Below are 56,017 nucleotides of genomic sequence, written 5' to 3'. Positions count from 1 at the left end.
GAGTTGCGCATGTAGCCCGACACATCGTCGCTGAACTCGATGTGATCGATCGCTTCATCGAGGCCGAGTTCGGACACCGCGGAGGTGAAAGCGGTTCGGTCGGAAGGGCTCGCGAAGGGCCCGAGGAAGATCGCGCGACGGGTGGGGTCCTGCTCCCGGAGCCGTGCGAGTATCTCGAGGACGAGGAGCGGTCGCTTTCGCTTGCCGATGACTCCGACGAAGATCAGAGTCTGCTTGTCGAAGCGATCTGCCGCCGTCTCCTGGAAGAAGCTCGCGGAGACAGGATTCATGATCAGATGAACGTGCTCGGCGGGCACTCCGCCCTGGCGGAGCTCTTCGGCGATCTCCTCTCCGAGGGCGAAGCCCCCCGCAGCTCTGCGACCGATGAAGCGGACGAGCTGCGAAATCCCCGGGATCCTCGTGGAGCGGCCGCGGAGGGAGAAGTCGGCGCCGGCTGCCAGCGGGACGAGCACGTAGGGGATGCGGAAGGCGGCGCACGCGAGTGCGGGGAGGATCTTGTAGAGATAGGTCCCGTGGAAGTGGACGACATCGAGCCGCCGGTGATCCACGATGATCCACCATGTCGCGGTGAGGGCCCAGGCGAGCTGCCGCAGCGGGCCGCTGTCGCCGACCCGCATCGAGCGCACCGGAACGAGCGAGGGGTCGGTCTGATGTCCCGGGCGTTCCCCTGCATAGACCCTCGGGTTCACGACACCGCGCAGCGGGCCGATCAGCCGCTTGAGGAAGACACCGGGACCCGTGTAACCGATCCCCACGCCCGAGGGCACGAAGAAACCGATCGTCGGAACCGTATCGGTTGTCATCTGTACTCCCTCGAGCGATCGCGGATCGCCATTCTCGCGTGACCCCGCCCATGGGCTCTGCCTCTCACTCTATCGGCCGGTCCCGCCGTCGATGGGGCCTGAGGAGCTGCGCCCGGCCGCGATAGGCTGGGAGCCGTAAAGATACACGCCGTTGCGTGCGCTGACCGATGGTCGGTTCATCGTTCAAGAGGGGGATCCTGTGCCTGCCGTCGAGTTGCCGAGCACGTCGACACTGCTCGACCATCTGTCCGAGTTCCGCGGGCGCCGGGGGTATCTCATCGATGCCGCGCACGGCAGCGGGAAGCAGATCGGCAACCACGGCGATGCGCTGATGTTCGATGTCTTCCGGCGGATCGCTCAGGAAGCAGGGATCTCCTGGGTCGCGGACCCCGCCGACGCCGAGATCCTCGTCGTTCGACCGAACGGCGCATTGCTTGAGATCTACACCTTCCCCGACCTGTTGGCGCAGGAACTGCGCCGGCTTCCCGACATCCCGCTCGTGATCTTCCCGTCATCGGCGTTTTTTCCGACTCAGGACCCGTCGCACATCTTCGAGGGGCGTTCGGCGCCGGTCGTCTGGGTGTTCCGCGAGCGCTACTCGTTCGAGCACATCCGTGACAGCTGGGCACCGCAGCTCGAGGCGCTGAACGTGCGACTCGTGCTCGACCACGACGTCGTCGCCGGCGGGAACCGGTACGTCAGTTCGTTGATCGGTTCGCCTGTGCGGGAGAAGCACGTTCTGATCGCCGCTCGAATCGATGCGGAGGCGCCGACGGGCAAGCCGATGGTCAAGTCGTCCAAGAGTGCCGCGGGCCCCTCACGTCTCAAGCGCGCCATCGCACGCATGCTCACGAAGACCGAACCCGGGCCCGTTCGTCGACTCGGGTTCCGCGTGTACAACCGCAAGAGATCGACGACGGCGAGCGCTGCGCTTCTCGAGAAGCTTCCGGCGGCGGAGAGATCGGCGGTCGAGGCTGCGCGCGGGAAGACGGTCGCCCTCGATGCCAGTGCGAAGCACCTCGTCTCCTACGGGGAATACAAACGATTGGTGCGAGATGCCTCCATCGTGGTCACGGACCGACTCCATGTGGCGCTTCCTGCGGCGATCATCGGCAAGCAGGTGATCCTGGTGGAAGCCGGATACCACAAGCTCACCGGGGTGTATCAGCAGTCCTTGACCGCGCTGCCGAACATCACACTCATCAACGCCGTCGATGACGAATAGCGTCTCACGAGCCGCCCGAGGAGTCCTGGGGCTCTCTTTGGGGACGTTCATCGTCCAGGCCGTCTCCGCCGGTTCGCAGCTCGTCCTGGCGGCATGGCTCAGTCCGTCGGAGTTCGGCCTATGGGCGTCTGCCGTGTCCGCGATGACTCTCGTGACCGCTCTGACGAACTTCGGTGAGGTTTCCGGCTACCTTTCGGGGCAGGGAGTCGGGTATCGGGCGACTCGGCGGCGCGCATTCCGTGCGAACGTCATGCTGGTCGTCGCCGGGCTCGCGATCGCGGGGCTGTATGCGCTCTGGGACAAGCCGGAGATCGCTCTGTACTGTCTCGTGCTCGCACTGGCCATACCCCTCAGTGGCGACGTGGACGTCAAGATCGCCGCCGTGACCCGGCACGACGGCTTCGCCTCGATCGTGACCTCGCAGGCCACGGCTGCTGTCGCGAAGTTCGGCATCGGGCTGCTGATCGCCGTCCTCACGCATTCGGCCATCGCCATCGCCGTCTCGACAGTGGCGTACTACATCGTGTTGAGCCTCGCGATCTCTCGACGGGCACGGACGTTGACGGCGAGCGAACCGATCAGCGCCGAAACCCCTCTGGCTCGTGCGCGCTTCTCCTGGGCGGTGAATTCCTACGCGATGAGCCTGCCCATCCAAGCCGTCTTCCTCGCGGGGCAGCTCTTCCTCACGCCTGCGGACCTCGGCGTGATGTATGTCGCGATGCAGGTGACGCTCGCGCTCAGCAGCCTCATCAGCGTGCCGCTGAACCGGGTCGCGCTCTCGGCATTCGCGAAGACGTCGAACGAAGAGCGGGAGAAGCTCGCTTTCGGGCTCGGCTTCCTGGTCGTGGCATCGGTCACGTGGCTCTCCGCGGCGATCGGTCTGGGTCTGGTCCTGCTCTCCGGCTTCATCCCCGCGCTCTGGCAGCATGCCGTGCCGTTCGCCCTCATCCTCCTCGCAGGACTTCCGCTGAGGATTCTCTCCCCGGTGCTCGAAGCCCGGCAGCAATCGGCTCGCGAATGGTGGCACGCGACGGGGTTCAGTCTGGTGGATGCCGTCGGCTCGGCGGTCGTCGTGCTCGCCACGTCTCACGCGGGCGATCTGCTGATCGTCTGCTTCGGGATCACCGTATGGAAGGCACTGGTGGGTGTCATCCGCACGCTGGTCGCCTTGCGTCGGCTCTCGCCGACGGCGCTCGGCGCCCTGATCGTGACCAGCCTCGCGGCCTGCGGCGCGCTGCTCTCGGGCTACTGGGTGGTCCCCGTGTACGGAGTCATCCTCGTAGCGGGATTCGTGCTGGCCGTGGCGTTCCTGTCGGTTCGACTCATCCGTCGGCGCCGCGCGCGAGCCTCGTCCTGACGCACGCGCTGCCGAGCGTCCGGATGCGTGTCGCTTCGGGTCAGCGTCGGACGTCGACCGCTTCCAGGGTGTCCGCGAGCTGACTTGCGAGGTCGTCTCTCAGGAACTTCTCGCGAGCGAGGGCGCGAGCGTTGCGGTGAGCGGACCGACGGACGGTCTCGTCTCCCGCGAAAGCGACGAGTCGCGCGGCGGAACCCGGGATATCCGTGCGGTCCAGAACGAGTCCGATCTCGTGCGTACGAATGAGGTCGGCCTGCCAGCCCTCGTGGTTGATCGCGATGGCCCGACCTGCGGCCAAGGAGTCGAAGAACTTGTTCGCGCTGTTCGCGTTCATCGCCGGGTTGTCGGTAACCACTGAGGTCGTGATGTCGGCGGCCGAGAGCACACTGGGAATCTCCGCTTTCGGCACGGGAGGCAGGATTCGCACGCATCCGTCCAAGAGGCCGAACTTCTGCGCACGGTCGCGGACGGCTTCGAACCGGGCCCCGGTCCCGATCAGGACGAACGTCACGCGAGGATCGATCTTCACCGCCTCACTCGCGACCTCGACGAGGAACTCCACCTCGTTCGCCGCACCGAACGTGCCGGTGTACACGACCAGCGGAGCATCGGAGGCGATGGCGTTGGATTCCCGCCAGGCTCGCCCGAGGGCGGGGTCGACGTCGAACAGCTCCACGTCTGCGGCATTGGGTATGACCGTGATCTCATCCGGATCCGCGCCGTGGGCGATGGCGTCTTCTGCCATGCCGGGCGAGAGCGTCACGACGTGCGCGGACTTGCGGTACGCCTTGCGTTCGAGGGCCCGGGCAAGCCGCTGGGCGATCGGATTGGACAGGTAGCCCAGGGCGATCGGGACCGTCGGCCAGGAGTCTCTGACCTCGAAGACGATCGGTGTCTTGCGTCCCGCGACCGCGTACCAAGCGGGGAGGAAGATGGTGAGAGGCGTGCTGGTGGCGTAGATGACGTCGGCTCGAAGCTCACGAGCCAGCCTCGCCGACGCCAGCGCGAAGGTGACGAACGCGCGTATGCGCTGCAGCGGCGTCATCGAGTTGTCGTAGGCGACGCTCTTGCTGTGGACGTGGAAACCCTCCATGGGCGTGACGGTCCAGGCTCGCTCATCCCCGCTCGGGTCGCGATCCGAGGTGATCATGTGAACGTCGTGGCCCCGGCCAGCCAGACGCCGCGCGAACTCGTAGGAGCGGGTGCTTCCGGATTGTGCGGGCGTGTTGAAGTACTGGTGGAGGTAGACGATTCTCATGCGTCTGCAGTTCAGAGCGCAGTGATGCGCTCACCGCGCAGGACATTGCGGGTGTCGAGAACGTGTGTCTTCGACTCGGTGATGATCCGGGCGTCGAAATCGTCGTGGTCGGTGACGACGATGGCGAGATCGAACGCGTCGATCCCGTCTCGGTTCAGGTCGACTCTCTTCGCGTCTTTCGGCCACTGGTGCTCCGACACGTGCGGGTCGGCAGCCGACACCTCGGCGCCGAGCTGGTTCAGGAGCTCGATGATGCGCGTCGATGGGGCTTCGCGGACGTCGCCGGTGTTCTTCTTGTACGAGAGTCCGATGATCACGATCTTCGAGCCGTTGACGGCCTTCTTTTGCGTGTTGAGCAGATCGATCGTGCGCTCGACGACGTAACTCGGCATGTGCTCGTTGATGTCGTTGGCCAGTTCGACGAATCGGAAGGACTTGCCCAGTTCACGGCGGACCTGCCACGACAGATAGCTGGGATCCACCGGCAGGCAGTGGCCGCCGACTCCCGGACCCGGCGTGAACTTCATGAAGCCGAACGGCTTCGTCGCAGCCGCATCGATCGACTCCCACACGTTGACGCCCAATTGGTTCGCGAAGACGGCGAGTTCGTTGACCAGTGCGATGTTGACATGGCGGAAGGTGTTCTCCAGGAGCTTCGTGAGTTCGGCCTCACGAGTGCCGGAAACCGGCACCGTCTGATCGACGATCCGATCGAAGAAGGCCTGGACGTGCTGGAGCGAGGTCGGATCGATCCCGGAGACGACCTTCGGAGTGGTGCGGAGGTTCCACTTCTTGTTGCCGGGGTCGATACGTTCCGGAGAGTAGCCCGCGTAGAAGTCGCTCCCAGCCCGAAGCCCGCTGCCCGATTCCAAGATCGGCACGAGAAGCTCTTCCGTCGTCCCGGGGTAAGTCGTCGATTCCAGGATCACGGTGGCGCCAGGCTGGAGGTGGGCAGCGAGGGAACGACCCGCCTCCTCGATGAAGGTCAGATCGGGAAGCGACTCCCTCAGCGGCGTCGGCACGCTGATGACGGCGATGTCGAATCCACTCGCGTCGTCGTAACTCGTCGTCGGCGTGTAGCGCCCGGACTCCAAAGCGTTCGTCAGCTCGGCCCCTGTGATGTCCTCGACGAACGATTCGCCCTGAGCGAGCGCACGCACGCGACGCTCGTCGATGTCCAGGCCGATAACGGTGAACCCCGCCTCGACCGCCCGCATAGCGACGGGCAGCCCGACGTATCCCTGACCGATTACTACGACTTTCTGCGGCGTGGACATGTGACCCTTCGAACAAATGGAGATCGTGACGCGGCGACGTCTGCGAGTAGCGGCGCATGGACATAGGCAAGGCGCAGCCGTGTGAAGTCTAGCGAACACGGAAACCCGCAGAGCGGGAACGCCCCGATGAGCGCCGGACCGTGCAGTCGACCGTCAGCCGCGCTGTGCTTCAATCGGATCATGAGCGACTCTCCCGACCAGCCGCCTGCCCTCCGGCGTGACCGTGCCCGGCGAACGACAGACGAGAGCATGCAGGCTCTCTTCGCTACGCCGACCGGTGACGACGCCGCGGTCAGCCGGTCCGGGGGTCCGGGGTCGGAGACGGGAACGGCGACGAGCGCGTCATCCCCGCGAAGCAGCCGCCAGCGAGCGCCCCAGCGCAGGAAGCGGCGGTGGATCTGGATCTGGAGCGCCGTGGTGGTCATCGTCGCCATAGGAGTCGGAGGCGCATTCATCGCGAAGCGCGTGTATGACCAGGCGATGACGGCTCGGACGCACCTGACCGCAGCGATGCCCTACGTGGACAAGGTGAAGTCGGCGATGTTGGCCGGCGACGTCGACGCTGCAGGCGTTGCCGCCAGTGCCTTCGTCGATCAGGCGTCTGCGGCCAGGGGGGCGCTCGACGGCCGCCTGTGGACCACGATCGAACAGGTGCCGCTACCCGTCTTCGAGAATCTTCGAGCCGTACATACGGTCGCGGACGTCGCGGAAAGAGTCGGAACGGAGATACTCCTTCCCGCATCGACCATGAGCCTCGCCTCACTCGCTCCGGCAGGCGGCCGAATCGACGTCGCCGGGCTCGCCGCGATCCAGTCGACGGTCGCCGACATCGGACGAGCGGTCGACGGCATCGATGCCCAACTCGATTCGATCGACCGCGGCGCCCTCATCGATCAGGTCAGCGCCGGTGTCGAACAGGTCGACACGGCCGTGGGCCAGGTCCAGGAACTCACAGGCCCTGCCGCGGACATCCTCGGCATCCTTCCCGGATTGCTGGGGGCGGACGGCCCGAAGAACTACCTCGTCATGTTCCAGGGGAACGCCGAGGTGCGCGCCAGCGGCGGCAGCCCGGGATCGTTCGTGCTCCTGCGCGCGGAGAACGGCGCCATATCATTCGAGCGCAACGTCGCCGCGACCGAGTTCCCGTTCGCCATCCCGGAGTCCGTCGTGCCGCTCGATGCCGAGACGACGGCCCTGTATTCCGACATCGTGGGGCGTTGGACGGCGAACATGACGTCCACCCCCGACTTCCCGACGACGGCGTCTCTGATGCAGGGGTGGTGGGCGACGGAATTCGATGACCAGGTCGATGGAGTCATCTCGGTCGACCCGGTCGCCTTGAGCTATTTCCTCGCAGCGACGGGTCCGCTCACCCTCGAGACCGGCGACGTTCTCAACAGCGAGAACGCCGCGGCGCTGCTCATGAACGAGGCGTACTTCAAGTACCCGGACGGCCGCGATTCCAACATCTTCTTCGCCGGCGCCGCGGTCTCGGTGTTCAACGGGCTGCTGGCCGGGGGAGCATCGCCGGTGAAGCTGATCGACGCCGGCGCTAAGTCGGCTGTCGAAGGGCGATTGAAGGTCTGGGTCCCCGATCCCGCGGTGACGGAGGTCATCGGTGGATCACCCGTCGCCGGCGTACTGCCGGTCGACAATGAGGACGAGACGGCGATCGGCGTCTACTTCAACGACACCACGGGGTCGAAGATGGACTACTACGTCGATGCGGACATCGCGGTCGAGACGGACCAGTGCACGGCGGCGGGCGCCCCGAGCTGGACCACGACCGTCAACCTCCACAACGGGATCACCCGCGAGGACGCGAACGAGCTTCCGCGCTATATCACGGGACCCTACTTCACCCCCGGCGACATCGGCACCGACTACATCGTCTACGCACCGGTGGGTGCGACCATCGAGAGCTGGACGGTGAACGGAGCGGCACGCGATGCGCTTGCACACACGACGCACCTCGGGCGCGACGCCATCCGCGTGAACGTCGTCCTCCCGCCGGGCGAGTCCGCGTCGCTGCAAGTGGTGATGAAGGCTTCCGACGGAGTCGGGAGTGCGTCGTTCGGTCCGCTCGTGGTGAAGCACACTCCGATGGTGCGGGATACCGCGGTCGACATCGTGGCTCCGGGCTGCGACTGACGGCAAGGCTCAGCGGTGAATCCGTTCGCCCCGTCTCGCGATAGCATTCCGCACGGAGGGCAGATGTCGTACTGGGTGGCCGCGAGCTTCGGCGCGCTGGATGTGCGTGACCACGACCTCGCAGCCGAGGGGTACGAATTCGTCGTCACGCCGATCCGTCCTTCGCCGCCTCAGATCCTGTGGGGTGACGGTGCAGCACTCTGGTGCGAAGCGCTCGATTCGGCAATCGACGACTCCGACGTCGACGAACCCACACGAGACGCTCTGGACACGTTGGAGGATCTGGGTCTGCTCGTGCGATCCGAATCGCCCACCGTGCCGAGCCGTCAGGCGAGTCCGCCCTGGCTCGTGTCGTACCAGCATGAGCTCGTGTACGCGCTGCTGAGCAACGTGGCCGAGCAAGCGGGAATCGACATCGTCTTCATCAAGGGGCCGGTGCTGCACTGGCAGGGCCTGCGCAGCAAGGAACACTCGGGCGACGTCGATTGCTGGGTGCGCCCGGGTGACGAGACGATCCTGGCTGAAGCCATGGAGAGGTGGGGCTGGCGAGCCGCGCGCACCGCGTTCGACGGGACCCCTATCGCGCACTCTCAGACCCTGATGCCGGGGGACTGGGGATGCGAGATCGACGTCCACACGCGCTTCCCAGGCGTTACCATCGACGATTCGGCGGCGTTCGATCTCGTGCTGGCCGACACGGTCACCCGCACGTTCGCAGGCACGCGAGTTCTCGTCCCATCGCCGGACATCCATGCGGTCATCTATGCACTCCACGAATTGCGTCCGGTTGCGGGGAGACGGCACACCCCGGAGCAAAGGAGCGCGGCCGTCCGCGCGCTCACCAGCGCCGGCGACTCGACCATCGACGTCACCGAACAGCTCGGGGCCGGATTCGTTCTGAAGGACGCCCTGTGCGAAGGATTCCCCGACTTCGATCCGTCGGGGATCAGCACTCCGATCCCAGCTGACTGGGGGTGGCGGTCGGTGGTCTCAGTGCCCCGGCGCCAACTGGCTGCCGTCCGGCTGCTTCCCTGGAGGCAGCGGGCGCGCGTGGTGCGGCGACTGGTCTGGCCCGAGCGCGACGCGTCACGGCGAATCCGTGCCGCATCGGAACTCCCCCCGAAGGCCGTCTTCCTCGTGCGGGTGAAGCGTCTGCGCGACGGTTTCGTGAGACTGCTCCGGGGAGACTGACGCGCTCGCCGAAGCACCAGGTGTCGGCGGAGGCGTCATATGAGCGGTGTCCGTTCGGGGGCCGTGCCAGCGGATACAGTCGACGTATGGAATCGCGCAAGTCCCTACGGGGCGCACGGGGACCACTACGCGAAAAGTCTTCAGACTTCCGACCTGACATCCAGGGGCTGCGTGCGGTGGCCGTGCTGGCCGTCGTGCTGTACCACGCGGGACTCCCTTTCATGCCAGGAGGCTACGTCGGCGTCGATGTCTTCTTCGTGATCTCCGGATTCCTGATCACGACCCACCTCCTCCAGGGGCTCGCCAAGGACGGACGGGTGCGCTTCGCGTCGTTCTACGCCCGAAGAGCGCGTCGAATCCTCCCGGCCTCGTTCGTCGTGCTCGTCGCCACCGTGCTCGCGGCCCTGATCTGGGTGCCCCCTCTCCTGATGAACGAGGTGTGGCGTGGCGCGGTCGCCACCGCGCTCTACGTACCGAACATGTTGTTCGCTGTCGAGGGGACGAACTATCTCGCGGAGACGACGCCGTCGCTGTTCCAGCACTACTGGTCCCTCGGGATCGAAGAACAGTTCTATCTCGTCTGGCCTCTGCTCCTGGCGCTCGGATGGAGGTGGCTCCGCTCTCGGCGCGTGCTCTTCGTCGCGCTCGTGATCCTGGTCGCGCTCTCGTTCGCCGCGGGCCTCGTGCTGACGTTCCGGAACCAACCGTGGGCGTTCTTCCTGCTCCCCACACGAGCATGGGAGCTGGGAATCGGAGGCATCGCCGCCTTTCTTCTGTTGCGGCGGCCGCGTCTGATCCCGGCATCCCTGGCCGGAGTTCTGGGCTGGTTCGGCGTCGCGTTGATGGTCGGCCCGGTCTTCCTGTTCACGTCGCAGACGGCCTTCCCGGGTTACTGGGCGGCCGTGCCCGTCGTCGGAACCGCGCTGGTGATCCTCGCAGGCGCCTCACGCTCGCGTTTCGCACCGACGACAGTGCTCTCCCTCGGCGGCATGCAGTTCATCGGCAAGATCTCCTACTCCCTGTATCTGGTGCACTGGCCAGTGCTCCTGGTGCCCCAGATCGTCGCGGGCTACGCGAACCCGCTGCCGCTGTGGGCGACTCTCGCCTTGTCCGGGGTGTGCATTCCCCTCGCCTGGCTCCTGTTCCGCTACGTGGAAGAGACGGGTCGGTCGACGACCTGGTTGGTGAAGGCGCGCCCTCGGAGATCGTTGCTCGCGGCTCTCGCCGCCTCCGTGCTCTGCGTGGCCCTCGCCGCAGGGGCTCTGCTGTACTCGAACTCCCGGCCACTGTATGCGGACCGGTCAGCCGATGCGGCGTCGGTCAGCCCCGAGCCCGAGTTCACACCGTTCGTCCCGGACAACCTCGTTCCTGCGCTGCGTGCGGCGTCGGGAGATCAGCCCGACACGTATGACGACGGGTGCCACCTGTCCTTCACGGACACCGAACTCGAGCCGTGCGTCTACGGGGACCCGGCTGACCCCAGGATCGTGCTCTTCGGAGACTCGCATGCCGCGCAGTGGTTCCCCGCGCTCGAGGAGTTCGCCGTCGCGAACGGTTACTCACTGGAGAACCGGACCAAGAGCTCATGCGCGTCGATTTCGGCGACGATGCTCCGTGACGGTGTCCCGTACACCGAATGCGACGAGTGGCGCAGTGCCGTGATCGCCCACCTCAACGATGAGCAGCCCGCCTTGGTGCTGCTGTCGAATTTCGGCTACAACGAGATATCCCACGCCGAGGACGACGAGAGCGGCGCCTGGGGGGAGGCGCTCCGCCGCACGCTGGAGGCGATCGAAGCGCCGACCGCGGTCATCGCCGACACTCCGAACCTGGGCGAGACGCCGTCTGTCTGTCTGTCCGCCCATCTCGACGATACCGCCGCCTGCGCCCTGTCCCGGGACCGGGCAATGGGCTCGCCGACGCGAGCGATCGAGAAGGAAGTGGCTGCCGCTGACGGTGCGGGCTACGTCGACTTCACCGACTACATCTGCGGTGCCGACGTCTGCGGGACGATCCAGGGCGACACGCTCGTGTACCGCGACGCCCACCACCTCACGGCATCGTTCTCCAAGCTCCTCGCGCCTGCTGCCGACCGCCTTCTCGCTGACGTCATCGGATGACGGATGCTAGATTCCATGACGGGACATACGGAGGTCTGGACGAGGTGACAGGTGTAGGCGCAGCCAGCCGCGAGGTGGAGAACTCCCCGCGAGTCGACCTCGTCGACTCTTCGGAACCTGTGGAGAACGTCGTCGGCGTCGCCTCGTTCCGCACGCTGGCGGTCCTCCTCTGGGCGGCGTCCGTCATCCCCAGCGCCGTCCTGCTGCTCTCGGGATCGGGTCGTGTATGGAATGAGACGATCGCTTACACCCCGGCCACGCAAGCGCTCCGGAATGTCCTGGTGTACGCGGTGCTCGGGTGGTCGGTCATCATCATCCTGCGGCACGGCACCCAGCTGCTCCGACGCCCCTTCGGGACGATCGCCCTCGTCGCGCTCGCGCTGTTCTATCCGGCCCTCTCCGGCTACTTCCACGAGGATGGCAGCGCCGATGAGCTCTTCATCGCGTTCGTCTCCCTCGTCGTGGTGCTCGCCGTGTTCTCCCTCCGCCTCCACACGCGAGTGCTCAGCATCGTCGGCGGGCTCGGCGCGCTCACCGGTGCTGTCAGTCTCCTCATGGCATGGCGGCGGCCAGAGACGGCGTTCGTCGTCGAAGGCGGCGGGCGGGTCCTCGCTGGTCCGTTCGACAACAGCAACTATCTCGGAACCGTGCTGATCCTCTCGCTTCCGTTCGCTCTTCTCATCCGGAGGAAGATCGTTCGGTTCGCCTCGATCCTGCTCATCGCCGCTCCGATCCTCATGGGCGGGTCGACGACGAGCATCGTCACGCTCGGAGTGTTCGCGCTCATCGGCGTCCTGATGTTCTTGTTCCGGGCACCGCTGTCTCGCGCACGCATACTCGGCGTAGCGGGAGGTATCGCCCTCCTCGCGACGATGATCCTGCCCCACGTCGTCAACGACGCAGGAGCCTTCACCAGCCGCGGCGCGATCTGGGCGCTCGCGAATCAGAAGATGATGGACTTCATCCCTTTCGGCGCCGGCGAAGAGTGGTTCGAGGCGAACTCTCGGTCCACGGGATTCTCGATCAACCATGCGCACAACATGCTGCTGCATCCGTTGATCGTCGGCGGCTTGCCCTACCTTGGGGCCGTTCTCGCGCTCATCATCCTTCTGCTCGTCTTCGGGGTCCGGCTGACTGCTCGTGGCGGCAGCATCGCCCCTGCGGCATACGCGGTGATGCTGATCGTCGCCGGCGCGGTCGGCAGTTTCTTCATTCTCGATGCTCGCGACCTGCGTTATCTGGCGACCGGGTTCGTCGTGGTCACGTTGCTGTCCATCGCGACGGCTCGGCGAACGAGCAACGCCGACTGAGAAACGGGGCGTCGGTCTCTACGGTCCGCCCCACCGGCTGATCGGCCACAGGATCGGCCCGGCCTTGCCGAAGGCGTCGGCGCGCATCATCCAGCGAAAGCACTCGTCTCCTGCGGCCACATCGCCGCGACAGCGATACACGGAATCGGCGGAGTTCGCCCGGTTGTCGCCGAGGACGAGGTAGGCGTTCTCCGGAACAGTGACCGCGGGGAAGCAGCGTGACGACACGGGCACGGTCTCGCAATCCACCTCGCCGGCGGCATAGGGAAGGTTCTCGACCACGTAGGGCTCGTCGATCGGCTCTCCGTCGACCAGAACTGAGCCGTCGGCATCACAGCATTCGACCGTCTGCCCTGGGCCCGCGATCACCCGCTTGACGAGGACGTACGGACGGATGCCGGTGGTCTCTCCGGCCCAGTGCAGTGCAGCGGACAGCCAGTTCGTCGGCGCGGCGGGTTCATCCCCCCAGTTGTCGTCCGGACGGAAGACGACAATGTCCCCCGGGGTAGGGTCGGCGGCGACGTACGCCAGGCGATTGACGATCAGCCGGTCCCCGGGCTGCAGGGTCGGCGACATCGAACTCGACGACGGCTGCCCGACGAAGGCGACGATCAGCAGCGTGAGGGTGAGCGCGAGCGCCACACTCGTCCAGACGCTTCGGAGAGGATTGCGGCGCCGTCGAGGTTCGTCGGTGATCGTCATCGTGACTTTCTCTGGTCGCGCAGTCGGGGGCACACCCAATAGTGTCAAAGAATGGGTCGAGAAGCCGACGTCCACATGACGCGCACCGACGAGTCCGTCCTGTCGCCGTCGCGTCTCGAGAGGCTCGTGGTCCCCGATGTCCTGCGTGGCGTGGCCATCGTGGCGATGCTCATCGCCCACGCCGGGCCGATGGTTCCGGAGCGCTCCGGTGCCGTCTCCTTCGTCATCGCGATGTTCAGCGAAGTGGCGTCGCCGCTCTTCGCGCTCGTGATGGGCATGTCGGCGCAGATCGTCTGGAACCGCGGTCCGCGTATACCGGTGACCCTGCTGCAGCAGGCGATCCGTGGCATCTTCCTCATCGCGCTCGGAGTGTGGATGGCCACCTGGGGGTCCTGGGTCGCAATCGTGCTCGCCCACCTCGGGATCCTCCTCCTCATCGGGGTGCCCCTGCTCCTCGCCCGGACCCCGTGGGTGATCGGGATCACCGCGGTCGTCCTGGTGATCAGCGATCCCCTCGTGCGTCTGGCCCGGGGATGGGAATGGGCCTACGCCGCACCGAGCCCACTGCGCGACGTCCTCGACTGGGTGGTGATGAGCCCGCACTACCGGCTCGTCAATCTCCTGCCCTTCTTCCTCCTCGGCGGTCTGCTGATCCGTCATGGGCTCCGCCGTGATCGCCTTCTGGGCGTCATCGGCGTCGTCGCGGTGGCGTCTTATCTCGCGTGGGGTGCGGCCGCCTTCCTCGACCGTGGCGGAATCCAGTCCGGCGACTACCTGGACACCCTCAAGGACATCGGACTCGTCTTCGCGGTCTACGTCGTGGTCGTCCTCGCCGCGACCGCGCGTCGGGAAGGAGCGAAGCGGTTCTGGCAGCCGGTCTTCGTCCCGTTGATCGCGTGTGGTCAGGTGGCGCTGTCGCTGTACCTGCTCCACGTCGGCATCATCGCGCTGTATGCTCGCGCCTACGGCCGCCCTGTCGAGAACTTCTGGCCCGGGTGGCTCGTGATCGTTCCCGGCGTGATCCTGGTGGGTTGGCTCTGGTGGCGGTTCGTCGGCACCGGCCCGGTCGAATGGGTGATGGGATGGCTCACCGGCCGGCGCAAGCCGCTTCTCCGTCGCCGCTGACGGCGGCTCACACGGGAGTCACGTCTGCGAGTGCCCGGATGCTGTCGATCAGCACGGCGACGTCGTCACTGCCGCGCGCGAGCGGCCCGGCCTGAGAACCGTTCGTGCCGATGAGAGCGCCGACGGGGGCGACCCCTCCGACCTCGAGCGCGCTGTCGAGTGACCCCCCGATGTCCAGCGCGAAGCGGGCAGATGCCGGGATGCTGTGCGAAGAGCCCGTATCCACCATGCCCGCCGTGAGCCGCTGGACGACGTAGACGTCCACGAACGGTGCCAGCTGCTCTTCCGCCGCGTCGAGCGACGCGATGGCGGTGGCGCAGGCGTGGCACCCCGGAGACACGAACAGGAGAAGTCGTGCGCGCGCGCCGGGGGCGAGGACATCGACGACCTCCGCCGTGCCGGGGAGGAGCACCGCACCGGCTCCGCGGGGGATCTGACCGGTCTCGGCGGCCGCGATGCCCGACGCCCGCACGATGGACCAGACTCCGGTGGCGATCAGCAGGCCCGAGCCGACGGCGCCGATCGCGACGGGCACAGCCGTCTCGGAGCCTGCGACGGCCAGGATGCCGACGGGAAGCGACGAACCGAGGGCGGCGAGTGCAGCGGCGAGCGCCGACAGGGCGATGACGGTGAGGACTGCGTTGCGCACGATGAGCCGAGGGCCGACGACAGAGGGGAGCCATTCGCCGAAGCACCCGCAGTCGTCGTCAGCACCGAGCCGGTCGGCACGGATCACTGCGATCAGCATCCCCGCGGAGAGCACGAGTGCCAGAGCGGTGAAACCGACGAAGAGCCATCCCGTCGTCAGGAGCAGTCCGACCGCCACGACCGCCTCGAGCGTGATCAGCGCCACCGCCGCGGCTTGCACGTGATGCACCGGGATGCGCAGCGCCGCGAACGCGGTGCGTCCCCGATCCGAGGAACGCAGCTTGCCGAGGGCACTCACCGCGAAGACGGCCGCGAGGAAGACCGCTAGCGGGAGGAGGAACGCGATCATGGGGTCATTATCCTGTATCGACAGAGCGACCGGACCCTGAAGGATCCGGCCGCTCCGTATGGCGCTGATTCAGGCGTCCCGCGCGATCAGGTGGCCGAGCAGAGGACGAGCGTCGAGCTCACGCTGCCAGCGGACTTGGCGCCGGTCCCGGAGTATCCGGCCGGCAGGGTCGCAGCGGCGTTCAGCGTGAAGGCGACGGTGATCGACAGCGTGGTGCGGAACGCGATCGTCGCGCCCGCAGGAAGCGCCGAGGTCAGGGTGATCTGACGGCTGGTGCCCGAGAGGACGTTGACCGTGGCGGTGCCGCCGGTCACGCTGAACACGCCGACGTTGGCGACGCCCGAGCCCGTGATCGTGATGGACGTGCCGACGGGCAGCGGGGTGGAGGGTCCCGCAGTGAGGGTGAAGCCGGGGCCGAGGAGCCCCAACGTGCCGCACGAGCCGTCGAGCGAGAATGCGCCGACCTCGACCACCGATGCGGCGGCGAGCGGCGTGGCGACCGCGGCGGCGATGACGGGGACCGACCATGCCGCGCCCTTGACGATCGTGCGGCGCGAGACGCCCTTGTTCTTCTGGATTTCCTCGGTCACGTGAGTGCCCTCCCTGTTAGATGCAGATGCGGTTGCCCGCGGTGTCGTCGAAGAGGCGACACGTTGTCTGCATCCCCCAGGAGCCTCTTCGTGACCTCAAGCTAGGGCGGCGGAAACCGTGCGGAAGGGCGTTCCGAGGAACTACGCGCAGGGTGCGCTCAACCTGCGCGGAATGAGTTTTCCGAAGGGCTCGCGCTCAGGCGCGGCGGGCGGCGCGAAGGGCGCGCGGAGTGCACGAGTAGGCGTCGTCGAGAGCCCGTCGCAGGCTCATCGGCGAGTGGAAGCCGGCGCGCTGCGCGATCTGGTCGATGCTCAGCACGTCGTAGCGGCTATCCATCAGGAGGGAGTGCGCGAGGCGGGCGCGCTGGCGACGGATCTCGCCCGCGACACTGTTCCCCGACTCGGAGAACACCAGCTGCAGCTGACGCAGCGACGACTGGACCTCTCGAGCCACGCGCGCGGGATTGAGCGCCGGGTCTCCGCACTGCTGGGCGATGACGGCGATCGCACGTTCACGGAGGACCTCGTGCGGGGTGCCCTGCCCGGTCACCGCACCGACACGGTCGAGCAGCATCGCGCCGCTCATCTCCATCACCAGCTGCTCGATCGCGTACTGCTCGATCGCGGATGCCTGGGCGTCGGCGTCGAGGAGCCCCGTGACGAACTGCTGCATGGACGTGTCGAGGAGCCTTCGCTCGGGGTAGACGTTGGCGTCAGGGGCCAGCGACGGGACGAAGGAGGCGATGGCGGACCGGGGCACGAGAGCGGCCGAGACCCGCCACGAGCCGGCCCAGCGCAGGCGCCGCGTGATCCCCTGCGGAGCGATGACGAGACCGCCCTCCGTCTCGACCCACGGCTCACCCTCGAGCCGCGACCACAGCGCCTGCGTCTCGACGAAAGCGAACACCGAATGCTCGGGATACACCGTGGCGGTGTCGATCGTGAGCTCCGAGGTCGCCCCGCTGATGCCGAGGAGCAGGACACCGCCGGAAGAGCGGACGCGGGAGCGCAGACCTGGTCTGTCTCCGACGCGGCGGATGCCATGCATGGCGAGCTCGCGGTCGTCGATGGAGCGGGCGATCTTGGTGTTCACAAACGCCTCCTTCGGAGGTCGGACTTCCGAGAGTACGACGACGGCCGGGAGATCATCCCGGCCGCCGATCGCTCTCGTTGCCCGAAAGGATATCGGTCAGCGGCCCCGGAACGGGGAATGATTGAACAAATGTTCAGCAGGCTTGGCGGAACGTGCCCGTCGGCTCAGAGGATCCCGGCCCCGACGGGCACGGTCACGGAACTCACCGCGGTGTAGGTGTCGGTGCCGAGGGTGACATTGAGTGTCACCGGGAAGCTCGCGAGAGCCGAGACGGCCACTCCGGTCGAGACCCCAGCGAGGCCGAACGCGATCGGCATCACCAGCGTTCCGTCGCTTGCGATCGTGATGGTGCGTGTGCCCGTCCAGGTCGTCAAGGGGAACCCGAACTGGCCGACGATCGGCGCCGTCTGGTACGCCGCGGTCCGCTCTCCGGCTGTGGTGGTGACGCCGTTCACGGACTGCACCCCGAAACCGCGAGCGCGTCCGACGGGGATGTTGATCCCTGCGGGACGACCGACGGTGACGCTGATGGTGGCGATCTCGGCCCTGCGGGCACCGCTGCCGTTCCTGATGGAGAACTCCGTCGGCAGGGTGACGAGGGCCTGGGCCGTGAGGGTGCCGCCGCCGTCGAGGAGCTGGAGCGCCGCCAGCGACGTGCTGGTTCCCGTCCACGCGACCGACGTCGGAGTGATGCTCGCCGCAGCGAGCGGGGTCGCCACGACGGCCGCCACGACCGGCACGGACCAGGCGGCGCCCTTCATGATCGTGCGGCGCGAAAATCCTGTGCTGTGCTGACTGTGTTCGGTCATACTGCGTGCTCCTCATTGATGCAGATGATGCTTCGTGCGTTACCGGTGAGGCGACACGAATCGTCTGCATCCCCCAGGAGCCTCCCCGTGCGAGTCAAGCTAGGCGCGCGATGAGCGGTGCATGCGGGGAATGCGCGAAAAGCGCGCTGTGCGCGTTCTTTCTGCGCGCATTGTGCTTTCGGCGTGATGTATCGCGAGATCTGACGTGCGAGCTGGGCGGATCGCCTCCGCGCGAATGCTGGATAGGCTTGCAGGCATGTCCGATCGCCTCCGAGTCGCCGCGATCGGCGTCGTCATCGACATCGAGATCGCCGCGCGCGGAGAAGCGTTCCTCGATCGGGCGCGGGCGGCCTGGGCCGACGCCGTAACCTCGTCGGAGGGGGAGCCCGAGGCCGTGGTGGCCGATCGGTCCGAGTTGGATGACGACGCGGCGCTCGCGATGCTCTCCACCGACGTGACGCTCGCGGCGCTCGCCGCGCGCCGCGGAGCAGACCTGTGGATGCTGCACGCCGCCGGCCTCGCCGACCGCGAGGGGAACGTCGTCGTGTTGAGCGCGGCCTCCGGCACCGGAAAGACCACGGCCGCACGGCATCTCTCACGCCGGTTCGCCTACGTCAGCGATGAGACCGTCGCGATCTCGGCGCACGGAGACGTCATCGCCTACCGGAAGCCTCTCTCCGTCATCCAGCCGGGCTCACCGCACAAGCTGCAGGTCGCCCCCTCGGCCATCCACACGAGCCATCCGCTGCCCGCGCCACTGCGGGTCGCCAGGATCGTCGTCCTCGACCGCCGCCCCGACGGGCCGGAGGTGCCTGAGGTCGAGCTGCTCGACGTCGCGACGGCGCTGGAGCTGCTGGCCCCGCAGACGAGCTACCTCAGCGATGCGCCGGCGCCTCTGCACCTGGTCCGGCATCTCTTGGACTCGACCGGTGGCGCCGTGCGCGTGAGCTACCGCGAGGTCGAGACGCTCGACCCGACGATCGACGCGATCCTTGCCACTGCGAAGCCGGGCGATGTCGCGCGGCCGCGCGCACAAGCGGCCTCAGCGGCGGAAGGGCCGGACGAGACTGTCGTGCCGGCGGCGACCGGGGGATACCAGCGCACTCCGGTGGTCGATGCGCTGGACCTCGAAGACGGGCGGCTCGCGGTGCTGCGTCGCTCCGCCGCGGGGAGCCGACTCCACGTCCTCGACGGCATCGGCCCCTCCGTCTGGGCGGCGGCACCGGGGCGCACGATCGACGAGATCACCGACGAGGTCATCGCCGCGCACGGCCGACCGGACGGAGCGGAACCCACGACGCTCGTGAGCGCAGCCGTCGCGCAGCTGGTCGCGGACGACCTGCTGCGGGCAGCCGAGCCTCAGACCTGAGCGGAACCTCGCCTGCGCACGCCGGGAGCGTGCTCGGCCTCGGTCGATTCGGCGTCGTCGTCCGTCTGCGCGTAGCGCTCGTAGGCGCCGTAGTACTCGCGGCCGTAGTACGCCGATTCCGCACCCTTGCGGGGCACGCGGTTCAGCACGACGCCGAGGACACGGCCGGTCGTGCGGGTGATCGAATCGATGGCACGCTGCAGCATGTCGAACGTCGTCTTCCCCGAGGAGACGACGATGAGCACGCCGTCTGCACCCGCGGCCAGCACCGCGGCGTCGGTCACCGGCAGCACGGGCGGGGAGTCCAGGATGACGATCGCCGACTTGCTGATCTCGGCCAGGAAGTCGCGCATGCGCTGCGAACCGAGCAGTTCACTGGGGTTCGGCGGGATGCGTCCGGCGCCGACGACCGCGAGCGGGACGTCTCGGGACGGGCGGTGCGCCACGTCCTGCAGCTCTGCGCGGCCGGCGAGCACGTCGGTGAGTCCGACATCGCGCGACATCCCGAAGATGTCGGCGATCACGGGGCGCCGGAGGTCGCAGTCGATCAGGATGGCCCACTGGCCGGCAGCGGCCAGGCTCGAGGCGAGATTGACCGACACCGTCGACTTGCCGTCTCCCGGCACCGAGCTGGTGACGACGATCACCCGTGGCGGATTGTCGACATCGATGAACTGGAGGTTCGTGCGCAGCTCTCGCATCGACTCGATCGTGTGATGCGAGACGCCGTGCTGCGACTCCAGCGAGAAGTCGATCACCTGGCGCTCATCCGACATCGACTTCTCGAGCGGCAGCGTGCCGATGACCGAGACCCCGGTCTCGCGCTCGATGTCACGCGGATGACGCACACGACGGTCGACCGTGTGCCGCACGAACGCGTACACGAGTCCGAGTGCGAGGCCGGCCAGGGCGCCGATGATCACGTTCAGACGCGTGTTCGGCGACGAGGGGCTGCTGGGCAGTCGGGCCGAGTCGCCGACGATGAGGGAGATCGCCGCGGGTGCCTCAGCCGTGCCGCCCTCGAGCTTCTCGATCTCGATCGCCATGCCGTCGAGCCAGGCCTGTGCGAGTGCCTGCGCCGACTCGGGGGTGGGCCCGGTGGCCGTGACCTTGAGCGCGGTGGTGTCGACCGGATTGGTCACCGTGACGCGATTGACGAGCACATCGGGAGAGGTCTCGATGTCCAGCTCGTCCATCGCGTGCTCGGCCACGGCGCGCCAGGAACCGAGATTGAGGTACGACTTGACCCTGCTCTGGGCGAGCTGGTTGCCCACGAGGGCGGAACCGCTCGTGCCGTCGCCGCCCACCGCCGTCACGATGCCGGTCGTATCGGCGGAGTACACGCGCGGCTGCAGCGCGCTCCAGCCGAACGCCGCCGCCGCGCCCACCAGGGTGGCGACGACGATGACGATCCAGTGGGCGCGCAGGATGCGCGCGTAGTCTCTCAGTTCCAACTCTTCATCTCCTCGCACATCCCGTGTGGAGCTCGGGACGCAGACATCAGAATGAGCATACGGTGAACGCCCGTGCGCCGGAGGTGGACACGGCTCACATGAGCGCGTCGCGCACGAGGCGCTCGACCTCGACCAGCGCCGGGGTCAGTTCCGCCGCCGAACGCGCGTAGGTCTCCCGGGATCGACGATACGGGTCGATCACGTCGTCGTCGTCGCCGGATGACGGTGTGAGCCCGCGCTGGTCGTTGACTGCGCGCAGGACGGCGGCGAGGCGCTCGCGAGGGGAAGCACCCGCGGCGTCGGCGGCCGCGCGCGCATCCGCGCTGCTGAGCGTGGAGGCGAGACGCGCGAACTCACGGACCGTGAAGGTGCGGCGGAGTCGACTCGGCATCATCTTCACCACGTGAGAGCGATGCTCGCGCGCCATCGTGAGGATCAGGTCCGCATCTTCGAGGAGAGGCTCGACCAGGTAGCGCGCCTGGTGGGCGGCCGCCACTTCAGGGTCGACCCCTTCCCTCGCCGCGAGTTCGAGGGCGGGCTCCGGCATGCCGTGGCCGACCAGGGCGTGAGTGCCCGCGCTGTGGACCCGCACACCGAGCGGTTCGAGCTCGGCGCGCAGCAGCACCTCCGCGAGCGGTGACCGGCAGATGTTGCCCGTGCACACGGTGAGGATCGTCAGCGGCGCCGCGGCATCACGCGCGTCGGGCGCACCCAGCAGAGCGGCGAGCGAAGCCGCTTCCGAGGGCGGAGCCGACTGGGGGGCAGGGGGAGGGGAAGGTTCTGCAGCAGCAGCGGCTTCCTGCATCTCCCGCCATTCCCGGCGGCTCATCCCGGTCGGCGGTCCGTCCTCATGCTGCGGTGTCACGCGACCAGCCTAGGCCTCCGTGGAGCCCGTCCCGGCAGCAACTGGATGACCAGCACCGCGATCATGCCGCCGACCAGGGTGCCGAGGCTGTTCGCGATCACGTCGGAGATCGTGGGGAACCGCGAGGGCATGAGGCCCTGCACCGATTCGATCAGCCCGCTCATGAGTGCGCCGATCAGCACGACATGCCACAGCCGCAGACGCGACCACGCGAGGGGGAGCAGCAACCCGACGGGCACGAAGAGCGCGACGTTCGCCAGGAACTCCAGGACGACGGCGCTCCGGGCGTAGGAGGCGATGCCCATGTCGGCGGACCAGTGGGCGAGGAAGCCGACGAGTCCGGTGACCTTCGCCGAGACGTTCGCCGGCAGCCAGACCGTGAACCCGACGAAGAGCAGGTAGACGACGAGCGCCACCCGGGCGGACACGGCCCCGGTGCGGACAGGAGCGGTGGTCGCTGATGGCATGTCCGCCATGGTAACGGGGGCGCCTCGGCGCGGTTCTCAGCTTCGGCCGTCGCTCCAGCTGAGCTGCTCGATGTACCGCAGGAGCACTCCCTCGCGCAGAGCCCACGGCGACACCTCGAGTTCGTCCACGTCGAGCGCGGTCATCGCCGTGTGCAGCGATACCGCCGCCGCCACGATCTGGAAGGTGCGGTCGGGGGTGATCCCCGGCAGCTCCTGCCGTGCGGACGCAGGCAGTCGGGCGAGCCGCGGGATCCATGAGCCGAGTGACGCACGAGGCAGCAGCATCCGCTCGCTTCCCGACCAGCCGGGCACGGGGTAGCCGACCAGTCGTGCGAGTGACCGGATCGCTTTGGACGAACCGACGACGTGATCCGGACGGGGGAGAGCGACGAATCGCGGCAGCACGGCGGCGAGAGTCGACTCGGCGTGTGCGCGCAGCCTCTCGACATCGCCCTCACCCGGCGGATCGTTCGGCAGGAACTGCACCGTCATACGCCCTGCGCCGAGGGGAACGGATGCCGCGGCGTCGGGCATCTCCTCCGCCCCCGCCGCGATCTCGAGCGAGCCGCCGCCGATGTCGAGGAGAAGCAGCTGGCCGGCCGACCAGCCGAACCAGCGTCGTACGGCGAGGAAGGTCAGCTCGGCCTCGGTCTCGCCGTCGAGCACCTGCAGCGGTTGCCCGAGCGCCGCCTCGATGCGGGCGATCACGTCGGCGCCGTTGCGCGCGTCACGCACCGCACTCGTCGCGGTGGCGAGGAGCGCGTCGACACGCTCGACCTCTGCGACGTGCCGCGCCTGGGCGACTGCGGCCTCGAGGGCGATCACGCCCTCCTCGGAGATCGCGCCATCCGGTGTGAGGTAGCGCATGAGGCGCAGCACCGTCCTGTCGCTCGTCGTCGCGAGCGGACGGCCACCGGGGCGCACGTCGGCCGCCAGCATGTGGACGGTGTTGGATCCGATGTCGAGGACTCCCAGGCGCACGGGAAGAGACTACTCGCGCCACGGTTACGATGTACTCCGTGACCACCGCCGACCCCACGCTGCCGCTGTCGCCCTACCGGGAGATCGGTCGTGCCGAGTGGGCGCGTCTCGCAGCCGGGCTCGATCAGCCGCTCACCGAGACCGAGGTCGTCGAGCTCCGCGGCATCGGCGACCGGCTCTCCCTCACCGAGGTGAGAGAGGTGTATCTGCCGCTGAGCCGGCTGCTCAGCCTCTACGCCACCGCGACGAAGCGCCTCGGCGCCGCGACGTCGGAGTTCCTGCAGGAAGACGACACGACCACGCCGTTCGTGGTCGGGGTGGCCGGCTCGGTCGCAGTCGGCAAGTCGACGATCGCGCGACTGCTGCGTGAGCTGATGAGCCGCTGGCCGGGGACGCCCCGAGTCGAACTGGTCACCACCGACGGCTTCCTCTACCCGAACGCCGAACTCGAGCGCCGCGGGATCATGGACCGCAAGGGCTTCCCCGAGTCGTACGACCGGCGCGCGCTGATCGAGTTCCTCACCGAGGTCAAGAGCGGTGCGACCGAGGTGCGCGCGCCCTTCTACTCGCACATGCGCTACGACATCGTGCCCGATGCGAACGTCGTGGTGCGGCGCCCCGACGTCGTCATCGTCGAGGGGCTCAACGTGCTGCAGCCTCCTCCTGCGCCGAACGACGTCGCGGTGAGCGACCTGTTCGACTTCTCGATCTTCGTCGACGCAGAGACCTCGCACATCGAGAAGTGGTACGTCGACCGGTTCCTCGCCCTCCGCCAGGCCGCGTTCAGCAATCCGTCCTCGTACTTCAACGTGTTCGCCCATCTCACCGACGACGAGGCCATCACCACCGCGCTCGGCTACTGGAACGAGATCAACATGCCGAACCTCGTCGAGAACGTGATGCCGACCCGGCATCGCGCGCGGCTCGTGCTGCGCAAGGGCGCGGATCACGACGTCGAGAGCGTCCTGCTGCGCAAGCTCTGACCGGCGCGTGAGTGCCGAATATTGTTCGGACGACTCGCAAAAAACCCGCCTTACTCTTGATCGCATGTGTGGAATCGTCGGATACGTGGGCCCGCGGCCCAGCCAGGACATCCTTCTCGCCGGCCTCGCCCGTCTCGAGTACCGCGGCTATGACTCCGCAGGGGTCGCCGTGATCGACGGCGACGGCTCGCTCGGCATGCGCAAGAAGGCGGGCAAGCTCGCCGTGCTGCGCGACTCCCTCGCCGACGCGCCGCTGCCCGACGGCTCGACCGGCATCGGGCACACCCGGTGGGCGACGCACGGCGGCCCGACCGACGGCAATGCGCACCCGCACCTCGCCGACGACGACAAGCTCGCCCTGATCCACAACGGCATCATCGAGAACTTCTCCGCGTTGCGCGAGGAGCTCCTCGCGGACGGCGTCGTGTTCCGCAGCGAGACCGACACCGAGGTCGCTGCTGCTCTTCTCGGACGCGAGTACGCGGGCAACGGAGGCGACCTCCAACTGGCGTTCCGCAGCGTCGTGAACCGCCTCGAGGGCGCGTTCACCCTGCTCGCGATGCACCAGGACCACCCTGGCCTCGTGGTCGGCGCCCGCCGCAACTCGCCGCTCGTGATCGGTCTGGGCGAGGGCGAGAACTTCCTCGGCTCCGACGTCGCCGCCTTCATCGAGCACACGCGCAAGGCGCTCGCCATCGGCCAGGACCAGATCGTCTCGATCACCCCGGACGCCGTCAGCGTCACGGACTTCGCCGGGACGCCCGTCGAGCCGGAGCCGTTCGACGTGTCGTGGGACGCGGCCGCCGCCGAGAAGGGCGGATGGTCGAGCTTCATGGCCAAGGAGGTCGCGGAGCAGCCGGAGGCCGTCGCGAACACGATCCGCGGCCGCATCCAGGACGGTCAGGTCGTCATCCCCGAGCTCGATGGACTCGACGAGCTCTTCGTCGGTATCAACCGCGTCATCATCACGGCCTGCGGCACGGCGTCGTACGCCGCGCTCGTGGGCAAGTACGCGATCGAGCAGTGGGCACGCGTCGCGGTCGACGTCGAGCTCGCGCACGAGTTCCGCTACCGCGACCCGGTGATCGGCGCCGACACGCTCGTCGTGTCGATCAGCCAGTCGGGCGAGACCATGGACACGCTGATGGCCGTGAAGTACGCGCGCGAGCGCGGTGCACGCACGCTGTCGGTGTGCAACACGCAGGGTGCGACGATTCCGCGCGAGTCCGACGCGGTGGTCTACACCCACGCCGGACCCGAGGTCGCCGTGGCATCGACCAAGGCCTTCTCGGCCCAGATCACCGCCCTGCTGCTGCTCGGCCTGCACATGGGCCGAGTGCGCGGCACGGTGGCCGATGCGTCCGTCGACGTCGCCGAACTGGCGGCACTGCCGGAGAAGATCGCGAAGGTCCTCGAGAGCGAGCAGGAGCACGTCACGCAGCTGGCCGGCTGGATGGCCGACACCCGCTCGGTGCTGTTCCTCGGTCGTCACGTGGGCTATCCGATCGCGCTCGAGGGCGCGCTCAAGCTCAAGGAGATCTCCTACATCCACGCCGAGGGCTTCGCCGCCGGCGAGCTCAAGCACGGACCGATCGCGCTGATCGAGCCGGGGCAGCCCGTGTTCGTGCTGGTGCCGTCACCCCGTCACTCGGCCCTCGTGCACTCGAAGGTCGTCTCGAACATCCAGGAGATCCGCGCCCGCGGCGCCCGCGTGATCGTGGTCGCCGAAGAGGGCGACGCCGCGGTGCTGCCGTTCGCGGACGAGGTCATCCACATCCCGCTCGCCGGTGCGATGTTCGAGCCGCTGCTCGCCGTCGTGCCATTGCAGATCTTCGCCATGGCACTCGCCACGGCGAAGGGGCTCGATGTGGACCAGCCGCGCAACCTCGCCAAGTCCGTCACGGTCGAGTAACCCGTCGCCGAGCCGCCCCGTCCCTGCACGCCGTCCGCGGCGAGACGCAGGGACGGGGCGCTGGTCTTCTCGAGGGCGGCCCGCCGGGGACAGTAGGCTGAACGGGTGATCATCGGTACCGGCATCGACCTCGTGGACATCCCACGGTTCGAACGGACGATGGCCAAGACCCCGCGCCTTCTGGAACGGCTGTTCGCCCCGTCCGAACGTACGCTGCGTCTTCCTTCCCTCGCGGCCCGGTACGCGGCCAAGGAAGCGCTGATCAAGGCGCTCGGCGGCTCGGACGGCGTGCACTGGATCGAGATCGAGATCGCATCCGAGGCCTCCGGGCGTCCGCATTTCGTCCTCAGCGGATCGACGGCCGCGGTCGTCGAGGAGCGGGGGATCGTCACCCTGCATCTGACTCTCACCCATGACGCGGGTCTCGCCGCCGCGTTCGTCGTCGCCGAAGGAGCTCCCCTGTGAACGCCCCGTTCCGCGAAGCGACCATCGAGCTCGACGCCATCGCCGACAACGTGCGGCACTTCCGCCGGCTCACCGGTGTCGAGGTGATCGCGGTCGTCAAGGCGAACGCCTACGGTCACGGTGCCGCTGCGGCCGCGGTCGCCGCGCTCTCCGCCGGCGCGACGCGGCTCGGGGTCGCCGAGATCGCCGAGGCCCTCGAGCTGCGCAGACAGGGCGTGCATGCGCCGATCATGGCGTGGCTGCACGCGCCGGGAGAGAGGTTCGAGCACGCCGCCGCGCAGGGCGTCGAGGTCGGGATCTCGTCGTTCGACCAGCTCGAAGCCGCTGCTGCCGTCGCCTCGGTCGACAGTCCCGTCGGCGTGCACCTGAAGTTCGAGACCGGTCTCTCGCGCAACGGCGTCGCTCCGGCCGACTGGGGGCGGGTGCTGGCCGAAGCGGCACGCCTCGAACGCGTCGGACGGCTGCGCATCGTGGGGCTGTTCAGTCACCTCTCGAACACCTCCGCGGAGGACGACAGGGCGGCCTTGGCGAAGTTCGACGAGGGTGTCGCTGCGGCCGCATCCTTCGGCATCCGCCCCGAGATCCGCCACATCGCAGCGACCGCCGCAGCGATCGATCTCCCTGAGACGCGACTGGACGCGGTCCGGATCGGCGTCGGGCTCTTCGGGCTCTCGCCGTTCGACGACCGGAGCTCCGCCGAACTCGGGCTGCGTCCGGCGATGACTCTCCGCGGCGCGATCGCCGCCGTGCGTCGAGTGCCCGCGGGAACAGGGGTGTCCTACGGCTACGCTCATCGCACGGACCGTGACACCACACTCGTCCTCGTCCCGCTCGGGTACGCCGACGGGGTGCCGCGGAACGCCTCCGGCCGCCTTCCGGTCTCGATCGCGGGACGCCGGTTCGTGAACGTCGGGCGGATCGCGATGGACCAGTTCGTCGTCGACGTCGGCGACACCCCGGTCTCGGTCGGCGACGAGGTCGTGCTGTTCGGCGACCCCACCCTGGGCGTCCCCTCGGCTGCGGACTGGGCGGACGCAGCGGAGACCATCAACTACGAGATCGTCACGCGCATCGGACCGCGCGTGCCCCGGCGGTCGGCATGAGCATCGACCCGGCCTTCCTCGGGCGCCGCGAGATCGCGACCTCCGATGCCATGGAGCAGCTCGGTCTCCGCATCGGCGAGCAGCTGGAGGCGGGAGACCTCCTCATTCTCACGGGGCCCCTCGGCGCGGGGAAGACCACGTTCACCCGGGGCCTCGCCGAAGGTCTCGGGGTGCGCGGACCCGTGCAGAGCCCGACCTTCGTGATCGCACGCACCCACCCCTCCCTCGTCGGCAGGGCGCCGCTCGTGCACGTCGACGCGTATCGCCTCGGCTCTGCGGCGGAACTCGACGACCTCGACCTCGACCTCGACGGATCGGTGGTCGTGATCGAGTGGGGACGCGGCATGGCGGAGGAACTGGCAGATGCGTGGTGGGACATCGAGCTCGAGCGTCCGGTCGGCGCGGACGACCTCGACCCCTCGGAGCTCGATGCCGACGCGCCGCGCATCGTGACGATCGTCCGCGAGGGGTCACCGTGACCGCGGCTGTGCACGAGGCGCTCGTGGCCGTGATCATCGAGGACGACCCGGGCGTACGGTCGCTCCTCGACGAGGTGTTCCTCGCCGCGGGGTTCGAGACCTTCCTCGCCGGCTCCGGACCGGAGGGCCTCGCGGCGATCGAGCAGCACCGCCCCGTCATCACGACGCTCGACATCAACCTGCCTGGCATCGACGGGTTCGAGGTCGCCCGACGCATCCGGCGGGTCAGCGACACGTTCATCATCATGCTCTCCGCGCTCTCCGACGAGTCGGATGTGGTCCTCGGCCTGTCCTCCGGGGCGGACGAGTACCTCGTCAAACCGTTCCGGCCGCGCGAACTGCGGGCGCGCATCGAGGCGCTGCTCCGGAGGCCTCGAATCGGCGAGCAACGGCCGCCGACCCCGGCGCGCCCTGCGGTCGAGAGCGAGCCTGCGGCGGACAGCACGACCGTGCTCACCTGGCGGGGGCGGGTGCATCGCGACCTCAGCCTCGACCTGGACACGCGTCTGGTGCTGGTCGGCCAGAAGCGGATCGACCTCACACCGACCGAGTTCGACCTGCTCGCCGCCATCCTCGACGCGAAGCTCAAGGTGCGCAGCAAGGCCGACCTGGCGCGCGGTCTGCGCGGAGCGCCGGAAGGCTCGAAGGAGTACGTCAGCGAACCGGACAAGCGGGCGATAGAGACGCACATCGCGAACCTGCGACGCAAGCTCGGCGACAGCTCGACCAGGCCCCGTTACATCGAGACGGTGCGCGGAGTCGGTTATCGGCTCACTGCCGTCGATGACCCGGCGAGCTGACCGGGGCGGGACCGCGGCTCCCCAACCGCGGTCCCGTGTGCCTGCGAATCCCCACTCGCGTGGCCCCAGCGTCTGCGTTCTTCCCCAGTCGCAGTGTCGGCCCCCACTCAGAATGCTAGGGCGGCGGGGACACCTGAAGAGCGGGGTTGCCCGATCTTTGAGTAATCTTGCGGGAAACCTGAGCTTCGTGGGGGAGGGCACGCGTCGATGATCCGCACCATGTCGATCTGGCGCTGGCAACTCGTGTTCACCGGCAGCATCGTGGCGATCGTCGTCATGATCACGGCGTTCAAGCCGCAGACCTTCGCCAACCCGTTCATCGTCGCCGGGATCGCACTGGTTGTGGTCACGACACTGATCACCCTCGCCGTACCATGGCACCGACTTCCCCACGTGTTCGCGACCGCGGTGCCGCTGCTGGACGCGCTCGCGGTCGGCTTCACGACGAACGCCCCCGACATCCGACTCGGGTTCCTCTGGGTGTTCCCGGTCGTGTGGCTGGCGACCTACTTCACGATGCCCTGGGTGCTCGGCGGTATCGCCTTCATCAGCGCGACCCTCGTCCTTTTCGCCGACCAGAGCGGCACGTCGGCCGACATCCTCCTGCGTCTTCTCACCGTCGTGATCACTCTGGGGTTCCTCGGCGTGACCGTGCGCATCGGCTCTCAGCGCTCGCGCGCCGCGCGCAGACTCCTGCAGCGACGGTCCGAACAGGTGAACCGCGCCGCGGACCGGGCGGAGACCAACCAGCGGAGGGTGACCCAGATAGTCGACGCGCTCAGCGTCGCCCTGGTCGTCGTCTCCGCCGGAGGCCGCATCCTGCAGATGAATGACGCCTATCGCGCTCTCTACGGGCGGGATCGCTTCGGCGCCGCGCTCCCGTCGGCCGGTGTCGAATACGACGCCAGGCGCGGCACGGCCGTTCCCCCCGCGCGCACGTCGATCGCGCGAGCGGCGAGCGGCGAGAAGCTCCAGTCCGAGGAGGTGTGGCTCTTCGACGGGAAAGGCCAGTGGCGGGCGCTCGAGGTGAGCACGCAGCCCATGGCCACGGCGGGAGGCGGCGAAGACGTCACGCTCCTGGTGATCGACGACGTCACGATGCTGCGCGAGGCGGACGAGGAGCGGCGTGCACTCGCCGCCGTCGTCTCGCACGAGCTGCGCAACCCGCTCACCGCGATCGTCGGACACGTCGACCTGCTGCGCGAGCGCGATGACCTCCCCGGGCGTGTGCCGGCGCAGCTCGACATCATCGCGAACGCCGGCGAGCGCATGCAGGACCTGGTCTCGAGCATCCTCGATCAGAACGGTCGCACGGTGCAGGAGCCGTTCGAACCCGTGGATCTGCGGGATGTCGTGGAGGCCTCCGCTGCGTCGTATGCGCCGCTCGTCTCCGGCAGCAGGCAGGAGCTCCTGATCGAAGGGGCGCAGAGCCTGGTCATCTACGGCGATGCGTTCCGGCTGCGGCAGGTGCTCGACAACCTGCTGAGCAACGCGGTCAAGTACACACCGCAGGGCGGGCACATCCGCATCGACCTCGACACGTCGACGGACGGGCACGTCGAGCTCGCGATCATCGACGACGGCGTCGGGCTGACGCCGGAAGACCTGCCTCGCGTGTTCGAGCCGTATTTCCGGACGGACAGCGCCGTCCGCGCCGGAATCAGCGGCACCGGACTCGGCATGGGCATCGTCCGTGAGATCGTCTCCGCGCACGAGGGCAGCATCGACATCTCCAGCGAAGTCGGGCTCGGCACCCGGGTGACGCTGCGATTCCCGCAGCACCGAGTGAAAGAGGCCAGGGCATGACCCCGCTCGTCCCCGTCAGCGTCGACATCACCACCAGCATGGTCGCCGTCGTCACCGTGCTCACCGCGCTGGTCGTGGGGCTCGCGACGCTCGCACGTCCGAGCAGGGCGACCGTCACGTGGGGTGTGGCCTTCGGCCTGGGGATGCTCGGGGCGTACCTGTGGCTCGCCGGGCAGCAGACGCAGGAGCAGGCACTGCGCGCCGCCGCCTCGGCACTGCTGCTGTGCTTCGAGCCGTTGGTGTGGATCGGGCTGCGGATGCACTTCGGTCGGCGGGCGTCGTGGTGGACCGTGATCCCCTTCCTGGTCGTCGCACCGACGCTGCTCGTCGCGACAGCGGAGACATCGTGGTACCTGCCCTCCTTCCACGTCGTCTTCCTGGGCAGCGCGATCTACGGGGGTCTGGTGGCGTACGAACTGCTGCGCGTCAGAGCCGCCGTGCGCGACATCGTCCTCCCGCTCGCGCTCGCCTCCTGCGGGCTCGTGATCGTGGCCGTCGTCAGTGCGGCGTCCGCACTCATCGCCGGTGACGCGGGCACCGACGCGCAGTTGAGTGCGCTGCGCGGGATGAACGCGGTCGGAACCTTGGTCGTGAGCACCTGCGCGGCCTTCACGCTGGTGCTCATGGTGCGGGGCGAGGAGAAGCGGGTCCACGCCGGGGACGCAGCCGAGCGCGCACGGCGCCGTCTCCGCAAGGCGGAATCGCAGAACGACCAGCCCTGGTCGGTCCTCGACATCCGTCTGGACGACCCCGCTGACCTCCGGGAGGCCTCGACGGGCGCGGCCTACGCGCTCATCATCGAGCGTTTCCACGAGGACATCCGCGAGGCTCTGCCCGCCTCGGCCGACGCCGACCGCGTCGAAGACGGGCGGGCGATCGTCGTGATCCGCGGCGGTGACGAATCGGTGCGGCATCATCTGCGGGCGATCCTGAGCCGCATCTCGACCATCGACCGCGATGCCACGGTCACCGGCATCCGAGCCTCGGCGAGCATCGGCTGGGCGACGGCGTCGGTGGTCGGGTTCGACTATGACGCGCTCGTCGCCGCCGCAGGACGGGCGGCCGCCAGGGCGCGTGCAGCCGGAGGCGATCAGTGGAAGCGGGCGACGGTGCTCGATCTCCAGAGCGCCTGACGGACGAAGGTCGACGGCGGTATCAGCCGAGGTGCTCGTGGAGCGCGCGGAGGTGGGCGCGGGTGAGCCGTGCGGCGGCAGCCGGGTCGTGTGACGCGATCGCCTCATAGATCTCTTCGTGTGTGCCGTGGTCGGCCTCGTCGCCGTACTGTCCGCGAAGGCGGAGCATGTCGACCATGGCGTGGTGACTGCGTGGCGCGAAGCCGTCGAAGAGGTCCAGCATGATCGGGCTGTGCGCGGCCACGACGATGAGGCGATGGAACGCCATGTCGGTCGCGACGTGGTCGTCGATGTCGCCGCGGTGTCGTCCTCGTTCGTCCAGTGCCACGCGGAGAAGCTTCAGCTCACCGCCTGTTCGACGGTCCGCGGCCAGCGCGGCTGCCTCGACTTCGACCGCCGTCCGCGCCTCGATGACCGCGAGGATGTCGGCACGCTGGAGCGCAGTCGTCCAGTTCGCGGGGGCATCTGTCGCGGTGACGAACACGCCGGCCCCTTGGCGGGTGGTCAGGATCCCGCGCCCGGCGAGGATGCGGACGGCTTCCCTGGCGGTGGACCTTCCGACGCCGAGTTGCGGGGCGAGCGTCGTCTCGCCGGGCAGCTTTCCGCCGACCTCCCATTCCCCTTCACGGATGCGGTCGAAGAGGATCTCCGCCGCCTGCTCGGCGAGGGATTCGCGGCGAACGGTCGTCATGCGGTCATTCTCTCATCTCGGCCGACTTCTCTACTTGTCTGAGGAGTTGTGGTAGCGTCGAGCCGTGCTCACCTCTCGGTTCCTCCTCCTTCGCCGCCACGGCGGGGCCTAGCCAGACCGGCTCCCCGACGTGGAGCCGCAACGCGCGCCGGTCGATCACAGCTGAACGACTCGGACAGGAACCAGACCATGCACAGCAGTACCTTCCCCACCCTCGCCACCCCGGCAGGAGAGATCCCGGCAGAAGCGCCCGAGTGGAACAGGCAGAGGCACTCGCAGATGCCTTCGCAGCGCTACCGTGACGTGTACACGCGCGTCCCTGTCCCGCTCGCGGCCCGCGACTGGCCGTCTCACCGGTTGACCCAGGCTCCGCTGTGGGTGCCGGTGGATCTGCGTGACGGGAACCAGGCGCTGGCGGAGCCGATGGACCCGGGCCGCAAGCGGCGCTTCTTCGAGCTGATGGTCGCGATGGGGTACAAGGAGATCGAGGTCGGCTACCCCTCGGCGTCGCAGACGGACTACGACTTCGTCCGCCTCATCGCGGAGTCCGACATCGCACCAGAGGACGTCACGGTCGTCGTCTTCACACCGGCGCGGCGGGACCTGATCCAGCGCACCGTGGAGTCCATCCGGAGCATCCCCAACCCCGTGGTCATCCACATGTACACCGCGACCGCCCCCACCTGGCGCGACGTGGTCCTCGGTCACGACCGGGAAGGTCTGAAACGACTGATCCTCGCCGGTGGTCGCGACGTGCTCGAGTTCGCCGGAGAGCTGCCGAACGTGCGATTCGAGTTCTCACCCGAGGTCTTCAACCTCACGGAACCCGACTACGTCCTCGATGTCTGCGACACGATGACCGCGCTGTGGGACGCCACCCCGGAGCGTCCCGTCATCCTGAACCTCCCGGCGACGGTGGAGATCGCGTCCCCGAACGTCTACGCAGACCAGATCGAGTACATGCACAAGAATCTCGCCCGCCGTGACGCGGTGATCCTCTCGGTGCACCCCCACAACGACCGCGGCACGGGTGTGGCGTGCGCGGAGCTCGCCGTCCTCGCCGGCGCGCAGCGCGTCGAAGGGTGCATCTTCGGCAACGGAGAGCGCACCGGGAACGTCGACCTCGCCACACTGGCCCTGAACCTTCACGCGCAGGGCGTCGACCCGATGATCGACTTCTCCGACATCGACGAGATCCGCCGCACGGTCGAGCACTGCAACCGCATCGAGATCCATCCCCGTCACCCCTATGTCGGAGACCTCGTCCACACGGCCTTCTCCGGAACACACCAGGACGCGATCAAGAAGGGCTTCGCCGAACATCGGGCCCGCGCCGCCGCCGAGGGCCGCTCGGAGCGGGAGATCGAGTGGCGGGTGCCGTACCTGCCGATCGACCCGGCTGACATCGGACGCAGCTACGACGCCGTGATCCGCGTGAACTCCCAATCCGGCAAGGGCGGCATCGCCTACCTGCTGGAGACCGAGTACGGCATCGAACTGCCCCGCCGCCTGCAGATCGACTTCGCCCGACACGTGCAGCAGCACACCGACGAGAGAGGCGGCGAAGTCACCGCCGCCCAGCTCTGGGAGATCTTCCGCGCCACCTACCTCGGCGACGAGAGCGACAGTGAGTTGGAGCTCGTGGGCTTCGACACGACCAGCCGGGACACCACCATCACGCTCCGCGCCGGCGGGACCGAGAGCACGACCCGTCACCAAGCCGTCGGTCCCGTCGAAGCCCTCACCGAAGCGCTCGCGCTGCGCGGGTTCGCGACCGAGATCCTGAGTCTGCATCAGACCAGTACGAGCGCCGGGAGCGACAGCGAAGCGATCACGCTCATCGAATACCGCCACGGCTCACGCACCGGGTGGGCGGCCGGCAAAGACCGGTCGGTCCTCACCGCGTCGCTCCTCGCCGTCATGAACTCGACGGCGGTCAAGCGGGAGGTGCTCACGCTGTGAGCTGCCCCCGGCATCGCGACGTGGCCGTCTAGGCGCCGCGGGACTCGCGGCCCTTGGCGAGGGCGGCGAGGATGGCGGTCTCGGCGGCCGGTCCGGTCTCGGCGGCCGCCGAGACGTTCTCGGCGACCACGGCCTCGATGATCTCGGTGCGCTGGATGCGCGTCTCGCGCGGCGCCTTCACGCCGATGCGCACACTGTCGCCCTTGATCTCGAGCAGCGTGATCTCGATGTCGCCGTCGATGCGCACGCTCTCACCGATCCGCCTCGTCAACACCAGCATTCGTTCAGCCTACTGCCGTGGCGGTGGCGCCGACCGCTGCCTGCGGTGCGTCTCGCACGACGCCGACCGTCTCGATCGAGAGCGCGGCGGCGGTCGCCTCCGTGTACGACAGCACCGGCAGGCCGTCGGTCTGCGCCGACACCAGCCTGCGCACGGCGGGGCGCAGCGAGGGGGCGCAAACCAGCACGGGCTCGCCACCTTCCCGCACCGACGAGACGGCCTGCTTGACAGACTCGACCACCGTCTCCATGCGCTGTGGATCGAACACGATCTGCGACCCCTCGTCGCCGGGGCGCAGGCTCTCGAGCATCGCCTGCTCGAGGAGCGGGGCGATCATCACGACCCGCAGCGTGCCGGCATCCGCGAAGCGTGCGGCGATCGCAGGACCGAGTGCCGCGCGAGCCGCTTCGATGAGTCCTTCCGGGTCGGTGCTTGTTCGGGCACGCAGCGCGAGTGCCTCGTAGATCCGGGTGAGGTCGTTGATGGGCACCCGCTCGGCGAGCAGCCCCTGCAGCACCCGCTGGATCTCGGCCAAGGACAGCAGTGCGGGGGTGAGCTCTTCGACGGCGGCAGGCGAGGCCTGCTTGAGGGCATCCGTGAGCTGGCGCACGTCTTCCCGGCTCAGCAACCGGGCGGCATGTGCATGGATCACGCTCGACAGGTGAGTGATGATCACGCTGGCTCGGTCGATCACGGTGGCTCCGGCGAACTCGGCGCTGTGACGCATCTCGAGGGGTATCCACTTGCCCTCGAGGCCGAACACCGGGTCGAGGGTCGCGGTACCGGGGAGGGCATCCAGACCCTGCCCGAGAGCGAGTACGGACCCAACGGGGGCCGTTCCCCTGCCGGTCTCCACGCCTGCGATGCGGATGACGTACGTCGCCTGCGCGAGCTCGATGCTGTCGCGTGTGCGCACCGGCGGAGTGATCAGCCCGAGGTCGAGGGCGACGCGGCGGCGGAGGGCCTTCACCCGCGCCAGCAGATCGTCGGGTCCTCCCGTGACCAGATCGACGATGTCGGGGGAGAGGAGGATCTCGAGCGGATGCACCCGCATCTTCTCGATGAGCTCCTCCGGCTGATCCGCGGCGGCAGGGACGGGCGTCTGCGCGGCGGCCGCCTCCTCGCGCTTCCTCGTCGCCTTGATGCGCTGCGCGATGAGCAGGAGACCCGCCCCGATCGCCACGAAGGGGAGCATGGGCATGTGCGGGATGAGCGACATCACGATCGCGGCGCATCCGGCGATGAGGAGCGCGTTGCGGGACTGCCCGAGCTGCGCCGAGGCGGCCGATCCCATCTCGGCCTCTGCCGTCGAGCGGGTCACGATCATGCCCGTGGAGACGGCCATCAGCAGTGCCGGGATCTGGGTGACCAGTCCGTCGCCGATCGTCAGGAGGCTGTAGGTGCTCACCGCTTCGTCGATCGTCATGCCGTGCTGCACGAGTCCGATCGCGATGCCGCCGACGACGTTGATGATGATGATCACCAGACCGGCGATCGCGTCGCCCTTCACGAACTTCGACGCACCGTCCATGGCGCCGTAGAAGTCCGCCTCGGCGGCCACCTCCGCCCTGCGCGCGCGGGCCTCCGCATCGGTGATGAGTCCGGCGTTGAGGTCGGCGTCGATCGCCATCTGCTTGCCGGGCATCGCGTCGAGCGTGAATCTCGCGCCCACCTCGGCGACGCGCTCCGCTCCCTTGGTCACCACGACGAACTGGATCACGACGAGGATCAGGAAGACGACGGCGCCGATGATGAGGGAGCCGCCGACCGCGATCGCGCCGAACGCCTCGATGACCTGCCCCGCATACGCCTCGCCGAGGACCAGTCGGGTCGACGCCACGTTCAGCCCGAGGCGGAACAGCGTCGCCACCAGGAGCAGCGAGGGGAACACCGAGAAGTCGAGCGGCTTCTTCACGAACATCGAGGTGAGCAGGATCACGAGCGCGAACATGATGTTCAGGATGATCAGGATGTCGAGCAGGAACGGCGGCACCGGGACGACGAGCAGCATGATGATGCCCACGACTCCGATCGGCACCATGAGCTTGACGAGGAGCTGTCTCATGCGGTCCTCCGGTAGGGAAGGGAGTGGATGCCGCGGGCGGCACCGCGTCGTCGCAGCGAGTCGACGAACACGAGGACGCGGGCCACGGCGTTGTACAGGTCTTCGGGGATCTCCTGCCCCAGCTCGCAGGCGGCGTGCAGGGCGCGCGCGAGGGTGATCTCGCGCACGAGCGGCACACCGGCGCGCACGGCCTCGTCGCGGATGCGCTCCGCGATCACGCCGCTGCCCTTCGCGACCACCTTGGGGGCGGCCCGCCCCGCCTCATATCGCAGAGCGACGGCGATGTGCGTGGGGTTCACGAGCACGACATCCGAACCGGCGACCGCCGCGATCATGCGGTTCCGGCTGACCGCGAGCTGACGAGAGCGTCGCTGCTGGCGGATCAGGGGGTCGCCCTCCGACTTCTTGCTCTCGTCGCGGATCTCGCGCTTCGTCATGCGCGTGTGCTTGCGGTTGCGGCGCATCACCACGAACATGTCGATCGCGGCGAGCACGAGTCCGACGGCGATCGCGGTCTGCAGCAGGGCGGTCGTGCCCTCGCTCGCGGTGCCGAGCAGTCGCGAGATCGAGTGCGCCCCGCTGGCGGTGAGCACGGGCATCAGGTTCGCGATCACGAGCCAGAGCGCGATGCCGATCGCGGCCGTCTTCAGCAGGGCCTTGGCGCCTTCCCACAGCGCCTGCATGCCGAACACCCGGCGCGCGCCCGTGACGAGGTTGAACTGCTCGAACCGGCCGGTGAGCGGACGCAGGTGCACGCCGCCCTGGATCACCGCCCCGATCAGGGTGACGACGGCGACCGCGGCCAGCATCACCGTGAGGGTCGGCAGCACGGAGGCAAGGCCACGCCCGAGCGCCGTGAGTGCCGCCTCGGGGGTGGGCGCCTCGACCAGCGACGTCAGTGTGAGGAGCTGCTCGGTTCCTGCGGAGGCGCCGAGGGCGATGGCGGCCGGCATCGTGACCGCGGCCGCACCGATCCCCAGCCACGCCGTGAGGTCCTGGCTGCGCGACAGGCGCCCCTTCTTGCGGGCTTCGCGCAGGTGCTTGTCGGTCGCCTTCTCGCTGCGCTCGCCGGTGTCGGTGCCGCTCACTCCTGCACCCCCTGCATCATCCTCAGGGCCTGGGTGGCGAGCGCGTCGACGATGCCGGGAAGGGCGATGTACACGGCTCCGGCGAGCAGGAGGGTCAGCAGGATCTTCACCGGGAAGCCCATCGCGAAGGCGTTGAGCGCCGGTGCCACGCGCGTGATCAGCCCCAGCCCGACATCGGCGAGGAACAGCACGAGCGCCAGAGGCCCCGCGATCTGCACCGCCGCGAGCACCATCTGCGACACCCCGTCGACGAGGAGCTCTGCCGGTCCCGCGACCGTGAACACCCCGTCGACCGGCACGGCCTGGAAGCTGCGGGCGAGCCCGGCGAGGATCAGCTGATACCCGCCGGACGCGAAGAGCAGCGTCAGCGCGGTCAGGTGGAAGAGTCGGGTGAACTGCGCGCCGTTCACCATCGAGTGCGGGTCGAACGCCTGCGCCAGCTGGAATCCGCCGAACACGTCGATCAGGCTGCCGGCGGCTTGGAGCGCCGAGAAGCACAGCAGCACGAGGAAGCCGAGGAGGGCTCCGGTCACCAGCTGCAGCACGAGAGCCCCGAGGAACGGCCCGGTGTCGAGGTTCTCGTACCCGGGGGCGACCGCCGTGCCGACGGCGAGCGAGAGGCCGATCGCGAGCATCGCCTTCACCCGTGCCGGGATCGCACCATAGGAGAACGGCGGCGCGATGATGATGAACGCCGTGATGCGCACGGCGGCGAGCATCGTGGCCTCCAGCCAGGCGAAGTCGATCGGGATGTACACGTCGTCAGCCGCTCAGCAGGGACGGGATGCGGGCGAACATCTCGTTCGTGAACGCGATCATCTCCGCGATCATCCAGTTGCCCGCGATGAGCAGTGCGATGCCGACGGCGACGATCTTCGGCACGAAGGAGAGCGTCACCTCCTGCACCTGGGTGATGGACTGCAGCAGCGAGATCGCGAAGCCCACCACGAGTGCGGTGACCAGGACGGGCGCGGCGAGCTTGGCGGCGATGATCAACCCCTGCATGCCGATGTCGATCACGGCCTCCGGGCTCATCCGACACCTCCGTAGCTCTCCAGCAGGGCGCGGATGATGAGCCCCCACCCGTCGACGAGGATGAAGAGCAGGATCTTGAACGGCAGCGAGATCATGACGGGCGGGAGCATCATCATGCCCATCGACATGAGCGCCGCCGCGACCACCAGGTCGATCACGAGGAACGGCACGAAGATCACGAAGCCGATGATGAACGCCGCCCGGAGCTCGGAGATCATGAACGCCGGGATGAGCGTGTACATCGGCACGCTCGATGCGTCCTCAGGATTCGGCTGACCCGCCATCCGGGTCATGAGGGCGAGATCCTCCTCGCGCGTGAAGCGCAGCATCCACTCCTGCAGGGGGAGCTGACCGACGTCGATCGCCTGCGTGAACGTGAGGCTGCCGTCGATATACGGCTGCACGGCGACCGTGTTGATCTCGGTGAGCACCGGCCACATGATGAACAGCGACAGGAAGAGCGAGAGTCCCGCGAGCACCTGGTTCGGCGGGATGGTCGGCAGCGACAGCGCGTTCCTGGTCATCGCCAGCACCACGAAGATCTTCGTGAACGACGACATCATCAGCAGCAGCGCAGGGGCGACCGACAGCAGTGTGATGCCCAGCAGGGTGAGGATCGATCCGGACGGACCACCGTCGACGCCGTTGATGTCGATCGTGACGCCCTCGCCCGGATCGTCCGGGGTCACCTCGGCGTGGGCCGCCGTGCTGGAGAGAAGCGTCAGGACGACGGCCAGCGCGAGCGCGAGGGCGAGGATCAGCGCGACGCGTCGCAGCGCGCGGCCGTCGACGACCCCACGGGCGGCACTCATCGCGTGCGCCGGATGGCCTCGGCGGTCTGCCGCCAGGTTTCGGGGGAGAGGATGGAACCGCGCAGCGGATCGTTGCGGTGCCGCACGCGTCGTTGCGGTGCCGGAGACGTGTGCGGCGGAGTCGACTCCGCCAGGGCGGTCGCGGCGAGGATGCGGTCGAACTCCTCGGCATCGGCTGCCGTGTCCGACCCGGTCGACCACGACGGGCGGGCGGTCGCATCAGGGAGAGCCGCTTCCTTGACGGGCAGGCGGTCGACGACGTTCACGCCATGCTCGGTGACCCCGAGCACGTAGCGGGCGTCCGCCGTCTGGATCACGACGATCTGCGCTTTCGGTCCGACTCCCTGGCGCCCGAGCACCGTGATCGCCTCGCCGTCGCGGCGGCGCGCCTGCGTCCGTGCGACGCGGCGCTGGAGGTACCAGAGCACCCCGAGCACCGCGGCGAGCGAGAGCACGACCCGGAGGCCGAGCAGGAGGTCGTCCAGGATCAGGCCTCGACGTTCTCGAGGATGCGCGTGATGCGGACCGCGTAGTCCTGGTCGACCACGACCACTTCGCCGTGCGCTATGACCCGGCCGTTGAGCTTGATGTCGGCGGGTGCTCCGGCGGAGCGGTCGAGTTCGACGACGCGCCCCGGCTCGAGGTCGAGCACATCGCGAACGGCCATCCTGGTGCGACCGATCTCGACTGTGAGCTCCATCTCGACCCCGGCGATGCGGTGCAGGCGGTGCGAGGAGCGTGCACCCCTGGCCGGAGCGTGCGTGACGATCACCGAGAGTCGGCCGATCGTGCGACCCGTGTCGTCCTGCAGGTCGAAGAGCTGGGCGGCGGGGTCGGCGAACAGGGGAGAGGCATCGCCCACCGTTGCCTCACCGAGAGCGCCGGCGCCCAGAGTGCTCGCGGAGGCCTCGAGGGCGTAGCGCAGCCGATCCGCCAGCGGCGCGGAGCCGAGCCCGTCGACCAGGCTCTCGGGGTCGAACAGCTGCACGGCGAGCTGTGCGCTCGCCTCGCCGACGAACCGCACGATCACGGCGTCGCCGGTGTCTCCCGAGACCTCGGAGGGAAGCGCCCTGGTGGGAACCGCGGTCGGCAGCTTCGCCGCGAAGGCGGCGGCGACAGCGGACTCGTAGGTGGTGGTGCTGGTCACGCGGACTCCTCGGCGACGGCAGGATCGGGGACGGTGGAGGTGACGACGCACGCCAGACGCGCACCGGCACTGCCGACGGCGGCGGTGGCGACGGTCTGGTCGCCCACGGCGAGGAGCAGCGGGCGATCGGCGGAGTGCGGGAACGACACGATGTCGCCCACCGCGAGATCGAGCACCTCGCGGGGGAGCACCACACGGGAGGCGAGTCGCAGCGTGAGGTCGACGGGCGACACCTCGACCTGGCTGCGGATCAGGCCAGGGGCAGCCGTGCGATCGGCGTCCGATGTCCGTGCGGTGAATCCGGCGAGGACGGAGGCCGGCAGCATCACGCTCGCCGGCACGGCCCGACCCGCGAGGCGCATCGAGAACCGCGCGACGATGACAGGCTCGCCCGATGCCGCGACCTGGGCGAACTGGGAGCTGTACTGGATTCCGTTCACCGTGACCCCGCTCGGCAGCAGCCCGTCGAGCGCACCGGTGAGGTGGTCGAGGGCGTCGACGATGAGCGAGCGGATCAGCGCCTGCTCGATCGGGGTGAAGGTGCGGTCCTCGGAGGCTGCGGATGCGCGTCCGCCGACCATCTGCACGATCCACGTGGTCGCCGCCGAGGTGGGCAGCTGCACGATGAGGCGCTCATCCGAATCGGGGAGGGCGCACACGATCATGGTCGTGGTGGAGGGCAGCGATTGGGCGTACTCGCCGTAGGTCAGCATTCCGACGTGCTCGACCGCGATGGTCACGCGCACGTGGATCTTCGCCGAGAGCTGTGCCGACCACTGCCGGGAGAAGGTCTCGAACGCGAGTTCCAGGGCGCGGGTGTGCTCGCGCGAGAGGGTCGCCGAGCGGCCGAAGTCGTAGACGTCGACCTCGGGGCTTCTCGTCGCCGTCGCTGCGCGCACCTCGGAGCGCACGCTGTCCTGGATCACCACGAACCCGACTATCGGGCGGTGAGCGGCGTGCGTTAGGTGCTGGGCGGGTCAGGAGGACGGCTGTCCCGCCTGTGCTTCGGGGATGAGCGCTCGCACCTCCTCGTCGGCGTCCGAGAGGACCACGATGTCGACCCGTCGGTTCTGGGCGAGGGCCTCGGAGGAATCGCCGGCTGCGACGGGCCGCGTGTCGCCGAAGCCGACTGACTTCAGGTGCGCTGGCGGGAGACCGGACGACTCGACGAGGTGTCGCAGCACCTGTGTCGAGCGGCCGGCCGACAGCTCCCAGTTGGTGGGGTACGGCGCCACAGAGCCGCGCACGTCGGCGTGTCCCTCGACCGAGATCTCGTTCGGCGCGGTCACGAGCACCGAGCCGAGGGCGTCGAGCACCAGGACCGCGGTGGAGCTGAGAGCGGTGCTGTTCGTGGTGAAGAACGTCTCGGCGCTGACGAGCCCGATCGTGAGGCCGCGCTCGTCGATCGTGAAGGTGACGTCGGCCTCGAGACCGTTCTGGGAGAGCACCTGGCGCAGGCGTTCCCGGAGCGCGGAGAGCTCGCTGAACTCGTTCTGCGCAGCCGCCAGGTTCACGTCGGCGAAGTCGTCGCCGTTCTCGTCGACCAGTTCCGGCGGCACCACCACGCCCGTCACGGCATCGACGTCTTCCGACGGCTCCTGGCCGAACCCCGTGGCGAGGGATGCGCTGAGCGCCTCGAACTTCTCCTGGTCGACGGTCGACATCGCGAACAGCACGATGAACATGCACATCAGCACGGTGACCATGTCGAGGTACGACGCCATCCAGCGCTCATCCGGCCCGCTGTGCTCTTCGTGCGGAATCCGGCGACGCGCGCGCACGCTCATGGAGCGGACTCCGGCTCCGTCTCCTGCGCGGCGCGATCCTTGGTGCCGCGGCCGGAGCGTTTCGAAGGGCGCTCGGCGACGAGTGCCCGCAGCCGCTCGCCCACGAACTGCGGCGGAGCCCCGGCCTGGACCGCCAGCATGCCCTCCATGAGCACGGTCATGCGTTCGAGCTCGAGCTCGCCGAGTCGCTGCAGCCTTCCGCCGATGGGCAGCCAGATGAAGTTGGCCGAGAGCAGACCCCACAGCGTCGCCACGAACGCCGCCGCGATCATCGGTCCGAGCGTGTCGGGCTTGTCGAGCTTCTCCAGCACGTGCGTGAGCGAGACGACCGTGCCGATGATGCCGACCGTTGGCGCGAATCCGCCGAGGGTCATGTAGAACCGCGAGGCGGTGCGGTTGCGCGCGGCGGTCGAGGTGAGCTCGTCTTCCAGCAGCGTCCGCAGGTCTTCGGCATCCGTGCCGTCGGCGATGCTCTGCAGGGCCTGGCGCAGGAACGGGTCCTTCTCGTCGTCCAGGCCCTGTTCCAGGGCGAGAAGCCCTTCCGCTCGGGCCTTCTCGGCGTAGCCCACGACCGTGTCGATCATGCTCGAGGCCGTACGGCGCTCGCCGCGGAAGGCGCGCGGGAGCGCTTTGACGGCGTGGAGGGCATCGCGCAGGGTGCCGCTCGCGAGGCCGACCGCGATCGTCGCGCCGAACACGAGCACCATGGGTGCGGGCAGGAGCAGGGAGCCGACGGTCGCGCCCTCGATGTTGATCATGGCGACCAGCGCGCCGAAGGCGAGGACGAGTCCGAGGATGAGTGACGGATCCATCAGCGACCGTCCTCGGGGTGCGCCGATGCGGCACCCGAGCCGGCTCCGGCGATCAGGGCGGCCGCGGTGGCCAGCACTCCGGCGCGGAAGCGGGTGATCTCGGCGATCACGTCGTCCATCGTCTCGGTGACGACGAAGGTCGCGCCGTCGACCATGATGAGCGTCGTGTCCGGCGTGGCCTGGACACGTTCGATCAGGTCGGGATTCACCGCGAACCGCGAACGGTTCAGGCGCGTGAGGACGATCATGGGCTCCATCCTGGAAAGATCCGTCCGCGTTCCGAGGAGCGCGGACCCGACGGCCCGTCCTGGGCTGTCGGAGGGGACTGTCGGCTGGAGAGGGCCAGGCGTTAGCGCGGAGGCGGGTGTCGGCGGCGAAGCGGCTCGCCGCCCCCTTAACCACGAGTGATTGCGTCGTTACTCGTGGTCATGGGTGCTAAACCTCAGTAACGAGAGTGCGGAGCGTCCGAGCAGCGGGCGCACGAGGTATCCAGGCCGAGATGGATTCCTGAGAGTGGGAGCGACGGCCCGCGGCCGTCAGCCGACGAAGAGCAGCACGATCGACAGGACGACGGCGGCCGCCCCGACGCCGGTCAGCGTGATGCCGAGCACCTGGAACGCATGCAGGAGGGGTCGCCGGGGTTCGAACCGCATCAGGTCGGGATGCCGCTCGCTGATGAAGGCGTCGACCTCGTCGCGTCCCTGCCGGTGCACGTGCTCGTCGGCGCGGAGCGGGCGTTCCCGGAAGTCGCCGGCGGCGAACCAGCGAGCGCGTGCCCTGCCGCCCTCGGCGTCGACGATGACGACCTCGTGAGGCAGCCAGGAGCCGTCGTGCAGCTTCACCATCCACACGACGACGAGCAGCGGGAGTCCGATGCCGAGACCGATCCAGGACAGGATCTCGGCGATCATGCCGACGGCGTCGACCCCACCCATGCCCGGCTCCGTTCTCCCTGAGAAGACAGTACCGGTGGAGGGGACCGGCTTCGGTCAGCGCGAAGAAGGGGGGAGCTTGTCCGCCCCGTGCCGGTTCGGCTTGTCGGGCTCGGCTGCGGTGTCAGGGGACACCTGGGACGCGGCGGTCGGCGCGTCGGATGTGGGGTAGTGAGGTTCCTCGATCTCGATCGCCTTGTCGCGTTCCTCGAGGGGAGGGAGATGGTCGAGGGGTTGTCTGATGTCGTCTGGGTGTGCCATGACCCGAGGATCGCGTTCTCCGAGCGATGACTCCAGGGCCTTGCGGACAGGCGATCCCTGTGGGTGGCGATGTTATCGTCGCCACCCACAGGAACGGATTCCGCGGGATCTCGCCCGGTCAGCGCTTGAGGTTGGTCAGCTCCTGGAGCACCTCGTCGCTGGTCGTGATGATGCGGGCGTTCGCCTGGAAGCCGCGCTGCGCGACGATGAGGTTGGTGAACTCCTGCGAGAGGTCGACGTTCGACATCTCCAGTGCGCCGCTGATGATCGCGCCCATGCCGTCTGAGCCGGCCTGTCCGAGGGTCGGCTGGCCCGAGTTGCCGCTCGGGCGGAACTGCGACGATCCGGCCTTCTCGAGCCCTCCGGGGTTCACGAAGCCCGCGAGTGCGATGCGCGCCAGCACCTCGGTGTCGCCGTTGCTGAACGTGCCGACGAGGCTGCCGTCGTTGGTCAGGGCATACGAGCTCAGGGTGCCCGCCGGCTTGCCGTTCTGCTCCTTGATGGCGACGTCGCTGACGTCGGCGAACCCGGTGACCGCCGACAGGTCGACCGTGATGCCGGCGGAGACGATCGATGAGGCTCCGGTCTGGGCGCCGTCGGTGAACGCGAGCGAGGTCCGCGCGCCTGCCGGGTCGGTCACGTCCCATCCGGTGGCCGTGCGGGTGAAGGTCAGACGCAGCGAGGTGGCGGCGCCCTCCGCGTCGTACGTCTTGATGTCGCGCACGAGAGTCTCGCCGAGGGCCGCACCGGAGGGGAGGTTGCCGGTCACGCGGGCCGTGGTGGTCGCGGCCGCGGGGCTCAGCGCGCCGACCGGCAGCGTGATGTCGCCGATGCCCTGGCCGGGGACGATCGCTCCGCCGCGGGCGGTCCAGCCCTGGACCAGCGCCCCGTCGGCGGAGACGAGCTTGCCGCTCGCGTCGAACGAGAAGCCGCCGTTGCGGGTGTAGAGGGTCTCGCCGCCGGAGCGGACCACGAAGAACCCGTCGCCCGCGATCATGAGGTCGGTCGGCACACCCGTGGGCTGCGGGGCCCCGGAGGCGAAGTTGGTGCTGATCCCGGCGACCTGCACCCCGAGACCGACCTGGGCGGGGTTCTGACCGCCGGCGGCCTGCTGCGGCATCATCGAGTTGCGCAGGAGCTGCGACAGCGAGTCCTGGAACTGCACGGCCGAAGCCTTGTATCCGGTCGTGTTGACGTTGGCGATGTTGTTGCCCGTGACATCGAGCATGGTCTGGTGCGAACGCAGACCCGAGATTCCGGCGAACAGAGAGCGGAGCATGGTGATGCCTTTCTGGAAGGGGGACTAGTCAGGACTGGGGACGGGTGACGAGGTTGACGCCGGACACGGCGTCGAGCGGGATCGACTTCTCGCCGATGGTCACGAGGGGGACGGCCCCCGCGTACGAGACCGACGACACGATGCCCTTCTGGGTGACCCCGTCTTCGTCGACGTACTGCGCCTCGTGACCGATCAGCGCCGCCGCCGTCTGGCGCATGCTGAGCGCGAAGCTCTCGGTCGAGGTCGCCGTGAGGGCGGTCAACTGCTCCATGGAAGCCAGCTGCGTGGTCTGGGCGATCATCTCGTTGGTGTTCATCGGCGAGCTGGGGTCCTGGTTGGTGAGCTGGGTCACCAGCAGCTTCAGGAACACCTCGGAGTCGAGACTCTTCTTGCGCTCGGTCGCAGGCGTCGTGCTTCCGGTCTGCACCCCGGAAGGGGGGATCGTGCCGGAGATGGGGTCGGTCATGGGGTCCTCTCGGATCAGGCGTAGACGTCGATGCCGCCGTGGAGCGGGACAGTGACAGGGGAGGCCGCGTCGGGCGGGGACGGGTGAAGGTTCTGTCCCGGTCGGGCCCCGTGGTTCCGCTCAGAGGGGCTCTCTCCCCGTGGCTGACCGCCGCCGGAGCCCGCCGTGGTGCTGTTCGGCGCACCGCCCCCGTTCGCGGAGCTCTGCGGGTTCGACGAACCGGGACCGTCGTCCGAAGGCGACAGCATCAGCGAGGCGTGCGGGGCGGCGGCGGCGAGGTCACGGCGCAGATCGGCGAGGACGGTGCGCAGCGCCTCACGCCCGATGTCGTTCGGCGCGTGCAGTTCGATGTGGATGGCCCCGCCGGAGATGTGGGCGCGAACCGTCACGGGGCCGAGATTCTCGGGCGACACGGTCAGGGTCAGGCGGTGGTCGCCGTCGGGAGCCTGCGCCAGCGCCACCACGGGACCGGCGATCTGCGGGAGCAGCACGGGGCGGGTGGGCGCCGCAGCCGCGACCGCAGCGGGTATGGCAGGCGGTGTGGCCGTGACGATCGGCGCGGGCACCGCGGGCCCCTGAGCGCTGGTCGCGGGTGTGGGCGCCTGCGTCGGCGCTTCTCCGGCTGGTGCGGCCGCTGCGGGGGCGGGCACGGAGGGTGGCGCGTCGGCGGTCCGGGGTGTGAAGGGGAGAGGCGTCGTCGCGGCACTCGCATCGTCGACCTGTGCAGCAGCCTTCGCGTCCAGGCGTCCGGGCGGTGTCGCGACGGGGGAAGCCGTTCGCGGTCCCGGTACCGGAGCGGCGGTGGCGGAGTCGTCGCCTCCTGGGGACACCGCGACGGCATCGTCCACCACGGGCGATGCGGGCGCACCGGCAGCGGTCCGTCCTGTGGGCGGCGCCGCCACGACCGACGCGGAGATGACGGCACCGGTCGGTTCCGTCATCGCGGCCGGAACGTCCAGGGGCGACGCACCGAGCGTCGCGGTCGGCGGAGGGGCATCCGTCTCGCCGGAATCGGGGAGCTGCGCGACGACGCCCGTGTCAGGCGCCGGCGACTCCGCCCTGGCGGGGGGCGGCACCGTCCCGGGAAGTGACACGACCAGGGTGGGCACGGGCGTCGCCGTATCGATGAAGGGGTCGGCCGCGGCATCCGTGGTCGTCCCAATCGGCAGTGCACTCTCCGTGGACGTGCTCTCGGCCGGAGCGTCGTCCGTGAGCTGCACCCGCGAGGCCTCCTGGATCACGTCGGCGAAGGCCGCCGCGCCCGGGGTCGCGCTACGGCCGGCCGAGCCGCCGGCAGGACGTGGCACCCGTGTGTCGACGACGTCGATCAATCCGAGCGAGGTCATGATGGCTCCTCCGCTCCGGTGCGCGACCCGATCTCGTCGAGCTCCGCCTGCTCGGCGTGCCGGTCGGCCGCCCGCGCCTCCGCGGCGTGCGCCTCGGCGAGTCGGTCCAGCCCGCGCACCGCCCTCCGCGCCTCCGCGTGCTCCTCACGGGCCTGATCGACGGTCTGCTCCTGGAGTTCGGAGAGCGTCGACAGGTCGGCGAGCAGCGTCCGGCCCGCCACGCGTGCCGCCGCGAGCGCTGCCAGCGACCGCACGTCGACGGCCTCGCTCCCCGTGCCGGTGAGGTGTGCGCGCAGCAACCTGTCGCGTGCTTCCGTGTGCTGGGCGTCGATCACCGCGCGGGAGAGGCGCTGCGCCGCGGCGCGCTCCTGGATCCCCCGGACGCGCAGGAGGCCGGCGAGTGAGAAGGACCGTGTCATGCGATCGCTCCGAACGCCGTGACCAGCTCGTCCAATCGACGCCAGGAATCATCGATCGCGCAGGTCTCGTCCAGGGGCTGGGTGAGGAAGGCGGAGATCGCGCGTTCGTGCGCGATCGCGGCATCGATGCGCGGGTCGGCACCGGAGTGGTAGGCGCCGATGTCGATCAGATCGTTCGCCCGGCGCCGAGCCGCGAGCACGGCCCGCAGGGTCGCGGCGCGAGCGCGCTGGTCGGCGGCAGTGATCTTGCCCGCGACGCGGGAGACCGACCCGAGCACGTCGATGGCCGGATGATGGCCCGCCAGGGCGAGCGCGCGGTCGAGCACCACGTGGCCGTCGAGAATCGATCGCACCGTGTCGGCGATCGGCTCATTGTGGTCGTCGCCGTCGACGAGCACGGTGTAGATGCCGGTGATCGAGCCGCGACGGTCGGTGCCGGCCCGTTCGAGGAGCCCCGCGAGCAGCGAGAACGTCGACGGAGGATAGCCGCGGGTGGCGGGTGGCTCTCCCGCCGACAGGCCGATCTCGCGCTGTGCCATCGCCACGCGGGTGAGCGAGTCCATCATGAGGATCGCGTGGGCGCCGTCGTCGCGGAAGGCCTCGGCGATCCGCGTCGCGGTGTAGGCGGCACGGATGCGGGCCATGGCCGGCTGGTCCGACGTCGAGACCACGACCACGGAGCGTGCGAGCCCCTCCGGTCCGAGGTCGTCTTCGATGAACTCGCGCACCTCGCGACCGCGCTCGCCGACCAGGGCGATCACCGTCACCTCGGCCTCCGTGCCGCGCGCGATCATCGACAGCAGCGACGACTTGCCGACCCCCGAACCGGCGAACAGCCCGACGCGCTGCCCGCGCCCGACGCTCACGAGAGTGTCGAGCGCGCGGACACCGAGCGGAAGAGAGGAGTCGATCCGGTCGCGCTCCATGATCGACGGCGGAGCGTGATCGAGGCTCACGGCGGTGGCCCCGACGAGCGGCCCCTTCCCGTCGATGGGCCGTCCGAGCCCGTCGAGGACCCGTCCGAGCAGGGCGGTTCCGGTCGGAACGCGCAGGGGGCCACCGCGACCGCGCACCGGCGTCCCGACCGTGAGCCCGGCGACAGCGCCCAACGGCATGCAGCGCAGTCCGCCCTCGCCGATCGCGACGACCTCGGCATCCACCCCGTCGAGGGTCACCACGTCGCCCACCGCGCCTTCGAGCCCGCGCACCTGGACGCTCAAGCCGCGCACCTGCGACACCACGCCGACGCGCTCGGGGTGCACGGCATCGAGGACGGCGTTCCAGGTGCTCATCCCGTCGCCTCCGTGAGGGCGGCGCGGGCGCGTTCGAACGCGGTCCCGATCCTGGCGTCGATGTGACCGTGTGCCAGGGTCGCCACCGCGTCACCGCGGTCGAGTCCCTCGTCGGCGACCAGGGCGAAAGCCGACAGATCGGCGTCCGACCCCTGGATCGTGCGCAGGTCGGCGGGGTGCACGCGCACCTCGCGGATCTCCGCCGACGCGGCCGAGGCCAGGGCGCGTCGAGCCGCCGCGGCCGCGGAGGCGCCGGCGTCGGAGAGCTCGCCGACGACGATGCGCTCCGCGAGCTCGATCGCGCAACGCAGCACCTGCTCCTCCGCAGCGGAGGTCAGCTCCCGCTCGCGCTGCGTCAACGAGCGCGCAGCGGCGTGCAGCGCGGTGATCGCGGCGTCGAACTCGTGCGCAGCCGCCGCGTCACGGGCGGCGCGCTCCTCCTCGGCGATGCGCTGCGCCGAGGCGGCCTCCGCCGTGCCGGCGCGGAATCCCTCGGCATGCCCGTCGGCATAGCCGCGCATCCGCGCTCTGCGGTGCTCCGCGCCCTCGCCGCGTCCGTCCAGACGCGGGAACAGCACGGGAGAGAAGGCGTCAGTAGACATACTCGTCCTCGTCCGCCCGTTGCACCGTGATGTCTCCCGCGGCCTCCAGAGCGCGGATGGTGCGCACGATCTCGGCGCGCGCTTCTTCGACCTGCGACACGCGCACCGGTCCGAGCGTGCGGGCCTCCTCGTCGAGGTTCTCCCTGTTGCGCTCCGACACGTTGCGGCGGATGAGATCGGCGATCGGCTGATGCGCGCCCTTCAGGGCGAGTGCCAGCGAGCGGATGTCCATGCCCCGCAGCACACGCTGCGTGTCGCGGTCGTCGAGCTTGACGATGTCGGCGAACGTGAACATCCGCGATCGGATGTCTTCGGCGAGCGCGCTGTCACGGTCTTCGATGCTCGCGAGCAGCGCCTTCTCGACCGTCGCCCCCGAGCGCGCGATGATCTCCACGAGGGGTTCGACGCCGCCGAGGGTCTCGGGCGCATCGCGGCTCGCGAACGAACCGGTGCGCGCCTTCAGAGCATCGGCGACGATCGCGATGGCCTCCTGCGACGCGGTGCCCATCGTCGCGATCGCATGGGCGACATCGGTGCGGATGGGGTCGGGCAGCGCGGCCAGCACGGCTGCGGCACGGTCGGTGGGCAGGTGTGCGAGCACGAGGGCCACGGTCTGGGGGAGTTCGCCGTCGAGGAGCGTCGCCAGGTGCGCCGGATCCGCCGAGCCGAGGAACTCGAAGGAGGAGTTCATCGACGTCGAGCCGACGCGGCCGAGCACGGCGGCAGCGCGTTCGGCGCCGAACGTCGCCTCCAGCAGCCCGGCGGCGATGTCCCTCCCGCCGCGTGCGGGGGGAAGGTGTCCCGTGGCGATCCGGTGGAACTGTCCGAGCGCCTGCGCGGTGGTGGCGGCGTCCAGGTCCTGCAACTCGATGATCTCGGCGGCGACGGCCTCGGCCTCCGACTCCGACAGGTGCTTCATCACCTCGATCGCCTGTGCGCGGTCGAGGTTCATCAGCACGACGGCCGCGGTCTGCCGGTCGGTCAGCTCGGTCATGCGTGCTGCCTGTCGTCGATGAGTGTGCGCAGCAGTTCGGCCGTCCGCTTCGGGTCCTGCCGCGTGAGGGAGTCGATCTCGGCACGGCGGCGCTCGAGGCTGATCTGCGCGGGTTCCGGGTCGGGCTCCGGCTCCGGGTCCGGCGTCGTCTCGAGGAATGCGAGCGGGGTCGTCGCCGCCTGATCGATCGCGACGGTGGGCGCTCCGGCGCCGAGGGCGGACAGCGGCGGCGGACGGTCGCCGAAGAGCTGGTCGAACTCGGACGCGGCCGTGGCCTTGCGGCGCATCCGCACGAGAAGGGCGATCGCGGCGAGCAGGAGGGGGAGGGCGATCGCGGCGGCGATGATCAGCGTGTTCAGCAGGACAGCCTGGCGCTCGGCGGCTTCCGCGTCTTTCGCCGCCTGGAGCGCGGCCTGAGCGGCCTCGGCATCGGTCTGGCTGAACGAGACGAGCTCGACCGTGATGGCGTCGCCGCGCGCCGTGTCGATCCCGGCAGCGGTCTCCACGAGATCGGTCAGCTGGGCGGTGCTGAGGTCGCCGCCCGCCCCGGCATCGACCGCGACGGAGACCGACTGGCGCAGGATGTTCCCCGCCGGGGTCGACGTGCTCTGGGTGCTCTTGTTGACCGCGTTGGTCTTGGACTCCTCGGTGGACTCGGACGTGCCGCCCTCGGCCGACGGCACGGCGATGTTGTCGGGACCGAGCACGCCGGCATCCGAGCTGGAGCCGTTCTGCCGATCCGTCCTGGTCTGCTCCGTGAGCGGGGGAGCGCCTTCCGCGGGGGTGTAAGTCTCGTCCACGCGCTCGTTGACCGAACGGTCGACTTCGGCGACCACTGTCACGGTCGCGTTCCCCGGACCGACGACCTTGTCGAGCATCTGCTGCACGCTCGCGGTCACGCGTGCCTCATAGTCGCCTGCCTGCTGGTCGAGACCGCCGGTCGATCCGATGCCGACGGCCGAGAGCGTCTGTCCGCTCTGGTCGACGACTGCGACGTTCTCGGGCTTCATCCCACTGACCGCCGCGGAGGTCAGGTGCACGATCGCCTCGACCTGCTTCTGCGTGAGCGTCGCGTTGCCCGAGGTCTCCACGAACACGGATGCCGTGGCGTCGACGGTCTCCGAGACGAACACGCTCTCTTCGGGGATCGCGAGCTGTACCGAAGCCGCCGTCACGCCCTCGATCGACGAGATCGTGGCGGCGAGTTCGCCCTCGATGGCCCGCTTGTAGGTCACGGACTGCTGGAACTCCGAGGTCGTCACCCCCATGTCGTCGAGCAGTGAGTAGCCGCCAGAGCCCGCACCCGGGAGGCCGGCGGATGCGGCGGCGAGGCGCTGGTCGTACACGTCCTTCTCGGGCACGAGCACCGTCGCGCCGCCGTCCGCGAGCTCGTAGGGGACCGAGGAGGAACGCAGCTGCTCCACGACGGCGTTCGCGTCGGACGCGGTCATCCCCGAGAACAGCGGTGTGTAGGTGGGGCGGGTGAGCCAGCTCGACAGTGCGACGATCCCGAGCGCGAGCACGGCGACGCCGATGATCGCGATCGTGCGCTGGGCGAGCGAGAAGCCCGCGATCACGCGACCGATGCGCTGGAAGACGTTCGTGACGGCCTGGGGCATCAGGCTTGCATCCGCATGATCTCGGTGAACGCGTCGACGCCCTTGTTGCGCACGGCGGCGACGAGCTCGAGGGTGACCGCCGCGCGGGACGACGCGATCATGGCCGAGTGGATGTCGTCGAGGTCACCGGTGACGGCGGCGACCTTGAGCGCGTCGGACTCGGACTGCAGGGAGCGCAGCTCGTCGATCGCGCCCGTGACGCTGTTCGCGAAGGCGGTGTCGTCCGTCGCCTTGGCGGGTGCGGTGGGCGGGGCGAGGGTGAAGGCCGAGGAGATGCTCTCGACGCCGGTGAGAGGGTCCATCAGCTGCGTCCGATCTGCAGGGCGGCTTCGTAGGCGTTGCGCGCACGGTCGACGATCCCCGCGCTGGCCTGATAACCGCGCTGGGCGAGGATGAGCTGACTCATCTGGTCGCCGAGGTCGATGTCGGGGTAGCGCACGTACCCGTCGGCGTCGGCGAGCGGGTGGTCCGGCTGATGCACGAGGCGGCCCTCGGCGCTGCCCTGCACTGTGCCGGCGACGTACACCCCTGGCGACTGGTCGCTCGTCTGGGCGAGGATGTACCGCGCGCGGAACGCGGCGCCGTCGGTCGCGGTCGCGGTGTTGATGTTCGCGATGTTGTCGCTGATGGCGTCGAGCCACTTACGGTGCACGGTCAGGCCGGTGCTCGCGATGCCGATCGCGTCGAAGGTCATGAGGTCCTCATCGCGGCGCGCATCGACGCGAACGAGCCGTTCACGGCCTGCGTCGCGAACTGGTAGCGCAGCATCGTGTCGACGCTGGACAGGGTCTCGGTGTCGAGGTTGACGTTGTTGCCGTTCAGGCGCGTCGGCTCGAGCGAGCTGCCGACCGTCGCGTCGACGCGTCCGTCACCCGCGTCGACGGAGGCGGCGAGCGCCTCTTCGAAGCGCACGCGCTTGGCGTGGTAGTCGGGGGTGTTGATGTTGGCGATGTTGTCGGCGATGGCGCGCTGTCGCAGCGCGAGGCCGTCGAGCGCACTCGTCAGTGCGGTGATGGTCACAGAGTCGAACACGAACCGGCTTCCCGTGTGTGGCTGATGTGGCCGATCCCTGGCCGAGTCTCGCGAGCCATCCGTGCTCGTCCTGCTCTATCGGCAGGGTCGCGCACTGCGTTAGGGAGCGGTCTCACCCGTCCACATCGAGGTAGGCGGGGGCGTCAGGGCGCGCGGTGCTCGGAATCCGGCGCACCGCTCCGAGATGCTGTCGGAGGTCGTCGAGGTCGGCACGGGTGCGATCCATGGCGGACCGCTGCCTCTCGACCACCGCTCTGGCACGGTCGGCGAGAGCAGCGGGCAGGGGCGTCGCCGGAGGGGACCACGGCAGCAGATCCGCGGCGTCGGCAGTGCCGGGGGCCGCGGCGAGGATGCGGTCGGCGTCCTCCTCGAGTCGATCAAGCAGCGCGGTCCATTCGTCGATGCTCACGCCCGGCTCTCCGCGAGGGTCCGTGTGGCCTCGTGCCAGGCATCTCGCAGCGGCGCGACGATCTCGTGGCAGGCACGGGTGCGCTCGGGGTCGCGGCCGATGTTCGCGCCGATGAGGGTCTGCGACAGGAAGAGATACAGCGAGCGCAGACCGGCGCTGCCGTTCCAGTCGTCGGTGAGAGACGACGACAGCTCGGCGACGATGGCCTGCGCGTGCTGGAGCTGGGCGTTCGCCTCGGTCCAATCCTCGGCACGCTGCGCAGCCTCGCCGCGCTCGATGTCGAGCATGAGTCGGTCGTAGAGCATCGTCACGAGTCGCTCGGGCGGTGCCGAGAGGACGGCCTCGTCACGGTAGCGCTGTTGGGCGCGCAGGGCGGCGTTCATGTTCACTTCCCGGAGTTCGAGCTCGACCCTGGCAGGGCGGCGATCTGCGACGAGAGGTACGTCGACTGCGATTGCAGCTGCGACAGCATCACCTCGAGGCGGGCGTAGGTGCGCTCGAGCGTGGCCTTGCGTTGCGCCAGCCGCAGATCCCAGCGCTCCATCTGCTCGCCGAGGCCCTTGACCTCGCTCTCCTGTCCGGTGATGCGGGTCGTGAGCAGGCCCTCGTACTTGTCGGAGTAGACCTTCGACGTCTCCTGCACGCGACCGGCGATGTCGGAGAAGAGGCCAGCGACGGCGTCGGGGTCCGCCGCGAGCGCCTCGGCGAACTTCTCCTCGTCGAAGCTGAGCACGCCGTACATGTCGGTCGAGATGCCGATGGTGGAGGGGGAGATGCCGTCGACGGGGTGCTGCACGGCGTCGGCGAGGGCGGTGCGGAGGCTGCGAACCGTGCTGTCGCCGGTGAAGACGCCGAGTGTCGTCGCCTCGCCCTGATTCGCGGCGATGGTCGCCTTCGAGCCGTTGTCGATCCGGGTGAGGATGTCCTTGACCGCAGCGATGAAGTCCGCGGAGGCCTTCGTGCGGGCGGCCGTGTCGACGGTGACGCCGATCGTGACCGGTTCGGCCGATACTGCGGAGACCGTGACGTCGACACCGTCGAACAGGTCGGTGAAGGTGTTGCTCGACGAGGTCAGCACCTGCTCGGCACTGGTGCCGGCCCACAGGCGCAGCTGGGCGTCGGAACCCGTGGCGATGACCGCGGCGCCGGTCTCGGCGGACAGGTCGGAGGCGGTGCCGGCCTCGACGGCTGCGATGTCTCCGCGGTACGCGCGGAACTGTCCCGCTTCGCCGGGGTCGGCGGCGCGCAGCTGCAGGCGGTGCAGCACGTTGCCGTCGGCGTCGCGTCCGGCAGGCACGGCAGCGGCGACCACGCCGAAGCCGGCTTCGTTGACGGCCTGGGCGACGTCTTGCATCGAGGCGGAGTCCGCGGTGATCTGCACACGCTCGCCCTCGGCGTTCTCGAGCGTGAGCACCGGCGGGTCGACGGGCCATCCCGAGGACGCGGCCGAGACGATGGTGTGGTTCTTCGCGACCTGGTCGACGACGATCTCGGCGGAGACCGGGGCGGCGCCGGTGCGCGTGGCGACGGTGACGGCCGTCGACGACGAGGAGGTCGTGAACCGGGCGAGGCCGTCGCGCGATGCGGCCTTCTCCGCGGCGGTGGCCAGGTTCTGGATCGAGGTGTTCAGCGTCTGCAGCTGGCCGACGATGCCGTTCTTGTCATCCATCTTCGCTTTGAGCAGTGAGCGGGGGATGGCCGCCACGTCCATCAGCGCCTTGATGACCTCGGTGGTCTTCAGGCCGGAGACCAGACCGTCGAGCGAGAGCGACATGATCGCCTTTCCTGATCAGAGGGGGACGGGGTGCGGATGCCGGTGGGCCTCCGCACCCCGCGGCGTG

General features: G+C 68.9%; 58 protein-coding genes (1 of these 58 only partly in view). 17 read left to right on the top strand and 41 right to left on the bottom strand.

All coding sequences use genetic code 11. From position 1 onward, the window contains the following. On the bottom strand, positions 1-824 hold the 5' portion of the coding sequence (locus tag AB0E56_RS16065) for a glycosyltransferase family 4 protein (RefSeq protein ID WP_359800640.1). It extends 334 nt beyond the left edge of the window; only the first 824 of its 1,158 coding nucleotides appear in the window; its start codon is at positions 822-824; its stop codon lies beyond the left edge, outside the window. A 199-nt stretch (positions 825-1,023) separates the two neighbouring features. Here AB0E56_RS16065 and AB0E56_RS16060 point away from each other — a divergent pair, with 199 nt between their 5' ends. Together AB0E56_RS16060 and AB0E56_RS16055 are read left to right on the top strand one after the other, a co-directional pair. Continuing rightward, the gene (locus AB0E56_RS16060; protein WP_359800638.1) at positions 1,024-2,049 is read left to right on the top strand and encodes a hypothetical protein; all 1,026 of its coding nucleotides are present in this window, start codon (positions 1,024-1,026) and stop codon (positions 2,047-2,049) included. Beyond that, positions 2,039-3,406: an oligosaccharide flippase family protein gene (locus AB0E56_RS16055; protein ID WP_359800636.1), complete on the top strand. Its 1,368-nt coding sequence runs from the start codon at positions 2,039-2,041 to the stop codon at positions 3,404-3,406. Before AB0E56_RS16060 ends, AB0E56_RS16055 begins: the two co-directional genes overlap by 11 nt. 40 nt (positions 3,407-3,446) lie before the next feature. Here the strand turns inward: AB0E56_RS16055 and AB0E56_RS16050 are convergent, their stop codons facing one another. Next, positions 3,447-4,664 carry a glycosyltransferase family 4 protein gene (locus AB0E56_RS16050; protein ID WP_359800633.1) on the bottom strand — a complete coding sequence of 406 codons (1,218 nt, stop codon included), beginning with the start codon at positions 4,662-4,664 and terminating at the stop codon, positions 3,447-3,449. 11 nt (positions 4,665-4,675) lie between these two features. Beyond that, complete coding sequence (locus tag AB0E56_RS16045; protein WP_359800632.1) at positions 4,676-5,941, bottom strand: nucleotide sugar dehydrogenase; 1,266 nt, start codon at positions 5,939-5,941, stop codon at positions 4,676-4,678. 180 nt (positions 5,942-6,121) lie between these two features. Here AB0E56_RS16045 and AB0E56_RS16040 point away from each other — a divergent pair, with 180 nt between their 5' ends. The 4 genes from AB0E56_RS16040 to AB0E56_RS16025 all read left to right on the top strand — a co-directional run bounded on the left by AB0E56_RS16040 (position 6,122) and on the right by AB0E56_RS16025 (position 12,713). Further along, positions 6,122-8,092, top strand: coding sequence for a DUF4012 domain-containing protein (locus AB0E56_RS16040; protein ID WP_359800630.1), 1,971 nt, complete (start codon positions 6,122-6,124; stop codon positions 8,090-8,092). 63 nt (positions 8,093-8,155) lie between these two features. Beyond that, positions 8,156-9,283 (top strand): nucleotidyltransferase family protein, encoded by a 1,128-nt coding sequence (locus AB0E56_RS16035; RefSeq protein ID WP_359800628.1) that lies wholly within the window; start codon positions 8,156-8,158, stop codon positions 9,281-9,283. A gap of 86 nt (positions 9,284-9,369) precedes the next feature. Then, on the top strand, positions 9,370-11,403 hold the full coding sequence (locus AB0E56_RS16030; protein WP_359800626.1) for an acyltransferase family protein: 2,034 nt from the start codon (positions 9,370-9,372) through the stop codon (positions 11,401-11,403). Between the two features lie 74 nt (positions 11,404-11,477). Further along, positions 11,478-12,713, top strand: a complete 1,236-nt coding sequence (locus AB0E56_RS16025) for a hypothetical protein (protein ID WP_359800625.1) — start codon at positions 11,478-11,480, stop codon at positions 12,711-12,713. Between the two features lie 18 nt (positions 12,714-12,731). On the opposite strand, the gene lepB is transcribed toward AB0E56_RS16025, so the two are convergent. Next, positions 12,732-13,415: a signal peptidase I gene (lepB, locus tag AB0E56_RS16020; protein WP_359800623.1), complete on the bottom strand. Its 684-nt coding sequence runs from the start codon at positions 13,413-13,415 to the stop codon at positions 12,732-12,734. Between the two features lie 51 nt (positions 13,416-13,466). Between lepB and AB0E56_RS16015 the strand changes: the two genes are divergently transcribed. Continuing rightward, positions 13,467-14,540 (top strand): DUF418 domain-containing protein, encoded by a 1,074-nt coding sequence (locus AB0E56_RS16015; protein WP_359800621.1) that lies wholly within the window; start codon positions 13,467-13,469, stop codon positions 14,538-14,540. Between the two features lie 7 nt (positions 14,541-14,547). Here the strand turns inward: AB0E56_RS16015 and AB0E56_RS16010 are convergent, their stop codons facing one another. The 4 genes from AB0E56_RS16010 to AB0E56_RS15995 form a co-directional block, all read right to left on the bottom strand. Further along, entirely contained in the window at positions 14,548-15,537 is a 990-nt protein-coding gene (locus AB0E56_RS16010; protein WP_359800619.1) for a MauE/DoxX family redox-associated membrane protein, read from the bottom strand. A gap of 86 nt (positions 15,538-15,623) precedes the next feature. After that, a complete protein-coding gene (locus tag AB0E56_RS16005; protein WP_359800618.1) occupies positions 15,624-16,127 on the bottom strand; it encodes a hypothetical protein in 504 nt (167 codons plus the stop codon). Positions 16,128-16,323: 196 nt separating this feature from the next. After that, positions 16,324-17,220 carry a helix-turn-helix domain-containing protein gene (locus tag AB0E56_RS16000; RefSeq protein WP_359800616.1) on the bottom strand — a complete coding sequence of 299 codons (897 nt, stop codon included), beginning with the start codon at positions 17,218-17,220 and terminating at the stop codon, positions 16,324-16,326. Positions 17,221-17,384: 164 nt separating this feature from the next. Further along, positions 17,385-18,029: a hypothetical protein gene (locus AB0E56_RS15995; RefSeq protein ID WP_359800615.1), complete on the bottom strand. Its 645-nt coding sequence runs from the start codon at positions 18,027-18,029 to the stop codon at positions 17,385-17,387. 256 nt (positions 18,030-18,285) lie between these two features. Here AB0E56_RS15995 and AB0E56_RS15990 point away from each other — a divergent pair, with 256 nt between their 5' ends. Further along, positions 18,286-19,398, top strand: coding sequence for a hypothetical protein (locus AB0E56_RS15990; RefSeq protein ID WP_359800613.1), 1,113 nt, complete (start codon positions 18,286-18,288; stop codon positions 19,396-19,398). Here the strand turns inward: AB0E56_RS15990 and AB0E56_RS15985 are convergent. From AB0E56_RS15985 to AB0E56_RS15970, 4 genes are all read right to left on the bottom strand, one after another. Then, positions 19,389-20,852: a polysaccharide biosynthesis tyrosine autokinase gene (locus tag AB0E56_RS15985; protein ID WP_359800612.1), complete on the bottom strand. Its 1,464-nt coding sequence runs from the start codon at positions 20,850-20,852 to the stop codon at positions 19,389-19,391. The two genes, AB0E56_RS15990 and AB0E56_RS15985, sit on opposite strands and share 10 nt — an antisense overlap. A 94-nt stretch (positions 20,853-20,946) precedes the next feature. Then, entirely contained in the window at positions 20,947-21,717 is a 771-nt protein-coding gene (locus AB0E56_RS15980) for a low molecular weight phosphatase family protein (RefSeq protein ID WP_359800610.1), read from the bottom strand. Further along, positions 21,714-22,184 carry a VanZ family protein gene (locus AB0E56_RS15975; RefSeq protein ID WP_359800608.1) on the bottom strand — a complete coding sequence of 157 codons (471 nt, stop codon included), beginning with the start codon at positions 22,182-22,184 and terminating at the stop codon, positions 21,714-21,716. Before AB0E56_RS15975 ends, AB0E56_RS15980 begins: the two co-directional genes overlap by 4 nt. 36 nt (positions 22,185-22,220) lie before the next feature. Continuing rightward, positions 22,221-23,165 (bottom strand): Ppx/GppA family phosphatase, encoded by a 945-nt coding sequence (locus tag AB0E56_RS15970; protein WP_359800607.1) that lies wholly within the window; start codon positions 23,163-23,165, stop codon positions 22,221-22,223. Positions 23,166-23,194: 29 nt separating this feature from the next. Between AB0E56_RS15970 and coaA the strand changes: the two genes are divergently transcribed. From coaA to AB0E56_RS15930, 8 genes are all read left to right on the top strand, one after another. Then, the gene (gene coaA / locus AB0E56_RS15965) at positions 23,195-24,148 is read left to right on the top strand and encodes a type I pantothenate kinase (protein WP_359800605.1); all 954 of its coding nucleotides are present in this window, start codon (positions 23,195-23,197) and stop codon (positions 24,146-24,148) included. Between the two features lie 64 nt (positions 24,149-24,212). Continuing rightward, positions 24,213-26,060 carry a glutamine--fructose-6-phosphate transaminase (isomerizing) gene (gene glmS / locus AB0E56_RS15960; RefSeq protein ID WP_359800604.1) on the top strand — a complete coding sequence of 616 codons (1,848 nt, stop codon included), beginning with the start codon at positions 24,213-24,215 and terminating at the stop codon, positions 26,058-26,060. Positions 26,061-26,165: 105 nt separating this feature from the next. Then, positions 26,166-26,525 carry a holo-ACP synthase gene (locus AB0E56_RS15955; protein WP_359800601.1) on the top strand — a complete coding sequence of 120 codons (360 nt, stop codon included), beginning with the start codon at positions 26,166-26,168 and terminating at the stop codon, positions 26,523-26,525. Continuing rightward, on the top strand, positions 26,522-27,628 hold the full coding sequence (gene alr, locus AB0E56_RS15950) for an alanine racemase (RefSeq protein WP_359800600.1): 1,107 nt from the start codon (positions 26,522-26,524) through the stop codon (positions 27,626-27,628). Before AB0E56_RS15955 ends, alr begins: the two co-directional genes overlap by 4 nt. After that, positions 27,625-28,107, top strand: coding sequence for a tRNA (adenosine(37)-N6)-threonylcarbamoyltransferase complex ATPase subunit type 1 TsaE (tsaE, locus tag AB0E56_RS15945; protein WP_359800599.1), 483 nt, complete (start codon positions 27,625-27,627; stop codon positions 28,105-28,107). The genes alr and tsaE overlap by 4 nt, the downstream gene beginning before the upstream one ends. After that, positions 28,104-28,907 (top strand): response regulator transcription factor, encoded by an 804-nt coding sequence (locus AB0E56_RS15940; RefSeq protein ID WP_359800596.1) that lies wholly within the window; start codon positions 28,104-28,106, stop codon positions 28,905-28,907. The genes tsaE and AB0E56_RS15940 overlap by 4 nt, the downstream gene beginning before the upstream one ends. A gap of 207 nt (positions 28,908-29,114) precedes the next feature. After that, positions 29,115-30,713 (top strand): ATP-binding protein, encoded by a 1,599-nt coding sequence (locus AB0E56_RS15935; RefSeq protein WP_359800593.1) that lies wholly within the window; start codon positions 29,115-29,117, stop codon positions 30,711-30,713. After that, positions 30,710-31,846: a hypothetical protein gene (locus AB0E56_RS15930; protein WP_359800591.1), complete on the top strand. Its 1,137-nt coding sequence runs from the start codon at positions 30,710-30,712 to the stop codon at positions 31,844-31,846. Before AB0E56_RS15935 ends, AB0E56_RS15930 begins: the two co-directional genes overlap by 4 nt. Before the next feature lie 22 nt (positions 31,847-31,868). Here AB0E56_RS15930 and AB0E56_RS15925 read toward each other — a convergent pair whose 3' ends face one another. Then, complete coding sequence (locus AB0E56_RS15925) at positions 31,869-32,537, bottom strand: FCD domain-containing protein (RefSeq protein ID WP_359800590.1); 669 nt, start codon at positions 32,535-32,537, stop codon at positions 31,869-31,871. A gap of 189 nt (positions 32,538-32,726) precedes the next feature. On the opposite strand from AB0E56_RS15925, the gene AB0E56_RS15920 reads away from it, so the two are divergent. Then, positions 32,727-34,499: a 2-isopropylmalate synthase gene (locus AB0E56_RS15920; protein WP_359800588.1), complete on the top strand. Its 1,773-nt coding sequence runs from the start codon at positions 32,727-32,729 to the stop codon at positions 34,497-34,499. A gap of 28 nt (positions 34,500-34,527) precedes the next feature. On the opposite strand, the gene csrA is transcribed toward AB0E56_RS15920, so the two are convergent. The 28 genes from csrA to fliD form a co-directional block, all read right to left on the bottom strand. Next, entirely contained in the window at positions 34,528-34,779 is a 252-nt protein-coding gene (csrA, locus tag AB0E56_RS15915; RefSeq protein WP_359800587.1) for a carbon storage regulator CsrA, read from the bottom strand. A 4-nt stretch (positions 34,780-34,783) separates the two neighbouring features. Next, a complete protein-coding gene (locus tag AB0E56_RS15910; protein ID WP_359800585.1) occupies positions 34,784-36,844 on the bottom strand; it encodes a flagellar biosynthesis protein FlhA in 2,061 nt (686 codons plus the stop codon). After that, positions 36,841-37,932, bottom strand: coding sequence for an EscU/YscU/HrcU family type III secretion system export apparatus switch protein (locus tag AB0E56_RS15905; RefSeq protein WP_359800584.1), 1,092 nt, complete (start codon positions 37,930-37,932; stop codon positions 36,841-36,843). Before AB0E56_RS15905 ends, AB0E56_RS15910 begins: the two co-directional genes overlap by 4 nt. After that, positions 37,929-38,690: a flagellar biosynthetic protein FliR gene (locus AB0E56_RS15900; protein WP_359800583.1), complete on the bottom strand. Its 762-nt coding sequence runs from the start codon at positions 38,688-38,690 to the stop codon at positions 37,929-37,931. Before AB0E56_RS15900 ends, AB0E56_RS15905 begins: the two co-directional genes overlap by 4 nt. 4 nt (positions 38,691-38,694) lie before the next feature. After that, positions 38,695-38,967 (bottom strand): flagellar biosynthesis protein FliQ, encoded by a 273-nt coding sequence (fliQ, locus tag AB0E56_RS15895; RefSeq protein ID WP_183152095.1) that lies wholly within the window; start codon positions 38,965-38,967, stop codon positions 38,695-38,697. Beyond that, on the bottom strand, positions 38,964-39,779 hold the full coding sequence (gene fliP / locus AB0E56_RS15890; protein ID WP_359800579.1) for a flagellar type III secretion system pore protein FliP: 816 nt from the start codon (positions 39,777-39,779) through the stop codon (positions 38,964-38,966). The genes fliQ and fliP overlap by 4 nt, the downstream gene beginning before the upstream one ends. Further along, the gene (locus tag AB0E56_RS15885; protein ID WP_359800578.1) at positions 39,776-40,234 is read right to left on the bottom strand and encodes a flagellar biosynthetic protein FliO; all 459 of its coding nucleotides are present in this window, start codon (positions 40,232-40,234) and stop codon (positions 39,776-39,778) included. The genes fliP and AB0E56_RS15885 overlap by 4 nt, the downstream gene beginning before the upstream one ends. A gap of 32 nt (positions 40,235-40,266) precedes the next feature. Continuing rightward, a complete protein-coding gene (fliN, locus tag AB0E56_RS15880; RefSeq protein ID WP_359800576.1) occupies positions 40,267-40,926 on the bottom strand; it encodes a flagellar motor switch protein FliN in 660 nt (219 codons plus the stop codon). Next, complete coding sequence (locus tag AB0E56_RS15875; RefSeq protein ID WP_359800574.1) at positions 40,923-41,855, bottom strand: flagellar motor switch protein FliM; 933 nt, start codon at positions 41,853-41,855, stop codon at positions 40,923-40,925. The genes fliN and AB0E56_RS15875 overlap by 4 nt, the downstream gene beginning before the upstream one ends. Positions 41,856-41,903: 48 nt before the next feature. Then, entirely contained in the window at positions 41,904-42,713 is an 810-nt protein-coding gene (locus tag AB0E56_RS15870) for a flagellar motor protein MotB (protein ID WP_183152097.1), read from the bottom strand. After that, positions 42,710-43,525 carry a MotA/TolQ/ExbB proton channel family protein gene (locus AB0E56_RS15865; protein WP_359800571.1) on the bottom strand — a complete coding sequence of 272 codons (816 nt, stop codon included), beginning with the start codon at positions 43,523-43,525 and terminating at the stop codon, positions 42,710-42,712. The genes AB0E56_RS15870 and AB0E56_RS15865 overlap by 4 nt, the downstream gene beginning before the upstream one ends. Then, positions 43,525-43,773: a flagellar FlbD family protein gene (locus tag AB0E56_RS15860; protein ID WP_359800569.1), complete on the bottom strand. Its 249-nt coding sequence runs from the start codon at positions 43,771-43,773 to the stop codon at positions 43,525-43,527. Before AB0E56_RS15860 ends, AB0E56_RS15865 begins: the two co-directional genes overlap by 1 nt. 288 nt (positions 43,774-44,061) lie before the next feature. Beyond that, complete coding sequence (locus AB0E56_RS15855) at positions 44,062-44,460, bottom strand: hypothetical protein (protein ID WP_359800567.1); 399 nt, start codon at positions 44,458-44,460, stop codon at positions 44,062-44,064. A 54-nt stretch (positions 44,461-44,514) separates the two neighbouring features. After that, positions 44,515-44,718: a hypothetical protein gene (locus AB0E56_RS15850; RefSeq protein ID WP_359800566.1), complete on the bottom strand. Its 204-nt coding sequence runs from the start codon at positions 44,716-44,718 to the stop codon at positions 44,515-44,517. 118 nt (positions 44,719-44,836) lie between these two features. Beyond that, complete coding sequence (locus tag AB0E56_RS15845; RefSeq protein WP_359800565.1) at positions 44,837-45,997, bottom strand: flagellar hook protein FlgE; 1,161 nt, start codon at positions 45,995-45,997, stop codon at positions 44,837-44,839. A 28-nt stretch (positions 45,998-46,025) separates the two neighbouring features. Next, positions 46,026-46,463, bottom strand: coding sequence for a flagellar hook capping FlgD N-terminal domain-containing protein (locus tag AB0E56_RS15840; RefSeq protein WP_359800562.1), 438 nt, complete (start codon positions 46,461-46,463; stop codon positions 46,026-46,028). A gap of 14 nt (positions 46,464-46,477) precedes the next feature. Further along, entirely contained in the window at positions 46,478-47,809 is a 1,332-nt protein-coding gene (locus tag AB0E56_RS15835; RefSeq protein WP_359800560.1) for a flagellar hook-length control protein FliK, read from the bottom strand. Then, positions 47,806-48,228 carry a flagellar FliJ family protein gene (locus AB0E56_RS15830; RefSeq protein ID WP_359800557.1) on the bottom strand — a complete coding sequence of 141 codons (423 nt, stop codon included), beginning with the start codon at positions 48,226-48,228 and terminating at the stop codon, positions 47,806-47,808. Before AB0E56_RS15830 ends, AB0E56_RS15835 begins: the two co-directional genes overlap by 4 nt. Then, positions 48,225-49,520, bottom strand: a complete 1,296-nt coding sequence (locus AB0E56_RS15825) for a FliI/YscN family ATPase (protein ID WP_359800555.1) — start codon at positions 49,518-49,520, stop codon at positions 48,225-48,227. The genes AB0E56_RS15830 and AB0E56_RS15825 overlap by 4 nt, the downstream gene beginning before the upstream one ends. Further along, entirely contained in the window at positions 49,517-50,122 is a 606-nt protein-coding gene (locus AB0E56_RS15820) for a FliH/SctL family protein (protein WP_359800554.1), read from the bottom strand. The genes AB0E56_RS15825 and AB0E56_RS15820 overlap by 4 nt, the downstream gene beginning before the upstream one ends. Further along, positions 50,112-51,116, bottom strand: a complete 1,005-nt coding sequence (gene fliG / locus AB0E56_RS15815) for a flagellar motor switch protein FliG (RefSeq protein ID WP_359800552.1) — start codon at positions 51,114-51,116, stop codon at positions 50,112-50,114. Before fliG ends, AB0E56_RS15820 begins: the two co-directional genes overlap by 11 nt. Next, a complete protein-coding gene (fliF, locus tag AB0E56_RS15810) occupies positions 51,113-52,735 on the bottom strand; it encodes a flagellar basal-body MS-ring/collar protein FliF (protein WP_359800550.1) in 1,623 nt (540 codons plus the stop codon). The genes fliG and fliF overlap by 4 nt, the downstream gene beginning before the upstream one ends. Beyond that, a complete protein-coding gene (fliE, locus tag AB0E56_RS15805; RefSeq protein ID WP_359800549.1) occupies positions 52,735-53,037 on the bottom strand; it encodes a flagellar hook-basal body complex protein FliE in 303 nt (100 codons plus the stop codon). Before fliE ends, fliF begins: the two co-directional genes overlap by 1 nt. Further along, positions 53,037-53,429, bottom strand: a complete 393-nt coding sequence (locus tag AB0E56_RS15800; protein WP_183152106.1) for a flagellar basal body rod C-terminal domain-containing protein — start codon at positions 53,427-53,429, stop codon at positions 53,037-53,039. The genes fliE and AB0E56_RS15800 overlap by 1 nt, the downstream gene beginning before the upstream one ends. Further along, positions 53,426-53,767: a flagellar basal body protein gene (locus AB0E56_RS15795; RefSeq protein ID WP_359800547.1), complete on the bottom strand. Its 342-nt coding sequence runs from the start codon at positions 53,765-53,767 to the stop codon at positions 53,426-53,428. The genes AB0E56_RS15800 and AB0E56_RS15795 overlap by 4 nt, the downstream gene beginning before the upstream one ends. A 112-nt stretch (positions 53,768-53,879) precedes the next feature. Continuing rightward, complete coding sequence (locus tag AB0E56_RS15790) at positions 53,880-54,176, bottom strand: hypothetical protein (RefSeq protein ID WP_359800546.1); 297 nt, start codon at positions 54,174-54,176, stop codon at positions 53,880-53,882. Continuing rightward, positions 54,173-54,559 (bottom strand): flagellar export chaperone FliS, encoded by a 387-nt coding sequence (fliS, locus tag AB0E56_RS15785; protein ID WP_359800544.1) that lies wholly within the window; start codon positions 54,557-54,559, stop codon positions 54,173-54,175. Before fliS ends, AB0E56_RS15790 begins: the two co-directional genes overlap by 4 nt. Before the next feature lie 2 nt (positions 54,560-54,561). Next, positions 54,562-55,950 carry a flagellar filament capping protein FliD gene (gene fliD, locus AB0E56_RS15780; protein WP_359800542.1) on the bottom strand — a complete coding sequence of 463 codons (1,389 nt, stop codon included), beginning with the start codon at positions 55,948-55,950 and terminating at the stop codon, positions 54,562-54,564. Between the last annotated feature and the right edge of the window lie 67 nt (positions 55,951-56,017).

The sequence above is a fragment of the Microbacterium sp. NPDC028030 genome, from assembly GCF_040637855.1.
Classification (GTDB): domain Bacteria; phylum Actinomycetota; class Actinomycetes; order Actinomycetales; family Microbacteriaceae; genus Microbacterium.
This window is presented reverse-complemented; position numbering and strand designations above follow the sequence as displayed.

Coding starts and splice junctions, on each gene's coding strand:
- AB0E56_RS16055 (WP_359800636.1), top strand. CDS start 2,039: ATGACGAATAGCGTCTCACGAGCCGCCCGAGGAGTCCTGGGGCTCTCT.
- AB0E56_RS16050 (WP_359800633.1), bottom strand. CDS start 4,664: ATGAGAATCGTCTACCTCCACCAGTACTTCAACACGCCCGCACAATCC.
- AB0E56_RS16045 (WP_359800632.1), bottom strand. CDS start 5,941: ATGTCCACGCCGCAGAAAGTCGTAGTAATCGGTCAGGGATACGTCGGG.
- AB0E56_RS16040 (WP_359800630.1), top strand. CDS start 6,122: ATGAGCGACTCTCCCGACCAGCCGCCTGCCCTCCGGCGTGACCGTGCC.
- AB0E56_RS16035 (WP_359800628.1), top strand. CDS start 8,156: ATGTCGTACTGGGTGGCCGCGAGCTTCGGCGCGCTGGATGTGCGTGAC.
- AB0E56_RS16030 (WP_359800626.1), top strand. CDS start 9,370: ATGGAATCGCGCAAGTCCCTACGGGGCGCACGGGGACCACTACGCGAA.
- lepB (WP_359800623.1), bottom strand. CDS start 13,415: ATGACGATCACCGACGAACCTCGACGGCGCCGCAATCCTCTCCGAAGC.
- AB0E56_RS16015 (WP_359800621.1), top strand. CDS start 13,467: ATGGGTCGAGAAGCCGACGTCCACATGACGCGCACCGACGAGTCCGTC.
- AB0E56_RS16010 (WP_359800619.1), bottom strand. CDS start 15,537: ATGATCGCGTTCCTCCTCCCGCTAGCGGTCTTCCTCGCGGCCGTCTTC.
- AB0E56_RS15995 (WP_359800615.1), bottom strand. CDS start 18,029: ATGACCGAACACAGTCAGCACAGCACAGGATTTTCGCGCCGCACGATC.
- AB0E56_RS15990 (WP_359800613.1), top strand. CDS start 18,286: ATGTCCGATCGCCTCCGAGTCGCCGCGATCGGCGTCGTCATCGACATC.
- AB0E56_RS15975 (WP_359800608.1), bottom strand. CDS start 22,184: ATGCCATCAGCGACCACCGCTCCTGTCCGCACCGGGGCCGTGTCCGCC.
- coaA (WP_359800605.1), top strand. CDS start 23,195: ATGTACTCCGTGACCACCGCCGACCCCACGCTGCCGCTGTCGCCCTAC.
- glmS (WP_359800604.1), top strand. CDS start 24,213: ATGTGTGGAATCGTCGGATACGTGGGCCCGCGGCCCAGCCAGGACATC.
- tsaE (WP_359800599.1), top strand. CDS start 27,625: ATGAGCATCGACCCGGCCTTCCTCGGGCGCCGCGAGATCGCGACCTCC.
- AB0E56_RS15935 (WP_359800593.1), top strand. CDS start 29,115: ATGATCCGCACCATGTCGATCTGGCGCTGGCAACTCGTGTTCACCGGC.
- AB0E56_RS15930 (WP_359800591.1), top strand. CDS start 30,710: ATGACCCCGCTCGTCCCCGTCAGCGTCGACATCACCACCAGCATGGTC.
- AB0E56_RS15925 (WP_359800590.1), bottom strand. CDS start 32,537: ATGACGACCGTTCGCCGCGAATCCCTCGCCGAGCAGGCGGCGGAGATC.
- AB0E56_RS15920 (WP_359800588.1), top strand. CDS start 32,727: ATGCACAGCAGTACCTTCCCCACCCTCGCCACCCCGGCAGGAGAGATC.
- csrA (WP_359800587.1), bottom strand. CDS start 34,779: ATGCTGGTGTTGACGAGGCGGATCGGTGAGAGCGTGCGCATCGACGGC.
- AB0E56_RS15910 (WP_359800585.1), bottom strand. CDS start 36,844: ATGAGACAGCTCCTCGTCAAGCTCATGGTGCCGATCGGAGTCGTGGGC.
- fliQ (WP_183152095.1), bottom strand. CDS start 38,967: ATGAGCCCGGAGGCCGTGATCGACATCGGCATGCAGGGGTTGATCATC.
- fliP (WP_359800579.1), bottom strand. CDS start 39,779: ATGAGTGCCGCCCGTGGGGTCGTCGACGGCCGCGCGCTGCGACGCGTC.
- AB0E56_RS15870 (WP_183152097.1), bottom strand. CDS start 42,713: ATGAGCGTGCGCGCGCGTCGCCGGATTCCGCACGAAGAGCACAGCGGG.
- AB0E56_RS15865 (WP_359800571.1), bottom strand. CDS start 43,525: ATGGATCCGTCACTCATCCTCGGACTCGTCCTCGCCTTCGGCGCGCTG.
- AB0E56_RS15860 (WP_359800569.1), bottom strand. CDS start 43,773: ATGATCGTCCTCACGCGCCTGAACCGTTCGCGGTTCGCGGTGAATCCC.
- AB0E56_RS15855 (WP_359800567.1), bottom strand. CDS start 44,460: ATGGGTGGGGTCGACGCCGTCGGCATGATCGCCGAGATCCTGTCCTGG.
- AB0E56_RS15850 (WP_359800566.1), bottom strand. CDS start 44,718: ATGGCACACCCAGACGACATCAGACAACCCCTCGACCATCTCCCTCCC.
- AB0E56_RS15845 (WP_359800565.1), bottom strand. CDS start 45,997: ATGCTCCGCTCTCTGTTCGCCGGAATCTCGGGTCTGCGTTCGCACCAG.
- AB0E56_RS15840 (WP_359800562.1), bottom strand. CDS start 46,463: ATGACCGACCCCATCTCCGGCACGATCCCCCCTTCCGGGGTGCAGACC.
- AB0E56_RS15835 (WP_359800560.1), bottom strand. CDS start 47,809: ATGACCTCGCTCGGATTGATCGACGTCGTCGACACACGGGTGCCACGT.
- AB0E56_RS15830 (WP_359800557.1), bottom strand. CDS start 48,228: ATGACACGGTCCTTCTCACTCGCCGGCCTCCTGCGCGTCCGGGGGATC.
- AB0E56_RS15825 (WP_359800555.1), bottom strand. CDS start 49,520: ATGAGCACCTGGAACGCCGTCCTCGATGCCGTGCACCCCGAGCGCGTC.
- AB0E56_RS15820 (WP_359800554.1), bottom strand. CDS start 50,122: ATGTCTACTGACGCCTTCTCTCCCGTGCTGTTCCCGCGTCTGGACGGA.
- fliG (WP_359800552.1), bottom strand. CDS start 51,116: ATGACCGAGCTGACCGACCGGCAGACCGCGGCCGTCGTGCTGATGAAC.
- fliF (WP_359800550.1), bottom strand. CDS start 52,735: ATGCCCCAGGCCGTCACGAACGTCTTCCAGCGCATCGGTCGCGTGATC.
- fliE (WP_359800549.1), bottom strand. CDS start 53,037: ATGGACCCTCTCACCGGCGTCGAGAGCATCTCCTCGGCCTTCACCCTC.
- AB0E56_RS15800 (WP_183152106.1), bottom strand. CDS start 53,429: ATGACCTTCGACGCGATCGGCATCGCGAGCACCGGCCTGACCGTGCAC.
- fliS (WP_359800544.1), bottom strand. CDS start 54,559: ATGAACGCCGCCCTGCGCGCCCAACAGCGCTACCGTGACGAGGCCGTC.
- fliD (WP_359800542.1), bottom strand. CDS start 55,950: ATGTCGCTCTCGCTCGACGGTCTGGTCTCCGGCCTGAAGACCACCGAG.